Origin of the sequence: Hymenobacter aquaticus (genome assembly GCF_004765605.1) — a bacterium.
GTDB classification, from domain to species: domain Bacteria; phylum Bacteroidota; class Bacteroidia; order Cytophagales; family Hymenobacteraceae; genus Hymenobacter; species Hymenobacter aquaticus.
In genome coordinates this window covers 572,233-629,903 of record NZ_SRLC01000003.1, presented here as the reverse complement: position 1 = coordinate 629,903, position 57,671 = coordinate 572,233, and the positions used below count along the sequence as shown (strand labels likewise).

Annotated in this window: 45 protein-coding genes (2 of these 45 only partly in view); 36 read left to right on the top strand and 9 right to left on the bottom strand. The window is 60.8% G+C overall.

All coding sequences use genetic code 11. The annotated features are described in order from the left end of the window. Positions 1-914, bottom strand: partial view of a T9SS type A sorting domain-containing protein gene (locus E5K00_RS22450; protein ID WP_135465541.1) — the 5' portion only. It extends 601 nt beyond the left edge of the window; the window shows 914 of its 1,515 coding nt (coding positions 1-914); the start codon lies at positions 912-914; its stop codon lies beyond the left edge, outside the window. Positions 915-1,185: 271 nt separating this feature from the next. Here E5K00_RS22450 and E5K00_RS22445 point away from each other — a divergent pair, with 271 nt between their 5' ends. Beyond that, positions 1,186-1,884: an arylesterase gene (locus E5K00_RS22445; RefSeq protein ID WP_245328401.1), complete on the top strand. Its 699-nt coding sequence runs from the start codon at positions 1,186-1,188 to the stop codon at positions 1,882-1,884. An 80-nt stretch (positions 1,885-1,964) separates the two neighbouring features. On the opposite strand, the gene glgP is transcribed toward E5K00_RS22445, so the two are convergent. Then, entirely contained in the window at positions 1,965-3,614 is a 1,650-nt protein-coding gene (glgP, locus tag E5K00_RS22440; protein ID WP_135465540.1) for an alpha-glucan family phosphorylase, read from the bottom strand. A 398-nt stretch (positions 3,615-4,012) separates the two neighbouring features. Between glgP and E5K00_RS22435 the strand changes: the two genes are divergently transcribed. From E5K00_RS22435 to E5K00_RS22415, 5 genes are all read left to right on the top strand, one after another. Continuing rightward, entirely contained in the window at positions 4,013-5,911 is a 1,899-nt protein-coding gene (locus tag E5K00_RS22435) for a glycoside hydrolase family 13 protein (RefSeq protein ID WP_135465539.1), read from the top strand. A gap of 63 nt (positions 5,912-5,974) precedes the next feature. Further along, positions 5,975-6,352 (top strand): GxxExxY protein, encoded by a 378-nt coding sequence (locus tag E5K00_RS22430; protein ID WP_135465538.1) that lies wholly within the window; start codon positions 5,975-5,977, stop codon positions 6,350-6,352. Between the two features lie 57 nt (positions 6,353-6,409). Continuing rightward, positions 6,410-7,117: an SDR family oxidoreductase gene (locus E5K00_RS22425; RefSeq protein ID WP_135465537.1), complete on the top strand. Its 708-nt coding sequence runs from the start codon at positions 6,410-6,412 to the stop codon at positions 7,115-7,117. Between the two features lie 150 nt (positions 7,118-7,267). Beyond that, positions 7,268-9,115 (top strand): alpha-amylase family glycosyl hydrolase, encoded by a 1,848-nt coding sequence (locus tag E5K00_RS22420; RefSeq protein WP_135465536.1) that lies wholly within the window; start codon positions 7,268-7,270, stop codon positions 9,113-9,115. Positions 9,116-9,256: 141 nt separating this feature from the next. Further along, positions 9,257-10,672 (top strand): MFS transporter, encoded by a 1,416-nt coding sequence (locus E5K00_RS22415; RefSeq protein ID WP_245328400.1) that lies wholly within the window; start codon positions 9,257-9,259, stop codon positions 10,670-10,672. Positions 10,673-10,738: 66 nt separating this feature from the next. Here E5K00_RS22415 and E5K00_RS22410 read toward each other — a convergent pair whose 3' ends face one another. Next, positions 10,739-11,146, bottom strand: coding sequence for a hypothetical protein (locus E5K00_RS22410; RefSeq protein WP_135465535.1), 408 nt, complete (start codon positions 11,144-11,146; stop codon positions 10,739-10,741). Positions 11,147-11,436: 290 nt separating this feature from the next. On the opposite strand from E5K00_RS22410, the gene E5K00_RS22405 reads away from it, so the two are divergent. The 12 genes from E5K00_RS22405 to E5K00_RS22355 all read left to right on the top strand — a co-directional run bounded on the left by E5K00_RS22405 (position 11,437) and on the right by E5K00_RS22355 (position 27,868). After that, positions 11,437-14,481: a M16 family metallopeptidase gene (locus E5K00_RS22405; protein WP_135465534.1), complete on the top strand. Its 3,045-nt coding sequence runs from the start codon at positions 11,437-11,439 to the stop codon at positions 14,479-14,481. A 458-nt stretch (positions 14,482-14,939) separates the two neighbouring features. After that, a complete protein-coding gene (locus E5K00_RS22400; protein WP_135465533.1) occupies positions 14,940-18,329 on the top strand; it encodes a DUF4175 family protein in 3,390 nt (1,129 codons plus the stop codon). 41 nt (positions 18,330-18,370) lie between these two features. Beyond that, entirely contained in the window at positions 18,371-18,829 is a 459-nt protein-coding gene (locus tag E5K00_RS22395; protein ID WP_135465532.1) for an ATP-binding protein, read from the top strand. Continuing rightward, positions 18,826-19,317: an rRNA maturation RNase YbeY gene (ybeY, locus tag E5K00_RS22390; RefSeq protein WP_135465531.1), complete on the top strand. Its 492-nt coding sequence runs from the start codon at positions 18,826-18,828 to the stop codon at positions 19,315-19,317. The genes E5K00_RS22395 and ybeY overlap by 4 nt, the downstream gene beginning before the upstream one ends. Positions 19,318-19,443: 126 nt before the next feature. Further along, on the top strand, positions 19,444-20,172 hold the full coding sequence (locus E5K00_RS22385) for a GNAT family N-acetyltransferase (protein ID WP_245328399.1): 729 nt from the start codon (positions 19,444-19,446) through the stop codon (positions 20,170-20,172). A 207-nt stretch (positions 20,173-20,379) separates the two neighbouring features. Next, a complete protein-coding gene (mnmG, locus tag E5K00_RS22380) occupies positions 20,380-22,248 on the top strand; it encodes a tRNA uridine-5-carboxymethylaminomethyl(34) synthesis enzyme MnmG (RefSeq protein ID WP_135465530.1) in 1,869 nt (622 codons plus the stop codon). Positions 22,249-22,284: 36 nt separating this feature from the next. After that, on the top strand, positions 22,285-22,656 hold the full coding sequence (locus tag E5K00_RS22375; protein WP_135465529.1) for a hypothetical protein: 372 nt from the start codon (positions 22,285-22,287) through the stop codon (positions 22,654-22,656). Between the two features lie 110 nt (positions 22,657-22,766). After that, positions 22,767-23,660: a class I SAM-dependent methyltransferase gene (locus tag E5K00_RS22370; protein ID WP_135465528.1), complete on the top strand. Its 894-nt coding sequence runs from the start codon at positions 22,767-22,769 to the stop codon at positions 23,658-23,660. A gap of 136 nt (positions 23,661-23,796) precedes the next feature. Then, positions 23,797-23,970 (top strand): hypothetical protein, encoded by a 174-nt coding sequence (locus E5K00_RS22925; protein WP_167857002.1) that lies wholly within the window; start codon positions 23,797-23,799, stop codon positions 23,968-23,970. Then, on the top strand, positions 23,954-25,582 hold the full coding sequence (locus E5K00_RS22365) for an Ig-like domain-containing domain (RefSeq protein ID WP_135465527.1): 1,629 nt from the start codon (positions 23,954-23,956) through the stop codon (positions 25,580-25,582). Before E5K00_RS22925 ends, E5K00_RS22365 begins: the two co-directional genes overlap by 17 nt. Positions 25,583-26,812: 1,230 nt before the next feature. After that, a complete protein-coding gene (locus tag E5K00_RS22360; protein WP_135465526.1) occupies positions 26,813-27,304 on the top strand; it encodes a DUF4385 domain-containing protein in 492 nt (163 codons plus the stop codon). A 78-nt stretch (positions 27,305-27,382) separates the two neighbouring features. Beyond that, entirely contained in the window at positions 27,383-27,868 is a 486-nt protein-coding gene (locus E5K00_RS22355; protein ID WP_135465525.1) for a hypothetical protein, read from the top strand. 200 nt (positions 27,869-28,068) lie between these two features. Here the strand turns inward: E5K00_RS22355 and E5K00_RS22350 are convergent, their stop codons facing one another. Next, complete coding sequence (locus tag E5K00_RS22350; RefSeq protein WP_135465524.1) at positions 28,069-29,469, bottom strand: inorganic phosphate transporter; 1,401 nt, start codon at positions 29,467-29,469, stop codon at positions 28,069-28,071. Between the two features lie 285 nt (positions 29,470-29,754). Here E5K00_RS22350 and E5K00_RS22345 point away from each other — a divergent pair, with 285 nt between their 5' ends. The 6 genes from E5K00_RS22345 (at position 29,755) to rnr (ending at position 43,483) form a co-directional block, all read left to right on the top strand. Next, entirely contained in the window at positions 29,755-31,278 is a 1,524-nt protein-coding gene (locus E5K00_RS22345; protein ID WP_135465523.1) for a glycine--tRNA ligase, read from the top strand. Between the two features lie 221 nt (positions 31,279-31,499). Next, a complete protein-coding gene (locus E5K00_RS22340) occupies positions 31,500-33,926 on the top strand; it encodes an efflux RND transporter permease subunit (RefSeq protein WP_135465522.1) in 2,427 nt (808 codons plus the stop codon). 154 nt (positions 33,927-34,080) lie between these two features. Continuing rightward, positions 34,081-37,566, top strand: coding sequence for an isoleucine--tRNA ligase (gene ileS, locus E5K00_RS22335; protein ID WP_135465521.1), 3,486 nt, complete (start codon positions 34,081-34,083; stop codon positions 37,564-37,566). A gap of 264 nt (positions 37,567-37,830) precedes the next feature. Then, the gene (locus E5K00_RS22330; protein ID WP_135465520.1) at positions 37,831-38,469 is read left to right on the top strand and encodes a lipoprotein signal peptidase; all 639 of its coding nucleotides are present in this window, start codon (positions 37,831-37,833) and stop codon (positions 38,467-38,469) included. 188 nt (positions 38,470-38,657) lie between these two features. Continuing rightward, positions 38,658-40,559 carry an ABC transporter ATP-binding protein gene (locus tag E5K00_RS22325; RefSeq protein ID WP_135465519.1) on the top strand — a complete coding sequence of 634 codons (1,902 nt, stop codon included), beginning with the start codon at positions 38,658-38,660 and terminating at the stop codon, positions 40,557-40,559. Positions 40,560-40,945: 386 nt separating this feature from the next. After that, positions 40,946-43,483 (top strand): ribonuclease R, encoded by a 2,538-nt coding sequence (gene rnr, locus E5K00_RS22320; protein ID WP_135465518.1) that lies wholly within the window; start codon positions 40,946-40,948, stop codon positions 43,481-43,483. 142 nt (positions 43,484-43,625) lie between these two features. Here the strand turns inward: rnr and E5K00_RS22315 are convergent, their stop codons facing one another. Then, a complete protein-coding gene (locus E5K00_RS22315; protein ID WP_135465517.1) occupies positions 43,626-44,150 on the bottom strand; it encodes a TonB family protein in 525 nt (174 codons plus the stop codon). Positions 44,151-44,299: 149 nt separating this feature from the next. Between E5K00_RS22315 and E5K00_RS22310 the strand changes: the two genes are divergently transcribed. The 3 genes from E5K00_RS22310 to E5K00_RS22300 all read left to right on the top strand — a co-directional run bounded on the left by E5K00_RS22310 (position 44,300) and on the right by E5K00_RS22300 (position 46,438). Then, entirely contained in the window at positions 44,300-45,271 is a 972-nt protein-coding gene (locus E5K00_RS22310) for a polyprenyl synthetase family protein (protein ID WP_135465516.1), read from the top strand. 138 nt (positions 45,272-45,409) lie between these two features. After that, positions 45,410-46,054, top strand: a complete 645-nt coding sequence (locus E5K00_RS22305) for a rhomboid family intramembrane serine protease (protein WP_245328398.1) — start codon at positions 45,410-45,412, stop codon at positions 46,052-46,054. Positions 46,055-46,168: 114 nt separating this feature from the next. After that, a complete protein-coding gene (locus E5K00_RS22300; RefSeq protein ID WP_135465515.1) occupies positions 46,169-46,438 on the top strand; it encodes a PLD nuclease N-terminal domain-containing protein in 270 nt (89 codons plus the stop codon). Positions 46,439-46,526: 88 nt separating this feature from the next. On the opposite strand, the gene E5K00_RS22295 is transcribed toward E5K00_RS22300, so the two are convergent. Further along, the gene (locus E5K00_RS22295; RefSeq protein ID WP_135465514.1) at positions 46,527-47,150 is read right to left on the bottom strand and encodes a DUF2939 domain-containing protein; all 624 of its coding nucleotides are present in this window, start codon (positions 47,148-47,150) and stop codon (positions 46,527-46,529) included. A 144-nt stretch (positions 47,151-47,294) separates the two neighbouring features. Here E5K00_RS22295 and E5K00_RS22290 point away from each other — a divergent pair, with 144 nt between their 5' ends. Further along, positions 47,295-48,146 (top strand): glycerophosphodiester phosphodiesterase family protein, encoded by an 852-nt coding sequence (locus E5K00_RS22290; RefSeq protein WP_135465513.1) that lies wholly within the window; start codon positions 47,295-47,297, stop codon positions 48,144-48,146. 326 nt (positions 48,147-48,472) lie between these two features. Further along, positions 48,473-48,859: a helix-turn-helix domain-containing protein gene (locus E5K00_RS22285; RefSeq protein WP_135465512.1), complete on the top strand. Its 387-nt coding sequence runs from the start codon at positions 48,473-48,475 to the stop codon at positions 48,857-48,859. 104 nt (positions 48,860-48,963) lie between these two features. On the opposite strand, the gene E5K00_RS22280 is transcribed toward E5K00_RS22285, so the two are convergent. The 3 genes from E5K00_RS22280 to recF all read right to left on the bottom strand — a co-directional run bounded on the left by E5K00_RS22280 (position 48,964) and on the right by recF (position 51,251). Then, complete coding sequence (locus E5K00_RS22280; protein WP_245328397.1) at positions 48,964-49,527, bottom strand: acyl-CoA thioesterase; 564 nt, start codon at positions 49,525-49,527, stop codon at positions 48,964-48,966. Between the two features lie 204 nt (positions 49,528-49,731). Then, positions 49,732-50,049, bottom strand: coding sequence for a DUF721 domain-containing protein (locus tag E5K00_RS22275; RefSeq protein ID WP_245328396.1), 318 nt, complete (start codon positions 50,047-50,049; stop codon positions 49,732-49,734). Between the two features lie 92 nt (positions 50,050-50,141). Then, a complete protein-coding gene (gene recF / locus E5K00_RS22270; RefSeq protein ID WP_135465511.1) occupies positions 50,142-51,251 on the bottom strand; it encodes a DNA replication/repair protein RecF in 1,110 nt (369 codons plus the stop codon). A 167-nt stretch (positions 51,252-51,418) separates the two neighbouring features. Between recF and pdhA the strand changes: the two genes are divergently transcribed. The 7 genes from pdhA to E5K00_RS22235 form a co-directional block, all read left to right on the top strand. Beyond that, on the top strand, positions 51,419-52,489 hold the full coding sequence (pdhA, locus tag E5K00_RS22265; RefSeq protein WP_245328395.1) for a pyruvate dehydrogenase (acetyl-transferring) E1 component subunit alpha: 1,071 nt from the start codon (positions 51,419-51,421) through the stop codon (positions 52,487-52,489). A gap of 54 nt (positions 52,490-52,543) precedes the next feature. Continuing rightward, on the top strand, positions 52,544-53,320 hold the full coding sequence (locus tag E5K00_RS22260; RefSeq protein WP_245328394.1) for a tetratricopeptide repeat protein: 777 nt from the start codon (positions 52,544-52,546) through the stop codon (positions 53,318-53,320). Positions 53,321-53,417: 97 nt separating this feature from the next. After that, on the top strand, positions 53,418-53,894 hold the full coding sequence (ribH, locus tag E5K00_RS22255) for a 6,7-dimethyl-8-ribityllumazine synthase (RefSeq protein ID WP_135465509.1): 477 nt from the start codon (positions 53,418-53,420) through the stop codon (positions 53,892-53,894). A gap of 244 nt (positions 53,895-54,138) precedes the next feature. Next, positions 54,139-54,522: a TraR/DksA family transcriptional regulator gene (locus tag E5K00_RS22250; protein ID WP_135465508.1), complete on the top strand. Its 384-nt coding sequence runs from the start codon at positions 54,139-54,141 to the stop codon at positions 54,520-54,522. Positions 54,523-54,685: 163 nt separating this feature from the next. Continuing rightward, a complete protein-coding gene (locus tag E5K00_RS22245; RefSeq protein ID WP_135465507.1) occupies positions 54,686-56,500 on the top strand; it encodes a pseudouridine synthase in 1,815 nt (604 codons plus the stop codon). Positions 56,501-56,590: 90 nt separating this feature from the next. Continuing rightward, positions 56,591-57,334 (top strand): type III pantothenate kinase, encoded by a 744-nt coding sequence (locus tag E5K00_RS22240; RefSeq protein ID WP_135465506.1) that lies wholly within the window; start codon positions 56,591-56,593, stop codon positions 57,332-57,334. Next, positions 57,321-57,671, top strand: partial view of an OmpP1/FadL family transporter gene (locus E5K00_RS22235; RefSeq protein WP_135465505.1) — the 5' portion only. Its footprint extends 999 nt past the window's final position; the window shows 351 of its 1,350 coding nt (coding positions 1-351); its start codon is at positions 57,321-57,323; the stop codon falls past the right edge of the window. Before E5K00_RS22240 ends, E5K00_RS22235 begins: the two co-directional genes overlap by 14 nt.

Sequence of the window (57,671 nt, the reverse complement as noted above, 5' to 3'; positions counted from 1 at the left end):
TTCTGCTGGTCCGAAGTCAGCGTGTTGTTGGGCACGCTCACGCTGCCCTGCGAGCCTTCCCAGTTCGAGCCGTTCCAGCGTTGCAGGCGCAGGCGGGCTTCCGTAATGGTGTTCGGAGCCGTGTTGAACTCGGAGGTCAGGTAGCCAAACGTCAGGGTAGAAGTGGGCGCCAGCGTGTAGTTGGTGGGCTGCACAATCCAGTACCGGTCCAGGGTATAGGCCGAGTTGCCCCGGATGGACGTCACGCCGGAGGGCAGGGGCAGGTTGTCGGGGCCAGTGCCGTAGGTGGCAAATGACAGGCTGCCCGCGCTGTTGCCGCCGACCGTGATGGTGGCCGTCATGGGCACGCTGGTGGCACTGCTGGCCAGCGGCACGGTATACGTGCCCGTGTTGGAGCCAATGAGCCAGTTGAGACGCCCGTAGCCGGCCGCCGGGCTGCTCTCGCTCACCAAGGCGCCCGTGGTACGGCTGATGGCCGAGGTGGCGCCGTTGTTCAGGTTCAGCACGTGGGTATTGAGCTGCAGCTGGTTGGTGCCCAGCACGAGCAGGCCGTTGCTGTTGCCCACCGCAATATCCGCCATGAGCTGGGCTGCGGCGCTGGCGCCGCTCACGTCCAGGGTGTGGAAAGTAGTGGTGCCGCTGCCCCCGATCTGCTGGGTGGCAGTGCCCAGCAGCTGCACCGTGCCGGTGGCCGGACTAAGTACGCCCCCGGTTGTGTTGTTGGTCCAGTTGCCGGTCAGGCTCAGCGTGCCCGCGTTGTCGATAGTGCCGCCGCTGTTCACCACAACGTCGCCGATAACCGACAGCTGGCCGCCGGACTGAATGCTGATAACGGCACCTTGGTTGGAAAGGCCCTGGCCCACGGCCGGCACGGCGGCCAACAACATTCCACAGAAGGGTAAAGCGTGTTTCATAGCGGGGTAGGCAGCGAAGTAAGAAGGAGCGGAACCGGGCTGGTGGCCAGCGTTGCCGCCACCGGCAATCCGCAGGTAATCCCGCTTCCGACTCCGAGGAGGGAGACGGGCACCGGCGGGCTTCTTGGTCTTCAAATTTACGAAGAAGCCAAGCACATATTAAAATACTAATAAACCGGCGGGCAGATAAGGTGGGCCAACGACAACTTAAGGGTCGTAAACAACGGTATAGAAGCTGTCAAACCCAATTCTATTTCGTTGGTTACTGCCTATGCGCTACTCCTGCCTCCTGAGTCTGGGCCTGCTGCTGGCGGCCTGCAACCCCGCCGATTCTACTCCCGCTGCGCACTCCCCGGCAGTGGTGCCTCGTCCTCCTATGCAAAACATCCTCTTCTTCGGTAATAGCCTTACCGCTGGCTACCAGCTGCGCGCCAGCGAAGCCTTCCCGTCCCTGCTCCAGCAGCGCCTCGACTCGCTCCAGCTGCCCTACAAAGCCCTCAACTACGGGGTGAGCGGCGAAACCACGGCCGGCGGCCGGCAGCGCATTGCCAGCGTGCTGGCCCGGCAGCCGGTCGATGTATTCGTGCTGGAGCTGGGCGCCAACGACGGCCTGCGCGGTATTCCCGTCCGCGAAACCACCCAGAACCTACAGGCCATCATCGACCAGGTGAAGCTGAAGTACCCGAAAGCGCGCATCGTGCTGGTGGGCCTGGAGTTTCCCTTCGACCTGAGCGTGCTGGGCGGCCACCAGTACGGGCGCTACGCCGCCGAGTTCAAGGCGCTGTTTCGCACCCTGGCCGACAAGAACAGCCTGGCCTTCGTGCCGTTTCTGCTGCAAGGCGTGCTGGGCCAACGCCAGCTGAACCTGCCCGACGGCGTACACCCCAACGCGGCCGGCCAGAAGATTTTGGCCAACAACGTGTGGGCCACGCTGCAAACCGTGCTGCCGGAAGCCGGCGAAGCCAAGTAAGAAGCCAAACCGCGTAAAAAAGGCCCCACCTGCTGCCAGGTGGGGCCTTTTTTGTGCGGTTTAACGGGGGCGTAGCAGGCTTACGCGGTGTACATTTTCTCGTAGTACTCGGTAGCCATGCGGTGCGACTCAAACTCGGGCTCCACCTCGCGCATGGCGGTTTTGGCCACTTCCAGGTACTTGGCCGGCTCGTCGTAGTAGAGGGGCAGAATCTCGTTTTCCAGCACGTCGAGCACGCCTTTAGCCTCTACGTCGTCTTTCACGTGCTCGGGCTCGTTGAGTTCGGCCAGGGGCAGCAGGAAGCCGTTTTCGCCGTGGCGCACGAACTCCGGAATCCAGCCGTCCGGGATGCTCAGGCTCAGGCTGGCGTTCATGGCGGCCGTCATGCCGCTGGTGCCGGAGGCTTCGCGGGGGAAGCGGGGCGTGTTCAGCCAGATGTCGGAGCCGGTTTTGAGCAGGCGGGAGAGGCCCAGCTCGTAGCCGGTCAGCACGGCGCAGTTCTTAAACTGCCGGGTGCGCTGAATGATGTCGTTGAACATGCCGATGGCGCCGTAGTCCTTGGGGTAGGGCTTGCCGGCCCAGATGACCTGCACCGGCCGGTCCTGCTTGCTGACCATTTCGGCAAACCGCTCGAAGTGGTGCAGAATCAGGTTGGCGCGCTTGTAGCCGGCAAAGCGGCGGGCCCACACCACGGTCAGCACGTCCGGGTCGAGCAGGGTGCCGGTCTGGTCGGCCACGAAGGCAAACAGCTCCTTTTTCAGCTCCCGCTTCCGGGCTTTCAGGGCCTGGTCGTCGTTGGCTTCCAAGGCCGCGTGCAGCTCGGCGTCGCGCCAGTAGGTGCCGTTCTGGGAGTTGGTAATCGGGATAATGGGGCAGATGCCTTCGTAGTGGCCCCACATTTCGTTGGCCACGATGCCGTGCACTTTCGATACGGCGTTGGCCTTGCGCGAGAAGCGCAGGGCCGTGAGCGTGTAGTTCAGCGTCTCGTTCTCCACGCGGGCCACGCGGCGGATTTCGTCGGCGGGCACGGTGCCGAAGAAGGTCATGTCGGTGAGCAGCTTCATGGGGTGCTCCTCGTTGCCGGCCAGCTCGGGCGTGTGGGTCGTGAATACCAGGCGCTTCTGGACTTCCGCCAGGCTGCGGCCGTGCTTTTCGTAGAGGTAAAACGCCAGGGGCAGGCCGTGGCCTTCGTTGAGGTGGTAGGTATCCATCGGCACGCCCAGCAAGTCGAGCAGCTTACCGCCCCCGATGCCCAGCACCATCGACTGCGCCACGCGGGCGGCCGTGTCGGCGTCGTAGAGGTAGTGGGTGATGGTGCGCGAGATGTAGTCGTTTTCGGGAATGTCGGTGGTCAGGAAGAACATCGGGGCCGTGCCGAACGTGTCGGGAGCCAGGTACATGGCCTTCACTTTCACCTCGGCCCCGTGAATGGTGATGGGGAACACCAGGCCGGTGTCTTCGAGGAAGGAGTAATGCTTCAGGCGGAAATCAGCCCGCATGGTCTGGTCTTCGTTGCGGCCCTGGTCGTAGTAGCCGTAGCTCCAGAGCATGCCGATGCCGATGAGGTTCTGCTTGAGCTCGTAGGCCGAGCGCATGTGGGAGCCGGCCAGGAAGCCCAGGCCACCCGAGTAGGTTTTCAGGGCCTGGTCGAGGGCAAACTCCATGGAGAAGTACGCGGCCTGGGTGGAAAATTCGGCGGCCGGCGCGTATGGTTGGAACTGGAAGGGCATGAGAAGATGGGAGGGAAGAAGTGAAGCGGAGAGCGGCCGGCAGGCGGCCCTCCAAGCCGCCAAGGTCAGCACAATTCCGGACTTAAAAAAAGCCCGAACGGGGTGAGCCTCAGAGCAAACGTTTGCATTCGAGCTTCTTTTTTGCCGGTGGGACCAGTAAATAGGGCTGGCTCGTCTAAATGAAATTCCGGGCCGGGCTGTTTCCGGGCTGCACCGGCGACTCAAAAACGAATAAACAACGCAACAAAAACCCGGGGACGGCCAGTAAAATCCGGGCTTTTTCCGCTTAAAACAGGCTATAAACCCAGTTTCCCGACTTTCGTACCGGTTTCATATTGCATGCCCCGGCTGCTACAGGTACCTTGCTGCCTCTCTGCCCCGCTGACCTGATTTCGTCCATGAAATTCCCAACCTTTCCGTCCCTGCTCGCCGGGGTCCTGCTGGCCGCGGCTCCCCTGGCTCCCGCCACGGCCGCCGAAGCCCCGGCAGTGGCCGTGGCGGCCCCCGCCAAAGCCGCTTCGGCCACCCGCATCGAACCGACCTTCTGGTGGGTGGGCATGAAAAACCCCAAGCTGCAGCTGCTGGTGCACAGCCCCGGCATTGCCGACAGCAAGCTGACCCTGGCCGCCTACCCCGGCGTGACGCTCGACGGCACCCAGAAGCTGGAAAGCCCGAACTACCTGCTGGTCAACCTCACGATTTCGCCCGAGGCCCGACCCGGCAAGCTGCAACTGAGCTTTGCGGGCGGCAAAACCAAGCTGAAGTACGCCTACGAACTGCGGGCCCGCAGCACCGACAAAAGCCGGGTGCAGGGCATCAACAGCTCCGACTTCATCTACTTCCTGATGCCGGACCGCTTTGCCAACGGCGACCCGAAAAACGACGTGGTGAAAGGCACCCGCGTGGGCCACATTGCCCGCGACTCGATGTACGCCCGCCACGGCGGCGACCTGAAGGGCATTGAGCAGCACTTCGACTACCTCAAGAGCCTGGGAGTCACGGCTATCTGGCCCACGCCGGTGACCACCAACGACATGCCCAAGACCAGCTACCACGGCTACGCCCTGACCGACTTCTACAGCTGCGACCCGCGCTACGGTACCACCGAGGAATACGCCCAGTTTGTGCAGAAAGCCCACCAGAACGGCCTGAAAGTCATTCACGACGTGGTGCTCAACCACATCGGCAGCTACAGCAACCTGTTTCTGGATCAGCCCGCCAAGGACTGGTTCAACCAGTGGCCGGCCTTCACGCGCAGCAACTACAACTCCCAGGCCCTGAACGACCCCTACGGCGCCCAGCGCGACCTGGACCTCTACAACAAAGGCTGGTTTGACACGTCCATGCCCGACGTGAACCAGAGCAACCCCTTGGTGGCCACCTACATCATCCAGAACTTCCTGTGGTGGGTGGAATACACCGGCCTCGACGGCTACCGCATCGACACCTACCCGTATTCGGACCCCAAGTTCCTGATGGCCTGGGGCAAGGCTCTGCTCGAGGAGTACCCGCAGCTGGGCATGTTTGGTGAGGCTTGGGTGGGCAGCACGGCCCAGCAGGCCTTCTTTGCCCGCAACATTCTGCCGCCCGTCAACGGCTTCAAGTCCAACCTGCCCGGCGTGCTCGACTTCCAGTCGAACTATGCCATTCAGGATGCGCTGAAGGAAAAGGGCAACGTGACCAAGCTCTACGACGCGCTGCAGGGCGACTGGCTCTACGAGGACGCCACCCGCAACGTGGTGTTCATGGACAACCACGACATGAGCCGGGTCTACTCGGTGATTGGGGAAAGCCTGCCCCGCCTGAAAATGGGCTTTGCCTGGCTGCTGACCACGCGCGGCATTCCGCAGATCTACTACGGCACCGAGATTCTGATGAAGAACTTCTCCGCGCCCGACGGCCTGGTGCGCGCCGACTTTCCCGGGGGCTGGAAGGAAGACAAAACCAATAAGTTCACTGCCGCCGGCCGCACGGAGCCGGAGAATGAGGCGTTCAACTACGTGAGCAAGCTGGGCACTTACCGCAAGGCCCACCCGGTGCTGCAAACCGGCAAGCTGATGCAGTTTATTCCCCAGGATGGCATCTACACCTACTTCCGCTACAACGACCAGGGCGAAACCGTGATGGTGATGCTCAACTCCAATCAGGACGAGAAAACCGTGGATGGGGGGCGCTTTGCCGAGCGGCTCAATGGGTACTCGTCGGGCACGGAAGTGGTGTCGGGCGCGGCCGTTTCCGACCTGAAGACCTTCAAGGTGCCGGGCTGGTCGGCCGTGGTGGTGGAGCTGCGGAAATAGGTATATTTCGTTCTGAGTGTTTTAGCCCGCAGAGGGCGCAGTGTTCACGCAGAGGACGCAGAGATGCACGAGAACGACATATCTTTTTTGATCCGACAGGCCGCTTTTGCGATTCACACGGCGCTGGGACCGGGCTTGCTGGAATCAGTTTACGAGACCTTGCTGAGCCACGAGTTGCGCAAAGCAGGGCTGACGGTAAGCACTCAAGTAGCCCTGCCAGTATTGTATGATGGCCTACGACTCGAAAACGGCTTCCGTATGGATTTACTCGTCGAAGACAAAGTTGTCGTTGAACTCAAATCGGTGGAAGTGCTGCTCGAAGTACACCATATGCAATTGCTCACTTACCTCAAGCTCTCCGGCCATAAACTCGGCCTGCTCATCAATTTCAACGTTCCGCTCATAAAAGCCGGCATCTTCCGTAAAGTGAACGGGTTATAAGAACACTGCGTCATCTGCGAAAACACCGCGCCCTCTGCGGGCTAAAAACATCAGAATATGAACGACCTCACCGATAAAGTCGCCATTGTCACCGGAGCCTCGCGGGGTATCGGGCGGGCCGTGTCGTTGCTGCTGGCCATGCAGGGTGCCAAAGTGGTATCCGTGGCCCGCTCCACCGACGAGCTGGACGAGCTGGCCCACAAAACCAACGGCCTGGCCATTCCGGCCGACGTAGCCGACGAGGCCGACGTGCAAAACGTCGTCGACGAAGCCATTCGCCACTACGGCCACGTGGATATCCTGGTCTGCAACGCCGGGGTGGGCTCGTTCAACCTGCTCGAAAACAACGCCGCCGACGAGTGGAACCGAATCTTCGACGTGAACGTGAAGGGCACCTTCCTGTTCTGCAAGTTTCTAGTTCCCCACTTCAAAGCCCAAAAGAGCGGCCACATCGTGGGCATCACCTCCGACGTGGCCCGGCGCACCTTCGAGCACGGCACGGTGTACGGGGCCAGCAAGTTTGCCCAGGATGCCCTGCTGGGCTCCCTGCGCAAGGAAGTGCGCCCCCACGGCATCAAGGTCAGCACCATCTACCCGGGCCTGGTCGATACCTATTTCAACGAATCCAAGCCCGGCAACCCCGACTCGGAGAAAACCCACCTCAAGCCCGCCGATGTGGCCCAGGCCGTGCGCTACGTCCTGGAAGCCCCCGCCCACGTCGTCGTCGACGAGCTCATGCTCCACCCGCTCACGCAAGAATGGTAAGGTTTTAATGTGCTAATTCTTAATGTGCTGATGTGCTAATGAGGCAAGTATGAAAAATGAACAGGGTGCCCTCCGGGTTGCCCGATTTCTTTCATTAGCACATTCACCCACATTAGCACATCAGCACATTAATCCTCTATCTTCCCCACTATGAAAAAACTGCTCCTGCCTGCCGTGGCCGCTAGTTTGGCTTTGGCTTCTTTCGCTGTTCCACTTCCGAGTTCTATTTCTGCCGTGTCTGAGTCTTTTACCGCTGCCGCCGACCCCAATACCACCGACGAAGTACCGCAGGATCATAAGCTGGTGATTTACCAGGTGATGACCCGCCTGTTTGGCAACAAAAAGGCGCTCAACAAGCCCTACGGCACCAACGAGGAGAATGGCGTGGGCAAGTTCAACGACATCAACGATGTGGCTTTGCAGGCCATCAAGAAGCTGGGCGTGAGCCACGTGTGGTACACCGGCGTACTGGAGCACGCCACGATGAGCGACTTCACCAAAACCGGCGGCCCCGGCCCCGACGATGCCGACGTGGTGAAAGGCCGGGCCGGCTCGCCCTACGCCATCAAGGACTACTACGACATTGCTCCCGACCTGGCCGTGGACGTGAAAACCCGCAAGCAGGAGTTTGAGGCCCTGGTGAAGCGCACCCACGCCAACGGCCTGAAAGTTATTATCGACTTCATTCCCAACCACGTAGCCCGCAGCTATAAGTCGAATGCCAAACCCGCGGGCGTAATTGACCTGGGCGAGAAGGACGACAAGACGGTGGCTTTTGCCCCCAACAACAACTTCTACTACCTGCCCGGCAAGAGCCTGGTGGTGCCCAAGGCCGGCAACCCGCTGGGCGCAGCCCTGGGCCCCAAGGAAGACGGCAAGTTTGTGGAAACCCCGGCCAAGGCCAGCGGCAACGACGTGTTTTCGGAAGCGCCCAAGGTAGACGACTGGTACGAAACCGTGAAGCTGAACTACGGCGTGGACTACCAGAACGGCCGCAAGACCCACTTCGAGCCCATGCCCGACACCTGGCTCAAGATGCGCGACATCCTGGTGTACTGGGCCCAGAAAGACGTGGACGGCTTCCGTTGCGACATGGTCGAGATGGTGCCCACTGAGTTTTGGGCCTGGGTGATTCCGGAGGTGAAAAAGGTGAAGCCCGACATCATCTTCATGGGCGAGGCTTACAACCCCAAGGAGTATAAGAACTACCTGGAGAAGGGCAAATTCGACTACCTCTACGACAAGGTGGGCCTCTACGACGGCCTGCGCCGCCTGATGACCGGCTCGGGCACCACCGAGGACATTACCAAGGTGTGGAGCGAGGAAAGCCGGGGCTTCGGCTCCCGCATGCTGCGCTTCCTGGAAAACCACGACGAGCAGCGCATTGCCTCCAAGGAGTTTGCCGGCGACCCGCGCACCGCAATTCCGGCCATGACGGTGTCGGCCACGCTGGGCTCGGGGCCGGTGATGGTGTACTTCGGGCAGGAAGTGGGCGAACCGGCCAACGGCTCGGAAGGCTTCAGCGGCGCCGACGGCCGCACCACCATCTTCGACTACTGGGGCGTGCCCGAGCACCAGAAGTGGATGAACGGCGGCAAGTTTGACGGCGGCAAGCTCGACGGGGTGCAAAAGCAGCTGCGCGACTTCTACTCCCGCCTGCTCAACCTGACCAGCACCAGCGACGCTATCCGCAAGGGTAAGTTCTACGAATTGCAGGACGCCAACAACCTGGGCAAAAACTACGACCAGCGCCGCGTCTACAGCTACCTGCGCTACACCGACAAGCAGAAGCTGCTCATCATCGCCAACTTCAGCAAGGACGTAACCCTGACGCCCAAAATCGACATTCCCAAGTCGGCCATGCAGGCTATGGGCCTCGACCCGACCAAGTTCTACACCTACACCGACGTGCTGAACAACGCCCCGGCCACCGAAAACCTGACCATCACCCTGACGCCCCTGAGCGCCTACGTATTCGAAATCAAGGCCAAGGAGTAGGGTTTAGTGCCTAGTGCTTAGTGCCTGGTGCTTAGGAAGTACACTCTAAGCACTAGGCACCAAGCACCAAGCACTAAGTACCAGGCACCAGGCACTAAGTTCAGGCACCAAGCACTAAAATCTCCCTAAAATTCCCCACAAATGGCATCCAGCGTAGCGGCCACCACTTCCGCCGACACCCGTACGAAACCCCGCCTGAGCTTCTGGCAAATCTGGAACATGAGCTTCGGCTTTCTGGGCATCCAGTTTGGCTTTGCGTTGCAGAACGCCAACGTAAGCCGCATCTTCGAAACCCTGGGCGGCACCGAAATTGCCCTGTACTGGCTGGCGGCCCCCCTGACCGGCATGCTGGTGCAGCCCATCATCGGGTATATGTCGGACCGCACCTGGAGCCCGACGTGGGGCCGGCGGCGCCCGTTTTTCCTGGTGGGCGCCATTCTGGCCTCGTTTGCCCTGCTGGTAATGCCCAACGTCACGGCGCTGTGGATGGCCGTGGGCATGCTCTGGATTATGGACTCCAGCATCAACATCAGCATGGAGCCGTTCCGGGCCTTGGTCGGCGACCTGCTGCCCTCGGCGCAGCGCACCACCGGCTTCGCGGCCCAGACGTTCTTTATCGGGGTGGGGGCCGTGGTGGCCTCGTCGCTGCCCTGGATGTTTACCAACTGGTTTGACGTGCCGAACACGGCCCCCGCCGGCCAGATTCCGCTGTCGGTGAAGTACGCTTTCTACATCGGCGGCATCGTGTTTTTCCTGGCCGTACTCTGGACGGTAATTCGCACCAAGGAATATCCGCCGGAAAACCTGGCCGAGTTTGAGGAGGAAAAGCGGCGCACGGCGGGTTTCTGGAACGGCATCCGGGAGTCGTTTGGCGGTATCTTCCACATGCCCGCTACCATGGCCCAGCTGGCCGTGGTGCAGTTTTTCTCCTGGCTGGCGCTGTTTTCAATGTGGATTTACACCACGCCGGCCGTGACCAGCCACATTTACCACACCACCGATACCACCTCCAAGCTCTACAACGAGGGCGCCGACTGGGTGGGCGTATGCTTTGCCGTCTACAACGGCGTTTCGGCCATTGCCGCCCTGCTGCTGCCCGTTATTGCCCGGGCTACCAGCCGCCGCGTCACGCACCTGCTCTGCCTCACCGCCGGCGGCCTGGGGCTGATTTCAATCTACTTTATCCAGAACCCCAACCTGCTGCTGCTCTCGATGGTGGGCGTGGGCGTGGCCTGGGCCTCGATTCTGAGCGTGCCCTACGCCATGCTGGCCGGGGCCCTGCCCGCCAATAAAATGGGCTACTACATGGGCGTGTTCAACTTCTTCATCGTGATTCCGCAGGTGGTGGCTGGCCTGATTCTGGGCTTTTTCACCAAGAGCGTGTTCCACGGCGAATCGGTGTACACGCTGGTGCTGGGCGGCGTGTCGATGATCATCTCCGGCCTGCTCACGCTGCGGGTCAACGACGCCGATGACATTCGCCTGCCGCAGACCGAGCCCTCGGCCCTGGCCACTCCGGCCTACGACGCGCCCGTGGAAACCGACCCGCGCCTGTAAGCCTTACGGCTGCTCCGCGCCGCAAAAGCCTCTTCCGGCAACGGGAGAGGCTTTTTTAGTGACTGATTATTCGTTGGTAGAATGTGACTGGGCCAGCCACTGGTAGGCCGACTGCTCTTCCACAAAGGTGCGGAACATCGTTTCCTGGCTCACCAGGCGGCTGTTGATGAGCTCCTGCTGGTAGGGCGTAACCAGGTAGGCAATGCGGAAGGCCACGGCGGGCAGCACCCGCTGCATTTCCTGCCGAAACGTAGTGATAATCCAGGCGAAGTCTTCGGCCTCGGCCAGCCCGCGGATGCGCAGGTCAATCAGCCAGTGGCCGGCCTGGTGCGGCTGGGCGAACCTCAGGGCCGCCTGGTAGCCCGCCCGGTGCTCAGCGGAGCTGACCAGCCGCGTCCAGCGCAGAAACAGAATGCGCAGATCAGGCCGGTACGACAGGCGCAGGTACTCAAGTTCGGCAGTGGGAATAGACACGCAACGCAAAGGAAAGGAGGGAAGCAGGCCCCGGGCGGGGGCTAATCGTGAGTAAACAACGAACGGGCCCCGGATTGTTTTACCCCGCCGCTTCCCGGCGGAGCAAGAAGCCCCGGCCGGGCAGCCATTACGGCCGGGGCGCCCAACGGAGCCCGCGGCTGCGCTCAAAACGAACTTCCCGGCCCGCCTTGTCCGTTGCAGGCACACCACCGCGCAACGCGTGGCGTTGTGGCCATGTCTGTTGACGGACTACTGAGTACCTTCCCGCTTCCTTCCTGATTTTCCTTTCTATGCGCAAACACTCCCTTTTGCTGCTTGGCCTGGGCGCCGCCCTGGCAACTACCCCGGCTTCGGCCCAGCAGAAAAAACCTACTACGGCCGCCCCGGCGGCTTCGGCTACCGGCACCCGCCTCGTCGAGAAAATTACCCGCAAGCCCGGCGAGCTGGTGATTCCTTACGAGAAGTACGTGCTGCCCAACGGCCTGACGCTCATCGTGACCGAAGACCACTCCGACCCGCTGGTGCATGTGGACGTGACCTACCACGTGGGCTCGGCCCGGGAGCAGATCGGCAAGTCGGGCTTTGCCCACTTTTTCGAGCACATGATGTTTGAGGGCTCCGACCACGCCCCCCAGGGCATGTTCGATAAGGTGATTATCGGCTCGGGCGGCACCAACAACGGCAGCACCACCCGGGACCGGACCAACTACTACGAAACCATTCCGAGCAACCAGCTGGAGCGGGCCCTGTGGCTGGAAGCCGACCGCATGGGCTTCCTGCTCGACGCCGTAACCCAGAAGCGCTTTGAGGTGCAGCGGGCCACGGTGAAAAACGAGCGGGGCCAGAACTACGACAACCGCCCCTACGGCCTGGTGGGCGAGTATACCTCCAAAACCCTGTACCCCTACGGCCACCCCTACAGCTGGCTGACCATCGGCTACCTCGACGACTTGGACCGCTCGGATGTAAATGACTTAAAGCAGTTTTTCCTGCGCTGGTACGGCCCCAATAACGCCACGCTCACGGTGGGCGGCGACGTGAAGCCGGCCGAGGTAGTGGCTATGGCCGAAAAGTACTTTGGGGGCATCAACCGGGGGCCGGCGGTGCAGAACGTGAAGCTGCCCGCGCCCAAGCTCACTCAGGACCGCTACGTGAGCTACCAGGACAACGTGCGCTTCCCGCTGGTGCAGCTCGTGTTTCCCACGGTGCCCCAGAACCACCCCGACGAAACGGCCCTGGATGCGTTGGCCGACATCATCGGGGGCGGCAAAAACTCCCTGCTCTACAAAAACCTGATTAAAACCCAGCGGGCCGTGTCAGCCCAGGCCTACCACCCCACCTCCGAGCTGAGCGGGGAGTTTACCCTTTCGGCCCGGGCCTACCCCGGCAAGGGCCTCGACAGCCTCGACTACCGGGTGCGCCAGACGCTGAGCGAGTTTGAGCGCCGCGGCGTGAAAGACGAGGACTTGCAGCGCTTCAAGGCCAGCCGCGAAGCCGACCTGGTGAGCAGCCTGAGCAGCGTGAGCGGCAAGGTAAGCCGCCTGGCCGCCAACCAGACCTACACCGGCAACCCGAACTATATCACCGTGGAGCTGCAGCGCCTGCGGGCCCTGACCAAGGCCGACGTGCAGCGGGTGTACACCCAGTACATCAAGGGCAAAAAGGCGGTGGTGCTGAGCGTGCTGCCGAAGTCGGCCCCCGGTGCGCCGGCCAAGCCCGATAACTACGCCATTACCAAGGAAGGCTACCAGGCTCCGGCCGACGAGTACAAGAACCTGACCTACGTGAAGGCCAAGGACGGTTTCGACCGGAGCAAAATGCCCGGCGCGGGTGCCAACCCCGTGGTGAAAGTGCCCGCCTTGTGGCAGCAGCAGTTTCAGAACGGCCTGCGCGTGATGGGCAGCCGCAGCACCGAGGTGCCCACCGTGAACCTGCTGCTCACCATCCGCGGCGGCCACCGCCTCGAACAGCTCAACCCCGGCAAGGCCGGCGTGGCGGCCCTCACGGCAGCCATGCTGAACGAAGGCAGCCAGAAATACACCGGCGAGCAGCTCTCCGACGCCCTGGACCGCCTCGGCAGCTCCATTAGCGTGCGGCCCGGCACCGACAATACCCTGGTGGAAGTGCAGAGTCTGACCAAGAACCTGCCCGCCACCCTGGCCTTGCTGGAGGAAATCCTGCTGCGCCCCCGCTTCGACGCGGCCGACTTTGCCCGCGTCAAGAAGCAGACCCTGGAGGCCATTGCCAACCAGAGCACCCAGCCCACGGTCATTGCCGACAAAACCTACAACGCCCTGCTTTACGGTCCCGGCGACATCATGAGCGTGCCCGTGAGCGGCACCACCAGCACGGTGCAAAGCCTGACCCTGGACGACGTAAAGCAGTTCTACCAGCAGTACTACGGCCCCGACCTGTCGCACCTGGTCATCGTGGGCGACGTGGAGCAGAAGGACGTGGTCAGCAAGCTGGGCTTCTTGCAGAGCTGGAACCGCAAGGGCCTGACGCTGCCGGCCGGTAACCCCGGCAAGCAGCCCGACAAAACCCGCATCTACTTCGTCAACAAACCGGATGCGGCTCAGTCGGAAATCCGCATTGGCTACCTGGCCCTGCCTTACGATGCCACCGGGGAATACTACCGGGCGTACCTGGCCAACTACCTGCTCGGCGGCTCGTTTGCCAGCCGCATCAACCACAACCTGCGCGAGGAAAAGGGCTACACCTACGGGGCCTACTCCGGCTTCCGGGGCACGCGCTACGTGGGTCCCTTCACGGCCCAGGCCGGCGTGCGGGCCGACGCCACCACGGCTTCGCTCATCGAGTTCAACAAGGAGCTGAAGGGCTTCACCACCGGCATTTCGGATGACGAATTGCAGCTGCTCCAAACCTCCGTGGGCCAGAGCGACGCGCTGAAGTACGAAACTGGCCAGCAGAAGGCCGCCTTCCTGGCCCGCCTGCTCGAGTACGACCTCACCCCCGACTTCGTGCAGCAGCAGAGCGCCATTCTCAAGGCCCTGAAGAAAGAAGACGTGCAGGCCATTGCCACCAAGTACCTGCCCACCGACAACATGTACATCGTGGTAGTCGGCGACCGGAACAAGGTGTACCCCGGCATCACCACCCTGGGCTACGATATCGTGGAAATGGACGCCGAGGGCAACCGCCTCACCCCCAACGTGCCGGTCACCAGCACCGTGACGGCCACCCCGGCCGCCCCAGCCGCCGCCGCCGACGTGAAGAAAGCCAAGTCCAAAACCAAGGACGCCGACGGCCGCAAGGCCAAGCGCAAGCAGAAAAAGGACGACGACAGCGTTAAAGTGAAGGAAAAGGCCGAGTAGCCGATTTTTCCCTTCTCACAAAAGCCTGGTTCCGACGTGGAGCCGGGCTTTTGTTCTTTATAGAACGATGTAGAGACGCATAATTGCGTCTCAATCGTTGAACGATAGTCGTTGGAATAAACACCATCAGCAACGATTGAGACGCGAATACGCGTCTCTACACCGTTCAAAAGCGCTGACTGGCCTGAACAACATTATTTCAGCGTTCCGAGAAACCGAGGATGGCCCACGAAACCTGTCGCGGGCCACCCGAGAAACTTCGGCAGGTATTCCGGCGGGTTGGGTGGCCTTCCCGCGCCCGGCTGGGCCCCGCTCCGGGCGGCCCGGCTCGGGCGGAACAATTTACCCCTGGCTTGTTGTCGTTTAGCTGCCGGGGCCCGATGCAGCCCCGGCGGCTATATTGCGTATCTTTCCGAGGGGTCTGTGCTGGGCCCTTTTAGTTTCTGGAGAAAGAATCTGTGCCTGTAACGACTACGAATGCGCCGGCCCTGGAGCAGGTTCTGGCGCAACTAAATGCCTTTAAGCGGAAGTTTTACCTGAACCTGCTGGTGCGCGGCGCGCTGGTGGCGGGCGGGCTGCTGCTCACGCTGTTCCTGGTATTCAACACCCTGGAATATTTCCTGTACCTGCCCACCTGGGTGCGGGGCGGGCTGCTGTTCGGCTTCCTGGCCCTGACGGTCTACGCCTTCGTCCACTGGATCTGGCAGCCCCTGGCCGCCCTCACCAACCTGCGCCGCCTGCTCTCTGACGAGCAGGCCGCCCAGCGCGTCGGCGAATTATTCCCCCAGGTGCAGGACAAGCTGCTCAACGCCCTGCAGCTCCAGGGTCAGGCCCGGGAAAACGAGCTGATTGCCGCCAGCCTCGAGCAGCGCGCCGGTCAGCTTACCGGTTTGGAGTTCAGCCAGGGCATCAACATCAAGGCCCAGACCCGGCCGCTGTGGAAGTACGTGGCCGTGCCGGCCGGCATCATGCTGCTGCTCCTGCTCGTGTATCCGGCCCTGTTCGTGCAGGGCACCGACCGGATTTTCCACTACAACCGCGCCTACTCGCCGCCGGCCCCGTTCCGGTTTATCGTCGAGAATAAGGACCTGAAGGCCTTCAAGGGCGAAAACTACGCGCTGGCCGTGACGGTGGAAGGCGAGGCCCTGCCCAACGAAATCAACATCGTGTACGGGGGCCGGGAGCGGCGCCTGAGCAAGCAGAGCGGCAACCGCTACACCTACGAGTTCAAGCAGCTGCAGCGCGACGTGGAGTTTCAGCTTTCGGCCGCCGGCTTCACCTCCGATGATTACGACCTGCTGGTGCGCGAGCGGCCCAACCTGCGCGACTTCGCCGTGCACGTCACCTACCCGACCTACATCGGCAAGCCCGCCGAAACCATCCGCAACACCGGCAACCTGACCGTGCCCGAGGGCAGCACCGTGCGCTGGGAGTTCAGCACCGCCGCCACCGACGAGCTGCAATTGCTCTTCACCAACCCGAACGAAACGGTAACGGCCACCGCGGCGGGGGAGGGGTTTGAAACCTCGCGCCGCATTCTGAAAAGCCAGGAGTACGCCGTGCGCCTGCGCAACGCGGCCAGCCTCAACCGAAACCCAATCCAGTACCAGATTACCGCCATTCCGGACCTGGTGCCGGAAATTACGGTCGAGAGCTTTGCCGATACCACCTCGCTGCGCTACCTGGCCCTGGGCGGCGCGGTGCGCGACGACTACGGCCTGAGCCGCTTGCAGCTCCACTACCGCGTGACGTCCAAGGCCCGCCCGAATGGCGACTACAAGGCCCGCGCCCTGGCCCTGCAAAGCGGCCCCAGCCAGAGCTACGCCTACCAGTGGGACCTGGCCCCACTCAACCTGAAGCCCGGCGACCGGGTGGAATACTTCCTGCAGGTGTGGGACAACGACGGCGTGCACGGCTCTAAGTCGGCCCGGACGCGGGCGGCGGAGTTCCGGCTACCGTCCACCAAGGAGCTGCGGGAGCAGATGAACGCTCAGTCGCAGTCGGTGCAGAACCAGCTGAGCCAGGCGGCCGAGAAGTCGAAGAAGCTGGAGCGGGAAATGGCCAAGACCGAGGACAAGCTCAAAACCAAGCGCAACCTCAACTTCCAGGACAAAAAGCAGCTCCAGGACATGCTCGAGCAAAAGCAGCAGATGGACCAGCAGCTGGCCGACATGAAGAAGATGTTCGAGGAGCTGACCCAGAAGCAGGACCAGCTCGACCCCAAAAGCGAGGAGCTACGTGAAAAAGCCGAGGAGCTTAAGAAGCTCATGGACTCGTTGCTCGACCCCGAAACCAAGAAGCTCTACGACCAGCTGCAGAAGCTGCTGGAAGAGCAGAAGACGCCCGACGCCCAGCTGCAAAAGATGCTGCAGCAGCTCGAAAACAAGGAAAACACTCTGCAGAAAGAGCTGGGGCGCGCCCTGGAGATGTTCAAGCAATTGCAGTTTGAGCAGAAGCTGGAGCAAACCACCGAAAAGCTGGAGCAGCTGGCCCAGGAGCAGGAAAAGCTGGCCGAGCAAACCGAGAAAAACGACAAGGACAACCAGCCGAAAGGCGACTCGAAGCAAGAGCAGCAGCAGAAACAGGAGCAGCTCAAGCAGCAGCAGGCCGACAAGCAGCAGGAGTTCCAGGACGTGAAAAAGGACCTGGAAGACCTCAAGAAGATGGACGAGCAGCTCGACAACCAGAACGGCGCCGACGACCTGAAGCAGGACCAGCAGGACGTGGACCAGCAGCAGCAGGACAGCCAGGAGCAGCTGGGTAAAAACCAGAACAAGAAAGCCAGCCAGAGCCAGAAGCAGGCCGCCCAGAAAATGCAGCAGATGGCCCAGAAGATGAAGCAGCAGCAGGAAGAGGACCAGGACGAGCAGCAGCAGCAGAACATCGACGACCTGCGCGACATCCTCGACAACCTGATTACCCTCAGCTTCGACCAGGAAAACCTGATGAAGCAGTTCCGCCAGGTCGACCAGACCGACCCGCGCTTCGTGCAGCTGGGCCAGAACCAGCGCAAGCTCCGGGACGACGCGGCCATCATCCAGGACTCGTTGTATGCCCTGGCCAAGAAGGTGTTCCAGATCCAGTCGTTCGTAACCCGGGAAGTAGGCGAGATGAACGGGCAGATGGACGAGTCCATGAACCAGATCCGGCAGCGCAACGTGGGCCGGGCCACCAGCAGCCAGCAGCTGGCCATGACCAGCATGAACAACCTGGCCCTGATGCTCAACGACGCCCTGCAACAGATGCAGCAGCAGCAGCGCGAGGGGCAGCAGAGCCAGCAGAGCGGGGGCAAGCCCGGCGGCAAAAAGAAGAAGAAAGGCAGCTCGCCCGGCGAAGGGCAGCTGGGCAAGATGCAGCAGCAACTCAACCAGCAGATTCAGCAGCTCCAGCAGAGCGGCAAAACCGGCCGGGCCCTCTCGGAAGATCTGGCCAAGCTCGCCGCACAGCAGCAAATGCTCCGTGAAGCCCTCAAAGAGCTCGACAAACTGCAGCAGGGCAGCAAGGAGGGCAAAGGCCAGAATGGGGCGGGCGGCACCGGCGAATTGAAGAAATTAATGGAACAAACCGAAACCGACCTCGTAAATAAGCGGCTAACGGAGCAAACCATTCTGCGTCAGCGCCAAATCATGACCCGCTTGCTGGAAGTCGAGAAATCGGCCCGGGAGCGGGACCAGGATGACAAGCGCGAAGCGCAGACCGCACAGAGCCGTCCGCCGGTGTTTCCGCCCGCTTTTGAGAAATATAAGCAGCAGAAAAACAGGCAGACAGAGCTGTTACGGACGGTTCCGCCGGCCCTCACGCCGTACTATCAGCGGGAGGTGAGTGAATATTTTCAGAAAATGAAATAGTGTTCCGCTAATTTTACCGCCCCGCTCCCTTTTACATACCTATGAAACAGGTTAAAATTCAGATTCCTTCGCTCGTTGAAAATATCCGTGTCGTAGAAAGCTTTATCGACAACTCCAAGGATACGTTTCACATTGAGGATGACATTTATGGCAATATCATGGTCGCCGTGACGGAGGCCGTGAACAATGCCATTCGCCACGGCAACAAGTTCGACAAGGACCGCAACGTGTACCTGTCGCTCTACGTGGACAAGGACCGCGTCAAGTTTGAGGTGGAAGACGAGGGTGACGGCTTCGACTACACCGACCTGCTGGACCCCACCGCGCCCGAAAACCTGGAAAACCCCGGCGGGCGGGGCATCTTCCTCATTCGCCACCTGGCCGATGAAGTGGAGTTCACCAAGGACGGCCGCAACGTGCAGCTGACCTTCATGCTGGCCCCCACCGAAGTCGACGAGTCTTCCGAAACCGACACCGTTTCCAGCGAAAACGCGGCATGAACCAGCACCCTCCCGGAACGGAAGATGAAATGAACAGCGGCTTGCCCCAGGACTCGCACGAGTCGCACGGCATCGAGTTTCTGGTCGAGGACGTCGACTTTGAGCTGGCCGAGGCCGAGGCGCTGACCTCGTGGATTGAGCGGATTGCCCAGGTGCACGAGCATAAAATCGTGCAGCTGACGTATATCTTCTGTTCCGACGAGTATCTGCACCGCGTCAACGTCGAGTACCTCGACCACGACACCTACACCGACGTCATCACCTTCGACAACGCCGACGACGCAGACATCATCGAGGGCGACATCTTCATCAGCGTGGAGCGGGTGCGGGAAAATGCCACGCAGCTGGGCGTAACCTTTCACGACGAGCTGCACCGCGTAATGATTCACGGCGTGCTGCACCTGCTGGGCTACGCCGACAAAGACCTGCTGAGCCAGACGGCCATGCGCAAGAAAGAGGACTACTGCCTCTCACTGCGCGCTTTCTAGGCGCTCAGAACCATATTTTATAGAAAACGCCCGCTCCACTGCGGGCGTTTTTTGTTTATTGTCATGTTATATGCTGCCACGCCCGGCCAAACCGTAGCGTGACGGTCCGTTGCCGGTTAGTTTTCTATGTCTGCTACCCCTTCGCACAACCTGATTATTCCCGGCTACGCCCTCGATTATTACCTGAGCCAGGGCTACTACCGCATGCACCAGGACCTGTTTACCTGCCGCGTGCTGCCCATTGATGGTGGCCTCTACAGCGTGCATTGGCTGCGCTTGGTGCTGGCCGACGTGCAGGATGGCCCCGAGCAGCGCCGCCTGCGGCGCCTCAACGAGCGGTTTTCCGTGACTCTGCGCCAGTTTCGCCTGACCCCGGAGCTGGAAGAGCTGTACGCGGCTTACCGTGGCTCCATCAGCTTCGACGCGCCGCCCACGGTGGAGTCGTTTATCCTGGCCGGCTCCGACCACAACGTGTTCAGCACCGGCGTGGTGGAAGTGCGCGACGGCAGCCGCCTGATTGCGGCCGGCATTTTCGACAGCGGGGCCCGCAGCCTGGCCGGCATCATGAACTTCTACCACCCCGACTACCGCAAGTACAGCCTGGGCAAGTACCTGATGCTGCTCAAGATAGACCACGCCCGCCGGCAGCAGTACACTTATTACTACCCCGGCTACCTGGTGCACAATTACCCAAAATTCGACTACAAGCTGTTTGCCTGCCCGGCGGCCACCGAGGTATTCGACGCGCTGAACAGCTGCTGGCTGCCCTTTTCCCGGGAGGTTGTAGCGCGGCAATCCGTTGAGCTGCTGGCCACCTGGCAGGACGATGACCCGATGGCTGAACTGGACGGATAAAGCAGCAACTGCGCAAAAAACAGGATTCCTGCCTATCTTTGCGCACGTTCTGAGCACGTTGCGTTAGGCTACTCGGCCAAAAGCTAAAGAACCGCACGCTGTTTCCCGGGAAACGGGGGCGGTTTTTTCGGTTTTTACGCCAACGGCACAAAACGGCCTTCTGCGCTGTTCATCCGAACAGTCCTCAGCTTTCAATCCCCCACTGCCATGTTTCAGCAGGAAGAATACGATGTTATTGTAGTAGGTGCCGGCCACGCTGGCTGCGAAGCCGCCGCCGCTGCCGCCAACCTGGGCTCCAAGGTCCTGCTGGTCACGATGAACATGAACACCATTGCCCAGATGTCGTGCAATCCGGCCATGGGTGGGGTGGCCAAGGGCCAGATCGTGCGCGAAGTCGACGCTCTGGGCGGGCAGTCGGGCATCATCACCGACAAAACCATGATTCAGTTCCGAATGCTGAACCGCTCGAAAGGCCCCGCCATGTGGAGCCCCCGGGCCCAGAGTGACCGGATGCGTTTTGCCGAAGAGTGGCGCAACACGCTGGAGCAAACCCCGAACGTGGACTTCTGGCAGGAGTCGGTAACCGGCATCGTGGTGGAAAACGACACGGTGGTGGGCGTCAAAACCCAGCTCGGCATCGAGTTCCGGGGCAAGTCGGTAGTCTTGACCAACGGCACGTTCCTCAACGGCCTGATTCACATCGGGGAGAAAAACTTCGGCGGGGGCCGCGCGGCCGAGAAGAAAAGCACCGGCATCACCGAGCAGCTGCTGGAGCTGGGCTTCGAGACGGGCCGCATGAAAACCGGCACCCCGCCCCGCGTGGACGGCCGCAGCCTCGACTATTCCAAGATGGAAGAGCAGGCCGGCGACGAGGTGCCCAGCAAGTTCAGCTACCTCGACACGCCCGCCTTGGTTAAGCAGCGCCCGTGCTACATCACCTACACCAACCAGGAGGTGCACGACATCCTGCGCGAGGGGTTTGAGAAGTCGCCGATGTTCCAGGGCCGCATCAAGGGCCTGGGGCCGCGCTACTGCCCGAGCGTGGAGGACAAAATCAACCGCTTCGCCGACAAGGACCGCCACCAGATTTTCGTGGAGCCCGAGGGCAGCAGCACCGTGGAAATGTACATCAACGGCTTTAGCAGCTCCCTGCCCGAAGACGTGCAGTACCGCGCCCTGCGCAAGATTGCCGGCTTCGAGAATGCCAAGATGTTCCGCCCCGGCTACGCCATCGAGTACGACTTCTTCCCGCCCACCCAGCTCAACCTGACCCTGGAAACCAAGCGGGTGAAAAACCTATACTTCGCCGGCCAGATCAACGGTACCACGGGCTACGAGGAAGCCGCCTGCCAGGGCCTGATGGCCGGTATCAACGCCCACAACCGGGTGCACGGCAAAGAGCCGTTCATCCTGAAGCGGAGCGAGGCCTACATCGGCGTGCTCATCGACGACCTCGTCAACAAAGGCACCGACGAGCCCTACCGCATGTTCACGAGCCGGGCCGAATACCGTATCCTGCTGCGCCAGGACAACGCCGACCTGCGCCTCACGCCCCTGGGCCACGCCCTGGGCCTGGCCTCGGATGAGCGGATGGAGCGGGTGCAGCGCAAGCAGCAGGAAACGGCCGACGTGGTAAAGCTGCTGAAAAACTTTGCCATCGAGCCCGCGGAAATCAACGGCTTGCTGGAGGAGCTGGGCTCGGCCACGCTGCACGAGCGGACCCGGGCCGTGAACCTGCTGCGCCGCCCCAACCTGGAGCTGGAGCACCTCACGCGCACCTTGCCCGCCCTCACGCTGGCCCTGGGCCAGTACCAGCCCGACAGCCTGGAGCAGGCCATTATTGCCATCAAGTACGAGTCTTACATAGAGAAGGAAAACCAGCAGGCCGCCCGCGTGGCCGAGCTGGAAAACTTCGTGATTCAGGGCCGCCTCGACTATAAGCAAATGCCGGCCCTCTCGCACGAGGCCCGCGAAAAGCTGCTCAAGGTGCAGCCCGAAACGCTGGGCCAGGCCTCGCGCATCAGCGGCGTGTCGCCGGCCGACGTGTCGGTGCTGATGGTGTATCTGGGGCGGTAGGGCAGGGCCGCGTTGGTACTGCGCAAACGCTACGTTGTGTTTCTGCAATTGCTGGCCAGCCTTATAGGTGTGGGGCAGTTGCTGGCGGTACTGCTGCCGGAGCGGCTCCATTTTCTCTTTCGGCACCCCGATGTTCTTCAGCTAAGCTGGTACGCGGCCATTCTCGTGTTGCTGGCCAGCTTTGCCATCGGTTTTTTGCTAGTGCTGCAGAGTCTGTGGCGGCGGCAGCTGGGGCCGGCGCTGAAATGGCTTTTGGTGGCGCTGTCGGGCTTGGGATCAGGCCTTTTCTTCTGGAGCGCCACTATGTTTCTGCTAATGGGCTCCATGGGCGACCCAGGCCCGGCGGAAGCCGCTCGGATGGAAGCCCGGGAGCAACTGGTGGCCGACAGCCTCGCGCGCCGGCCGTAATCCGGGCGGCTACCTTAGTATAGCTTCAAAAGCCTATTTTTGCTAGTACAACACCAACGGCAGCCTGACTTGTATCAGGCTGCTGCGTTTATAGTCTGAACTTCCGCCCTGTGTCCTACGAACGATTAGAATCCTGCCCGGTCTGCGGCAAAAGCGAGTTTCGCAACAAGCTGGTAGTCGAGGATAAGTCGGTGAGCAAGGAAAGCTTTGCCATCGTGCAGTGCCAGAACTGCACCTTCCAGTTTACCAACCCGCGCCCCGGCGTCGAGGCCATCGGGCGCTACTACGAGTCGGACGACTACGTGTCGCACAACAGCACGGCCACCGGCGTCATCAACCAGGCCTACAAAGTCGCGCGGTTTTTCACGATGCGCCGCAAGGTGGCCCTGCTCAACAAGCTGGCCCCGCGCAAGGGCAAGGTGCTGGACTACGGCTGCGGCACGGGGCACTTTCTGGCCGCGGCCCGCTCCAACGGCTGGCAGGTGGCCGGCGTGGAGCCCAACGCCCGCGCCCAGCAGGAAGCCACCGAGCGGGTGGGGCAGCCCATCGGCAACGAAAGCCTGGTCACGTTCGAGTCCGGCACGTTCGACGCCATTACCCTCTGGCACGTGCTGGAACACGTTCATACCCTGAACGAAACCCTGCAGCAGCTCGTGCGCTTGTTGAAGCAGGATGGCGTGCTCATCATTGCCGTGCCCAACGTGGACAGCCTCGATGCCCAGCACTACCGCCAGGACTGGGCCGCCTACGACGTGCCGCGCCACCTCTACCACTTCAGCCCCAAAACCATGAAGCTGCTGCTCAAGAAGCACAAGCTCACGGTGCCCGAAACCCTGCCCATGCCGCTCGACGCGTACTACGTGAGCATGCTCAGCGAGAAGCACCGGGCCGAGCGGGGCGGCGGGCTGATGAACGTGCTCAAGGCCGGCTACAAGTCGAATAAGTACGCCGAGGAACACGAAGGCCTCTACTCGAGCGTTATCTACGTAGCCCGTAAACGCTAACGCCATGCGCCCAGCCTCGCTGCTTCTGCTGGGTTGGCTACTGCTCGGGGCGGCGGGGGCCCGGGCCGGTAGGGTAGGGGAGGGGCCAAGCGCTTCGCCGCCAGCAGCTTCCGTTTTGGCGCGGCCGCCGCTTCTGTTGCCCGATACCAGCCGCAAGCCCCTGGTGCCCGACTCGGTCGTAGCCGACGCCGGGCCCGTGGTGCCGGCCGAAGACGAGAAGCCCACGCGCAAAACCAGTATCCGCATCGTCGTCGCCATTGCTTTCCTTACCGCTCTCACGCTTCTGCTCTACAATGTCCGTTCGCGCTAATCTGCTTTTCCTGCTTTCCGGCGCGGCCGCTCTCAGTGGGTGCGCCGCCATCAGCTCGCCCGAGGGTGGCCCGCGCGACGTGACGCCGCCCAAGCTGGTCAGTACCTCCCCCGAAAATGGCGCCCTGAACGTGAAGCAGCAAACCGTGCGCATGGTGTTTTCGGAAAGCGTGCAGCTCAAGGACCTCAGCAAAAACCTGATTGTGGCGCCCGTGCTGGGCGAGGCCGACGAGTACAAAATCAAGGAAGAGCGCAACGCCATTTCCCTGGTGTTCGAAAAGCCCTTCCAGCCCAACACCACCTACACCTTCAACTTCCGCGAGGCCGTTACCGACATCACCGAAAATCTGCCGGCCCAGAACGTGCAGGTGACCTTCACCACCGGTGCCCGCCTCGACTCGGGCTCGGTGCGGGGCACCGTAACGCAGCTGCTCAGCGGCACGCCGGCGCCCGAGGTGGCCGTGCTGCTGTACCCCGAGGCCGACACGGCCCACATCCGCCGCAACAAGCCCTACTACCTGGGCCGCACCGATAAGTCGGGGGCCTTTGCCCTGCAGTACCTGAAGGTGGGCCGCTACCGCATCTTTGCCCTGGCCGATAAAAACCAGAGTGGCCGCTACGAGGAAGGCGAGCAGATTGCCTACCTGCCCGACCTGGTCACGGTGCGCCCGGGCCTCGACTCGCTGCGCCTGGTGCTGGTGCGCCCCGACGCGCGGCGGCCCATTATTTCCAGCCAGCAGGGCACGCCCACGCAGTTCAGGGTTTCCTACGGCGAAGGGCTGCGCCAGGCCAGCCTCGCGGCCGTAGATGCCCAGACGCCGGCCGGGGCCCTCAACGAAGCCGTGCTGCTCGGCGACCGGGGCCGCAGCGTGACGCTGTTTCGCACGCCGGCCCTGCCCGAGGGCCGCTACGTGCTGGCCGCCACCGACAGCGTGGGCAACACCGGCCGCGACACCATCAACGTGAAGTTTCCGGGTACCGTAGCAGCCGGGGCGCGGCGCACGGCCGGCTACAGCGTGGTCGGCAACCTGCGCGAAGTATACCGCCAGGGCCAGGTCAAATTTCAGTTTGTGGAGCCCCTGCGGGCCTTTCCTAAGCAGCCCATCGGCACCCTGCTCGAAGACTCGACCACCCGCAAGCCCATCCGGGTGCCCCAGGAGGCGACGCTCAGCCCCGACCGGACGCTGCTGACCGTGAACCTGAATACCAAGGCCAAGAAGTCCGTCACCCTGATTCTGGACTCGACGGCCGTCGTGGCCGTGGGCGGGCAGCGGCTGGGCCTGAAGCCTCTGCGCCTGGGGTTGTCGGAACAGTCGCCGGTGGGCAGCGTGGCCGGGACTATCCAAACCAAGTACACCAAGTACCTGCTGCAGCTGCTCGACCCCGCCGGGCAGGTAGCCGCCGTGCTGGAAAATCCGCGCAACACGTTCCGGTTCGACAACCTGCTGCCGGGCACCTACCGCCTGCGGGTGCTGATTGATGCCGATGCCAACGGCACCTGGCGCGGCGGTGACCCGAAGTTCATCGTGCCGGCCGAGCCGGTGTACCTGGCTCCCCAACCCATTCAGGTGCGGGCCAACTGGGAAATAGAAGACGTGAAGCTGTCCTTCTAACCAGGCCCGGCCGCTAGGCGACCACACAACCGCGCCCCCGCTGACCATACGTGTCGGCGGGGGCGCGTTGCGTGTAGGGGCTGGCAAGACGCACAGCCCACGCGAGGCTGGCTGTCGGGTGCCCTTTGCTGCATGAAACCGGCGTGCCTTCAGCCGTGGTGGGGTACTTGCATACCTCCCGTTAGCCACCCGGAGCCGTCCGGCGCCGCGACGGGCACTGAGGCCTTTCCTGGCCGGGGCAGCATGAGCTGAAAACTCGTTTTACAAGCTATCCACATTAGGGGCTTTCAGAATCAGGAGTCTACGTGCTTTCCACATTTTTTTCCACAGCTCTATGTAGCTAAAGCGCTATGTAAGAGGAAATCTGTGGATAATGCTGGGGAAACGTGGGGATAACCCGTGGAGAAGTTGCGGATAAGTTTTTTTGCCCGTTCCCGGCGCAGCACAGAGGCCGATATCCACACCGGCAACGTGGATAAGGGTGGATAACTTTCCCCGAAAAATGCTCTAATCCACACTGGGCAAAACCTGTGAATTGTGGATTCGTGGATAACGCTGTGAATTGTGAATAATGAAAGTAAAGTTTTGAAAAACTGCTACTTAGTATCCACACCCCCTGTTGATAGACGGTGTATAAACCGAATCTTGTACACAAGTTATCAGCTCTGTGTATAACTATATTTTCTTATCCACTTATAAACACCCCTAACGACTGGGGACAAAGAGAAATCTTTTAAAAAATTTAATTCAAAAGTTATTAACCCTGTGGATAAGCGGCCGGGCTTCCAAAAAAAGCTGACCGGGCGTTTCGCACAGCTCGGGCAGGAGGGAGCGGGTTCTGGGCCCGGCTCCTCTCCTGTCCGGCGTGCTTTCACTGAGTACCCTGGTTCCTCGCCTCGAAGTGGATGAAGCATCACGTGTGCTAGCGGGTGGACAGCGGGGAGGTGAGAGGGTAAGTCAAACGTAAGAGAAGCCGTTCGGCACCCCTAATCTATTACACCAACCGGCCGTTGGGCGGTACCACTCCCCTGTTACAGGCTGCCATTACCGGTGCCAGCCGGTCTGGCTCCGGGCTGTTTGCGCCTTGGCAAGAGTAATAAGCTGATGATCAAGCCGAAGTCGGTCAAGGTTATGCACTTTTCCACAGGCCAGGGTGTGGAAAAGTGGCGCTGCTGGTCCGCGCCCGGCATTTGCGCGTATATAGGTTTCCCCCACCGCCCCGCTCCTGCCATGCCCTTCGATTATACGCTCGACTTCCGGACCACCGATTTTCGCCGGCACCCCGAGCTGTACCGCGTGGGCAAGGGCGAGCAGGGCGTGCTGCTGGTCGAACCCTATAAGTCGGAGATACTGCCGCACTGGCGCTTTCGCACGCCGGAGGTGGCCCGCGAGTCGTCGGAGCAGATCTACCAACTGTTTCTCGACTACCTGAAAGCCGACGACTTCGTGGGGGCCGACATGGCCCGCAAGTTTATCCAGATGGGCTTTACGCGGGCCCGGCGCTACGCCAACCACCGCGGGGGCAAGAAGTACGACGGGCCCGTGCCGGCCGACAAGAAAGGGCAGAGCGGTGCCCACGGTCGGGCTGAGCTGCCCCGCTCCCCCGAAGACCCCGAAAAGGCGGCCGCTGCGGCCATCTTCAAGGCCAAATGGGACGAGGCCAAGCACCACCCCGAGTACGTGCGGCAGCGGGCCGAATTTGAGGCCCGCTACGGCAAGTGAGCCTTGAATACCTACCTTTAAAACCGGATTCCGAAATTCATCAGAATTCACCCAACCAACCACCGAAACCAATCAGCCATGCAAACCTCCCAACCACAACACAGCAGCACCGAGGAAAACGAAATCGTGCTGGGCACCGGCATGGGCCCGCTGAAATTCGGCGCTACCCAGGACGAAGTGCGCGCCCTGATGGGTGAGCCCGAGGAAATCGAAGAGTCGGAGGATGACGACGAGTTTGAGCACCAGGCCTGGAACTACCTGGAGGAAGGCTACTCCCTGTACTTCGACCGGGAAGACGACTTCCGCCTGAGCTGCATCGAAACCGACCACCCCGGTCTGCGCATTTTCGGCCAGCCCATCCACGGCAAATCCGTGGACGAGATTCAGGAGCTGATGCGCCAGAACGGCCTGGAGTCGACGGAGGTGGAGCGCATGGATACCGGCGAAACCCGCCTCTCCTACGAAAAGGAAATGATTGACCTTTACTTTGATGAGGACCAGCTGCAGTTCGTCAACTTCGGCGTCTTTATCAGCGACGACCTGGAAGTGCAGTGGCCCAGCTAGCACCAGAGTTATCCACAAAATTCAGGCTTTTTAGTGTTGATAAGTTGATAAGTCGCTAATAACCCGCCGTTTTAGTGGATAAACCCAGGGCGTTTGGCTAATTCCACTAGCTGGCACGGCCCTTACAAAAACTTCCGGCAATAAAAAAGCCGACCCACTGCGGGTCGGCTTTTTTTGTATAATTCAGAGAGAGTCTGGCGCTACAGCAGCGCGCGGAACAGCAGAAACAGCCCGCCCGACAGGAACATCGTCACGGGCAGGGTGAGCACCCAGGCCAGGGCAATGTTGCGCACCATCTGGGGGTTCAGGTTCTTGATGCCGCGGTTGGCGACCATCGAGCCGGCAATGGCCGACGACAGCACGTGGGTAGTGGAAGAGGGCAGGCCGTAGGCCGTGGATACCCCAATCATGGTGGCGGCTACCAGCTCCGAGGACGCGCCCTGGGCGTACGTCAGGTGCTCTTTGCCGATCCGCTCCCCGATGGTTTTCACGATGCGCTGCCAGCCAATCATGGTGCCTAACCCCAACGACAGCGACACGATGAGCAGCACCCAGGACGGCGCGTAGTCGGTGAAGGTTTTCATGTTCTTGATGGCGTCGTCGTAGGTGGCACGGTCGGCGGTGCTCAGGCTTACCTTGTCGCTGCCGAGCAGGGCCTTGGCGCGGTTGGCCGTCAGCAGGATGCCTTTACGGATCTGGAAGCGCGCATCCTGGGGCAAGTCCTGCACGTTGGTTTTGCCGGCGAAAATGGCGTCCAGGCCGTCGGTCTGGGCCTTGATTTCGACCAGGGCTTTCTGGTCGGCGGGGCTCAGCTCGGCCGGATTCACCTTGCTCATCACCTGCTCAATCTTGAGCAGGGAGTCGCGCATGTCCAGGGGGTTCTTGGTGTGGTCGAGGGCGAAATAGGTGGGCACGATGCCGATGAGAATCAGCATAATCAGGCCCACGCCTTTCTGCCCGTCGTTGGAGCCGTGGAAAAAGCTCACCAGCGTGCAGGTCGCAATCAGGATCAGGCGAATCCAGACGGGTGGGGGCTTGCGCTTGTGCGGTTCCCGGAAGATGGCCTTGGTCTTGACGAAGCGCTTAAGCAGAAACATCATAATGATGGTCAGCGAGAAGCCGAACAGCGGACCAATGAGCAGGGCCAGGCCGGTTTCGCCGGCTTTGCTCCAGTTGACGGCCGAGTTCTGCGAGTCGGGCAGGAAGCTGAAGGCAATGCCCACCCCGAGGATGGAGCCAATCAGGGCGTGCGACGAGGACGAGGGCAGGCCGTAGTACCAGGTGCCCACGTTCCAGATGATGGCCCCGATGATGAGGGCGCCCACCATGGCAATGCCGTGGTACACGTTCTGATCCACGAGGCTTTCGACGGGCAGCAGGTAGACGATGCCCATGGCCACGCTGATGCCGCCGGCAAACACGCCGATGAAGTTCCAGAAAGCCGACCACACCACCGCTACCCAGGGCCGCAGGGCGTTGGTGTAAATCACGGTAGCCACGGCGTTGGCCGTATCGTGGAAACCGTTGACGAATTCGAAGGCGCAAGCTGCTATCAGACAGGCCAGTAGCAGCAGAAGCACATGAGGCTCTAAGCCAAACATAAAAGGGGAATTAATGGGAAATCGGTTTTCATCGTTCCAAAGGTAGAGGGACCTTTAGGCGGGGCAAGATTATGAAATTGTTACGCCAAAGTAGTGCCCCGCGCATTTGCTTGCGCTTAACGCAGGAACCGATTCGGGGTTGGGCCCGGGCTTAATCTGTTGAGAGAGAAGCCCGCAGCCGGGGCCAGGGGCAGAAAATAGTGGGTTTTCCTGCAAGCCATTCTGCCGCGGCTCCGGTGGTTTCTGCTACTTTTGCCCACTTCTACTGTATCAGAGTACCTGCATATGAGCAACGCCCCGCAGAAACCGGCCGCCCCTACCACCGAAGGCACCCTGGCCGAAATCGTGTCGCACGCCAAGGAATATGGCTTCGTGTTTCCTTCCTCCGAAATCTACGACGGCCTGGCCGCCGTGTACGACTACGGCCCCAACGGCGTGGAGCTGAAAAACAACCTCAAGCAGCTCTGGTGGAAGGCCATGACCCAGCTCAACCAGAACGTGGTGGGCATCGACGCGGCCATCTTCATGCACCCGCTCACCTGGAAAGCCTCCGGCCACGTCGACGGCTTTTCGGACCCCATGATTGACAACCTCGACAGCAAGAAGCGCTACCGCGCCGACGTGCTGCTCGAAGACAAGGCCGCCGAATACGAAAAGAACGGCGAAATAGCCCGGGCCGAAACCCTGCTGGCCGAAATGGGCCGCCTGCTCACGGCCGAGGACCTGGCCGGCGTCAAGCAGCTCATCATCGACGAGAAAATCCTGTGCCCGATCAGCAAGACCGGCAACTGGACCGACGTGCGCCAGTTCAACCTGATGTTCTCGACCCAGATGGGCGCCGTGGCCGAGGGCTCGAACGAAATCTACCTGCGTCCCGAAACGGCCCAGGGCATCTTCGTCAACTTCCTGAACGTGCAGAAGTCGGCACGGCAGAAGGTGCCGTTTGGCATTGCCCAGATCGGCAAAGCTTTCCGCAACGAGATTGTCGCCCGGCAGTTCATCTTCCGCATGCGGGAGTTTGAGCAGATGGAAATGCAGTTCTTCGTGCGCCCTGGCACCGAGGAGCAGTGGTACCAGCACTGGAAAGCCGCCCGCCGCCGTTGGCACGAGGTCATGGGCCTGCCCGCCGACAAGCTCCGCTTCCACGACCACGAGAAGCTGGCCCACTACGCCAAAGCGGCCGTGGATATCGAGTACGAATTCCCCTTCGGCTTCAAGGAAATCGAGGGTATCCACTCCCGCTCCGACTTCGATTTGACCCAGCACCAGCTGTACAGCAAGAAGAAGCAAAACTACTTCGACGCGGACATTGACCCCGCGACTGGCAAGGCCTACGGCAACTACGTGCCCTTCGTGGTAGAAACCTCGGTGGGGGCCGACCGGCTGTTCCTGGCCACGCTCTGCAATGCCTACACCGAGGAAACCATTACCGAGGGCGAAGGCGAGCAGCAGACCACCAAAACGCGCACTTTCCTGAAGCTGCACCCAGCTGTGGCGCCGGTGAAGGCCGCCATTTTCCCGCTGGTGAAAAAGGACGGTATGCCCGAAAAGGCCAACGAAATCTTCAACTCCCTGCGCCACGACTTCCGCATCATCATTGAGGAGAAAGACGCCATCGGCAAGCGCTACACCCGTCAGGACCTCATCGGCACGCCCTTCTGCATCGTGGTCGACGGCCAGACCCTGGAGGACGACACCGTGACCGTGCGCCACCGCGACTCGCGCGAGCAGACCCGCATGCCCATCAGTGAGCTGCGCGCCTACATTGGCGAGGCCGTGAGCTTCTCCCGGATTTTCGAGAAGCTGTAAGCTCCACCTGGCTGTCATCCTGAATGCAGCGAAGCGGAATGAAGGACCTTATCACGTCAGAACGAGCGTTTCTCAACGACTTGTTCCGGCATGATAAGGTCCTTCGCGTTGCGTACGCCAGATAAAGGATGACAGACGGGTTTTGTGCGGCGCTTTGCCGGCACCTTCCGCCTCTTTTTGCCAGCCACCCATTGCGTACCTTTGCTAAATTTTAGCGGCCTATGTGGAGTAAACTCACCTTATTCAATATCAAGCACCGGCGGATTCTGATTCTGCTGCTGGCCGCTATTACCGTGTTTATGGGCTGGCACGCCCGCAAAGTCGAAATGACCTACGACTTTGCCCAGGTGGTGAGTCCCGACGACCCGGACATGGTGTATTTCCAGCAGTTCAAGCGCACCTTCGGCGAGGATGGCAACGTGTTTGTGCTCGGCTTGCAGGACAGCAGCGTGTACAAGCTGGGCAACTTCAACGAGCTGCGCAGCCTGACCGACACGCTGGGTAAGGTGCAGGGCGTGAGTGGGGTGCTGTCCGTTACCAAGCTCATCAAGCTGGAAAAAGACACCAGCAACCAAAGCTTCCGGGCCAGCCCCATCTTCAAGCAGTTCCCCCAGACCCAGGCCGAGCTGGACTCCCTGATGCGGGTCGTGAACCGGCAGGAGTTCTACAAGGGCCAGCTGATTTCGCCCACCACCGGCGCCACGCTGCTGGCCCTGACCATGGACCCTAAGTTCCTCAATTCCAGCAAGCGGGAAGGGGTAATGAAGGAAATCCTGGCCCACGCCGAGCGGTTTCAGCAGAAAACCGGCATCCGGATGCACTACGCCGGCCTGCCCTACGTGCGGGCCACGATGACCACCAAGGTAGCCTCGGAAATGAAGCTCTTCGTGGCCCTGACCGTGCTGATGATGGCCATTACCCTGTTCCTGTTTTTCCGGACCTGGGCCGCCGTGGTGTTCCCCATCCTGATTGTGCTTATTGTGGTGGTGTGGTGCATCGGCTCGATGGTGCTGATGGGCTACAAAATCAACCTGCTCACGGGCCTGATACCGAGCATTATCATCGTTATCGGCATCCCGAACTGCACCTACCTGCTCAGCCGCTACCACTACGACTACCGCAAATCTGGCAACCAAGTGCTGGCCATGACCCGCGTAGTGAGCAAAATCGGGCTGGTGACCCTGATGAACAACACCACCACGGCCATCGGCTTCGTGGTGTTCTGCTTCACCAACATTGCCATTCTGTTCCAGTTTGGGGCCGTGGCCACCATCAACATTTTCGTGGCCTTCCTGGTCTCGTTTCTGCTGATTCCGATTGTCTTCACCATTCTGCCCCCGCCCACGCCCAAGCAGCTGGAGCACCTGAACGCCACGCCCCTGACCAAGCTGCTGGAGTTTTTCGAGCACCTGGTGCTGGAGCGCCGCGGCACGGTGTACCTGGCTGCCGCCGCCTTCATGGCGTTGTCCGTGGGGGGTATTATGAAGGTGAAATCGGTGTCGTACATGGTGGACGACTTGCCCAAGGACAGCTCGGTGAATGCCGATCTGAAGTTCTTCGAGCAGCATTTCAACGGGGTAATGCCCCTGGAAATCGTGGTGAATACCGGCTCGAAGCGCGGCATTATGAAGCTCAAGAACCTGGAGAAAATCGACCGGTTCGAGAAGTTTCTGCGCACCCAGCCGGTGCTGACCACGCCCGTGAGCATCGTGACCTTCCTGAAGGCCTCGACCCAGGCGTTCTACAACGACAACCCCGAATACTACCGCCTGCCCGACAACTCCGAGAAGAACTTTATCCTGAGCTACCTGGCCCACTCCCAGGGCAAGGGCGGGGGCATGGACAGCAAGCTGATCCGCTCCTTCACCGATTCCACGGCCCAGAGCGCCCGGATTTCGCTTAAGATTGCCGACATCGGCTCCCGCAACCTCGACACGCTGCTCTCGAACCAGATTCAGCCCCAGATCAAGCAGATTTTCAACGGGACGGGCATGGACGTGAAGCTCACCGGCACCACGATTCTGTTCACCAAGGGCAACGAATACCTCATCAACAGCCTCAAGGAAAGCCTCGTTATTGCCTTCGTGCTGGTGGGTTTGGTGGTGCTCATCCTGTTCCGCAGCATCCGGGCGGTGTTCTTTACCCTGTTGCCCAACTTCTTCACCCTGCTGCTCACCGGCGGCATTATGGGCTACTTCGGCATTCCGCTCAAGCCCAGCACGGCCCTGATTTTCAGCATTGCCCTGGGCATCGACGGCGACAACAGCATCCACCTGCTGGCCAAGTTCCGGCAGGAGCTGGCCGCCAACGGCCACCGGGTGCGGGCCGCCATCAGCACTACGCTCTCGGAGGCCGGTACCAGCATGATTTACACCAGCATCGTGCTGTTTCTGGGCTTTTCGGTGTTTGCCTTCTCCGAGTTTGGCGGCACCAAGGCCCTGGGTTTGCTCATGTCGGCCTCGCTGCTGATTACCAACTTCTCGAACCTGATTCTGCTGCCCTGCCTGCTGGTCACCTTCGAGCACGGCAAGGACGAAGACATCAACGAATCCTTCATTCAGCACTTCGACCACAGCTACCACGAGGAAGACGACGACGCGGAAATCAACCTGCGCCGCATTCCGTTGCAGAAAAAGCTGGACTCGTAACCCCACCCCTAACCCCTCCCCGCTGGGAGAGGGGAACTAACTCTAAAACTAACTTCTTACCTCACCCGCCAACTAGCTTGCTAGTTCTAAAAACTAGTTCCCCCTCTCCCGGAGGGGAGGGGGCTAGGGGGTGGGGTTTCACAGCCTAATACACATGAACTACCCCGAATACAAGCAGCCGCTCAACTACGGCCAGGTCGGCACCGATATCCTGGCGTGGTGGAAGCAGAACGGCATCTTTGAGAAAAGCGTGAGCACCCGGGAAGGGCAGCCCACCTTTGTGTTTTACGAAGGTCCGCCCTCGGCCAACGGCGCGCCCGGCATTCACCACGTCATGGCCCGCACCGTGAAGGACATCTTCTGCCGCTACCAGACGTTGCTGGGCAAGCAGGTGAGCCGGAAAGGCGGCTGGGATACCCACGGCCTGCCCATCGAGCTGCAGGTGGAAAAGGAGCTGGGCATCACCAAGGAGGACATCGGCAAGAAAATCAGCATCGAGGACTACAACCAGCGCTGCCGCGAAACGGTCATGCGCTTTAAGGCCCAGTGGGACGACCTCACCGAGAAAATGGGCTATTGGGTAGACCTCGATGACCCCTACATCACCTTCGAGCCCGAGTACATCGAAAGCTGCTGGGCCCTGCTCAAGAAGCTCTACGACAAGGGTCTGCTCTACAAAGGCTACACCATCCAGCCCTACTCGCCGGCCGCCGGCACTGGTTTGTCTTCGCACGAGCTGAACCAGCCCGGCACGTATCGGGACGTGAAGGACACAACCGTGGTGGCCCAGTTCAAGGTGAAGCGGGACGAGAAGTCGGAGACGCTGTTTGCCGGCGCTGAGGACGTGCCGACCTACATCCTGGCCTGGACGACCACGCCCTGGACTTTGCCGGCTAATACCGGTCTGGCCGTGGGCAAAAACATCAGCTACGCGCTGGTGCGCACCTTCAACCCCTACACCTACGCGCCCATCCGGGTGGTCGTGGCCGAGGCGTTGGTGGGCCGTCATTTCTCCGAGAAGGGCAAAGACGCTTCCTTGGAAGACTACAAAGCCGGCGACAAAGTGCTGCCCTGGCGCATCGAGGGCACCTTCAAAGGCTCCGACCTCATCGGCGTCAACTACGAGCGGCTGTTCGGCCACGACAAGGGCTTTCCGGCCTTTGAAGGGGAGGAGCGCGCCTTCCGCGTTATCAACGGCGACTTCGTGACGACCGAAGACGGCACCGGCATCGTGCACATCTCGCCCACCTTCGGCGCCGACGACTTCCGCGCCGCCGCCCTGGCCGACGTGCCCGCCTTGCTGGTGGCGGATGATGAAGGCAAGCTGGGCCCCATCGTGGACCGCACCGGCCGCTACGTGGCCCAAATGGGTGAATTCGGCGGCCGCTGGGTGAAAAACTACGACGGCCACGACCAGAGCGGGGCCGACTACAAAACCCTCGACGAAAGCATTGCCATCCGCATGAAAGGCGACGGCACGGCCTTCAAGGTGGAGAAGTACGAGCACACCTACCCCCACTGCTGGCGCACCGACAAGCCCGTGCTCTACTACCCGCTCGATTCCTGGTTTATCAAAACCACGGCGGTGAAAGACCGGCTCATCGAGCTCAACAAGACTATCAACTGGAAGCCCGAAAGCACCGGCACCGGCCGCTTCGGCAACTGGCTGGAAAACCTGGTCGACTGGAACCTGAGCCGCTCCCGCTACTGGGGCACGCCCCTGCCCATCTGGCGCAGCCAGGACGGCTCCGAGGAAATCTGCATCGGCAGCATCGAGCAGCTCAGCGCCGAAATCGACAAGGCCGTAGCCGCCGAAATCATGACCCACAACCCCTACAAAAAGGTGGATGGCGCGTGGGTAATGGCCGATGGCAGCGCGGAAGAATCGACCAAGAAAATCGACCTGCACCGCCCCTACGTGGACGATATTTTCCTGGTGAGCCCCACCGGCCATGCCATGTACCGCGAAACCGACCTCATCGACGTGTGGTTCGACAGCGGCGCCATGCCCTACGCCCAGTGGCACTACCCGCTGGAAAACAAGGACGTGTTTGAGCGCAACTTCCCCGCCGACTTCATTGCCGAAGGCGTGGACCAGACCCGCGGCTGGTTTTTCACCCTGCACGCCCTGGGCGTGATGCTGGAGGACTCCGTGGCCTTCAAGAACGTCATGGCCAACGGCCTGGTGCTGGACAAGAACGGCAACAAGATGAGCAAGCGCCTCGGCAACGCCGTTGACCCGTTTGCTACCATCAGCCAGTACGGCCCCGACGCTACCCGCTGGTACATGATTGCCAACGCCCAGCCCTGGGACAACCTCAAGTTCGACCTGGCGGGCATCACCGAAGTGCAGCGCCGCTTCTTCGGCACGCTCTTCAACACCTACTCGTTCTACTCGCTCTACGCCAACCTCGACGGCTTCCAGGCCACCGAAACCGGCCGTGTGCCCCACGCCGAGCTGAGCGAGCTGGACCGCTGGATTCTGAGCAAGCTCCAGTCCCTCATCCTCGAAGTGCGGGGCTACTACGACGGCTACGACCCCACCAAAGCGGCCCGCGCCATCCAGGATTTCGTCACCGACCAGCTTTCCAACTGGCACGTACGCCTCTCGCGCCGCCGCTTCTGGAAGGGCGAACTGACCACCGACAAGCGCGCCGCCTACGAAACTCTCCAGGAGTGTCTGGTAGTGGTTTCGCAGCTCATGGCTCCCATTGCGCCCTTCTTCGCCGAATGGCTCTACAAGAACATGACCGACGGCCTGCGCGCTGAAGCCGCAAAAACAACGTCGTCTGGCATCCCTCCCCTGGGGGGAGGGACCGAGGGAGGGGTTTGGAGCGCCGAATCGGTGCACCTGACGCTGCTCGTGCAGGCCGATGAGGCCCGTATCGACAAGGCCCTGGAGGAGCGGATGGAGCTGGCCCAGCGCATTTCTTCGCTTACCCACTCGCTGCGCAAGAAGTCGGTGCTGAAGGTGCGCCAGCCGTTGCAGCGCATCCTGGTGCCGGTTTTGAATGATACGACGCGCGAGCAGGTCGGCAAGGTCGAGGATTTGATCTGCGCCGAGGTGAACGTGAAGCACGTGGAGTTTTTGGATGATACTTCCGGCGTGTTGGTCAAGTCGGTGAAGCCCAATTTCAAGCGCCTGGGCCAGCAATACGGTCCCAAGCTGAAAGTAGTCGGCGCCCGGATTCAGCAGATGACGGCCGAGGAAATCAGCACGCTGGAGAAAACCGGGCAGCTGGCCGTCGAAATCGAGGGCGAAACCTACACCCTGGCCCCCGACGACGTGGAAATCCGCACCGACGATTTGCCCGGCTGGCTCGTGGCCACCGACGGCCCGCTCACCGTGGCCCTCGACGTGACCCTGACCGACGAGCTGCGCCAGGAAGGCGTGGCCCGCGAGCTGGTGAACCGCCTGCAAAACCTGCGCAAGGACAGCGGCCTGGAAGTGCAGGACAAAATCCGGGTGACTTTGGGCCAGCAGCCCGAGCTGGAAGCCGCCGTGCAGTCGTTCGGCAGCTACATCCGGGAGGAAATTCAGGCTCTGGCCCTGGATTTTGCACCCGAAATCAGCGGCGGCTCGGTGCTCGAATTCGACGAGTATTCGGTGCCCGTGCAGCTGGAAGTCGCAAACGGCTGAGGGTAAGGTGCCAACCGGCTTTGCGAAAAGGCCGGTTGGCACACCGGCGCACAAAGCGTTTTTGCAGGCCGCCAAATCAGCTCAAAAGGGCACAAAACGCCCGAAAAATATATACCACAGGGCCTGAGGAAGGCTTGGGCTTCTCCCGCCGGAAAGTCTAAAATTCTTCGTCACTTTGTGCCAAGAGAGGGGAGAGGTTCCGATGCTGACACTACGTCAGGGCGCAGTCTCACTTCTCACTTCTAACCTCTCATTTCCCACCTAATGAAGTACTGGAAATACTACCTGCTGGCTGTGCTGGTCATCGTCATCGACCAACTCTCGAAGTGGGCCGTGCATACCTATATGCAGCCCGGTATGGCCGGCGAAATCCCGCTGATTGGCGACTGGGCCAAGCTGCACTACACGCTGAACCCCGGCATGGCTTTCGGCGTGGAGCTGCCGCCGCCCTACGGCAAAATCCTGCTGACCAGCTTCCGCTTGCTGGCGATGGTGGGCATCAGCTACTACATCTACAAGCTCTGGGCCCGCCGGGCCGCCACGGGCTTCATTGCCTGCGTCGCCCTGATTCTGGGCGGGGCCGTGGGCAACCTGATTGACTCGATTTTCTACGGTAAAATCTACGATAATGCCCCGTTTGGCGCGCCCACGCCCTGGTTTCACGGCCAGGTAATCGACATGCTCTACGTCGACATCTACGAAGGCTTTTTGCCCGCCAACTGGCCCCTGGTCGGCGGTACGCACGTGTCGCTGTGGCCCATTTTCAACATTGCCGATTCGGCCATCTTTATCGGGGTAATGCTGATTCTGTTCAACCAGAACCGGTTTTTCGCCGAAGAGCGGGCCGTCGAAGCCGCCCCCGAGGTGCCCCGCCGCGACGCGGAAACGTCGGAAGTAGCGTAAAGTGCCGCTTTGAAAGCCAAAAAAGCCCGCTGGAGCAATCCAGTGGGCTTTTTTTTATTGTTGTAGTATACCCGGTAGCGCGAACTTTGTAGTTCGCGTGGCAGAACGACAATCGTTGCAATGACGCGGAGACGCGAACTACAAAGTTCGCGCTACTTTTACCTGTAGAGCCTAACCAAACGTCGCCCGTGCCCGAACCCATCCTGTCCGTCCGCAACCTGACCATCGACTTCCGTTCCCACCGCGGCGACGTGCGGGCCGTGCAGGACGTGTCTTTCGACCTGCACCGGGGCGAAACCGTGGCCATCGTGGGCGAATCGGGCTCGGGCAAGTCCGTCACCTCCCTGGCTTTAATGGGCCTGATTCCCATGCCGCCCGGCCGCATTACCAGCGGCACGGCCCGGTTTCACTCCGAGGCGCTGGGCGAAGTCGATTTGCTCCAGCTCCCGGATCAGCAGCTGCAGAAGGTGCGCGGCAACGACATCAGCATGATTTTTCAGGAGCCGATGACGAGCCTGAACCCGGTCTACACCTGCGGCAGCCAGGTGGTGGAAGCGTTGCGCCTGCACACTTCGCTCAGCCAAAAGGAAGCCGAGGTCCGCACCGTGGAGCTGTTTCGCATGGCCCAGCTGCCCCGCCCCGAGAAAATCCTGACGGCGTATCCCCACGAAATCAGCGGGGGCCAGAAGCAGCGCGTGATGATTGCCATGGCCATGGCCTGCAACCCAGCCATCCTCATTGCCGACGAGCCCACCACCGCCCTCGACGTGACGGTGCAGGCCCGCATGCTGCAGCTCATCGACGAGCTGCGCCGGCAGCACAACACCGCCGTGCTCTTCATCACCCACGACCTGGGCGTAGTGGCCGAAATTGCCGACCGGATTCTGGTCATGTACCGGGGCCGGGTGGTGGAGCAGGGCCGGGTGCTCGACATCTTCACCAACCCCCAGCACCCCTACACCAAGGGCCTGCTGGCCTGCCGCCCCAAGCTCTCGGTGGGGAAGGAGCGCCTGCCCGTCGTGGCCGATTTTATGACCGAGGACGCTGCGGGCAACCTCGTGGAAAAACTCGTCCGTTCCACGCCCGAAAGCTCAACTATTGGCGTAACTGCTGCCTCTGATAACATTTCTATTGAAACCACCAAAACGTTCCCCGTGGAACAAAATGAGGCAATTTTGGCCGGCGAAACCAGGGGAGAGGTGCTGAATGCAGAACTCGCCGCCCAGGCTTCAAGCGCTGCTTTAGCCACAAGCCCCGACCCGCTCTTACGCGTTGAAAACCTGAACGTCCACTTTCCCATCCGCAAGGGCTTCTTCAACCGCAAGCCCGAGTTCGTGCGGGCCGTCGACGGCGTCAGCTTCGACATCTTCCGGGGTGAAACCGTGGGGCTGGTGGGCGAGTCGGGCTGCGGCAAGACCACGCTGGGCCGGGCGCTTTTGCGGCTGGTGGAACCAACGGCCGGCCGCATTCTGTTCGAAGAGACGGACCTGGCCAAGCTGCCCGCCGGCGAGCTGCGCAGACGGCGCAAGGAATTTCAGATGGTATTCCAGGACCCGTACGCGGCCCTGAACCCGATGCTGACCGTGGGCGAAGCCATTCTGGAGCCGATGCGGGTGCACCACGTGGGCGGCACCAAGCAGGAGCAGAAGGCGCGGGTGCTGGAGCTGCTCCGCACCGTGGGCTTGAAGGAAGAGCACTACCTGCGCTACCCGCACGAATTCTCGGGCGGTCAGCGCCAGCGCATCTGCATTGCCCGCGCCCTGGCGTTGCAGCCCAAGTGCATCGTCTGCGACGAGTCGGTGTCGGCCCTCGACGTATCGGTGCAGGCCCAGGTGCTGAACTTGCTCAACCAGCTCAAGCGCGACTTCGGCATCACCTACCTCTTCATCACCCACGATTTGTCGGTGGCCCGCTTCATGTCCGACCGGCTCCTGGTCATGAGCCAGGGGCAGATAGTAGAAAGCGGCCCGGCCGCCGAAGTCTACGCCAACCCCCGGCACGACTACACCAAGCAGCTGCTGGCCGCCATTCCCAAAGACGAGCCCAGCGACATTCGCGCCGCCGTAGCCCGCCGGGCCGTGGAGGTGTAGGAGGGCTGCTTAAACAATAATTCCCCTCCTTTTTTCAAATTCCGCGCATCAAGCGGCGTGGGTGCCCGAAGGGCGGGGTGGTCAATCGTTGTTTATCTCGCCATACTATCCTTCATCCTGAATCTATAAGCACAACTACACAACCATTACCAGATCAGCCTGCACCAATTCCTTAACCTTCCCGCATATAGTTCTTCTCGAATTTATTCCGTATTATCCCTAGTCTGCCGCGCTGAAGCTTTTTGGCCGCGGCCAAAACCCGGCCGCCTGGGCCGCGTTCAACTTACCATTCACCCCCCGCGCCTGACCAACCGCGTCACGCGTACTTTCCATTTACCTGCGCCGCCTGCGAAACCGAAAACAACTGGCGGCACCCTTATTTTCTAATGAAGAAAAAAGACGAATCCGAGGCTCCCCGCGCTTCCGCGAAAGCCTCCCGCGCGCCCAAAGCCGCGCCTGCCCCAGTAACGAAAAGCCTGGTGTACCGCATTTTTGCCGACAACCCCGGCAAAGTATTTTCCTACCGTCAACTCTCGCGCCGCCTGGGCGTGACCACCAAGGAGCAGCGCGAAGACGTGTTCATTCACCTCAAAACCCTGCGCAACTCCGGCCAGCTGACCCACCTCCAGAACGACGATTACCGCCTCTCCGACCCCGAAGCCCAGAAGGTGCAGCCCCTGGCCGCCGAGCGCCCCGACCACGGCAAGAAGGTCGTGAAGGGTGGCCGCCCCGTGGAAGCCGAGTTCGGCAACGACCCCATCGTGCGCCGCCGCCGTACCCAGGGCTTCGACGAGCCCGGCGACGGGCAGCCCGCGCCCGGCCACACGCCCTACCGGGAGCGGGGTCAGCCCGGCTCCGATACCATCACCGGCACCGTAGCCCTGGCCACCAGCCAGTACGCCTTCGTCATCTCGGAGGAAAGTGAAACCGACGTGCGCGTCTTCACCGACCGCCTCAAGTTTGCCATGCAGGGCGACACCGTCCGCATCCGCCTGCGCGGGCAGCGCGACGGCCGCCCCGTGGGCGACGTGGTGGAAGTGGTGAACCGGGTCAAAACCGAAATCGTGGGCCAGCTCAAGCTGCAGGGCGGCTTCGGCTTCGTCTCGCCCGACCACCGCAAGCTTTACTTCGACGTGTTCGTGCCCTACGAGGCCTTGCACGGTGCCAACGACGGCGAGAAGGTGCTGGTCAGCATCACCGAGTGGCCCGAGGACAGCACCCGCCACCCCGTGGGCGAAATCGTGCGCAGCTTCGGGCCGGCTGGTCAGAACGAGGCCGAGATTAACGCCATCATGGCCGAGTTCGGCCTGCCCTTCGAATTCCCGGCCGACGTGGAGGAAGAGTCCGAAGCCATTCCCGACCGGATTTCCGAGGAGGAAATTGCCAGGCGCCGCGACTTCCGCCCCATCACCACCTTCACCATCGACCCGGCCGACGCCAAGGACTTCGACGATGCCCTCAGCATTCAGAAGCTGGAGAACGGGCACTGGGAAATCGGCGTGCACATTGCCGACGTGACCCACTACGTGACGCCCGGCACCGAGCTGGAGCGTGAAGCCAAGCACCGCGCCACCTCCGTCTACCTCGTCGACCGGGTAATTCCGATGCTGCCCGAGCGCCTCTCCAACGGCGTCTGCTCGCTGCGGCCCCACGAAGACAAGCTCACGTTTTCGGCCGTGTTTGAGCTCGACGAGAAAGGCAAGCTCTACGACTCGTGGTTTGGCAAAACCATCATTCACTCCGACCGCCGCTTCAGCTACGAGGAGGCCCAGGAGCGTATCGAAAGCGGGGAGGGCGACTACGCCGCCGAAATCGTGCTGATGAACGACATGGCCAAGAAGATCTGCGCCGAGCGGTTCCGCAAGGGCGCCATCAGCTTCGAAACCCAGGAAGTGAAGTTCCGCCTCGACGAGAACGGCAAGCCCCTGGGCGTGTATGTGAAGGAGCGCAAGGACGCCCATAAGATGATTGAGGAGTTCATGCTGATGGCCAACCGCAAGGTGGCCGAGTTCGTGTACAAGCTCAAGAAAACCAACCCGCGCTTCACGATGGTGTACCGCGTGCACGACGCGCCCGACGCCGACCGGCTCCAGAACTTCGCCCTCTTCGCCCAGAAGTTTGGCCACACCCTGGACCTGACGAACCCGAAAAAGCTCAGCACCGAGCTCAACGATTTGTCGATGGAAGTGGTGGGCCGCCCCGAGCAGAACGTCATCCAGACCCTGGCCGTGCGTACCATGTCCAAGGCCAAGTACACCACCGAGCCGATGGGCCACTTTGGCCTGGCCTTCGAGCACTACTCGCACTTCACCTCGCCCATCCGCCGCTACCCCGACATGATGGCCCACCGCCTGCTGGAACACTACCTGCAGGGCGGCAAAAACGTGAAGGTGGAGCCCGTGGAAGAAGAGTGCAAGCACTCCTCCGAGCGCGAGAAGCTGGCCGCCAATGCCGAGCGCGCCAGCATCAAGTACAAGCAGGTCGAGTTCATGGCCGACGTGATTGGCGAGCAGTTCAAGGGCGTCGTCTCGGGCCTGACCGAGTGGGGCCTCTACGTCGAAATCGAGGAGAACAAGTGCGAAGGTATGATCCGCCTGAGTGATTTGCCCGGTGACTTCTACGAGCTCGACAAGGACAACTACCGCCTCATCGGGCAGCGCAACAAGAAGATCATCCAGTTCGGCGACGAAATCCAAGTGGTCGTAAAAGCCGCCAACCTGCTCGACCGCACCATCGACTTCGAGGTAGTGGACAACCGCCCCGATCATGAGAAAAGCCGGGAGAAAGACGAGCGCCGCAACAGCCGCGGCGGCGACCGTTCGGACCGCAGCCGTGGCCCGCGCGGCGAGAAGCCCGGCGGTGGCCGCGGCCCGGGCGGCAAAGGTGGCGGCCGCAGCGGCGGCGGTGATAAGCGCCGACGGTAGGGGCGTGTCATGGCGAGCAGAGCGCAGCACCCGCAGGACAGCGCAGCTAATCCGTCCTCTGAAACGCACTGAGCTGCCTTAAGTGAAAAGCCCTTTCTCGTTGCTAACGGGAAAGGGCTTTTTGGTGGGCAACTCTGGTGGCTCAGCGAAACTCCACCGGGTAGGTTACTTCCATATCAGCAATTCCACCTTCCCGCCGGCCCGGCGTAAACCGGGGTGCTTTGCTCATCAGGTCAACTGCCGCGGCATCGTGGGCGGCATCAATTCCGTTGCCGGGTTTTACGTGGGCATCGGCCACCGCCCCCGATTTCAGCACGGTAAACGTGACTTGCACTACCCCAGTTTGCCGGGGGCCTTTGGGCCGCTTTAGGTTTTTGCGAACGTAGTGCTGGTAGTTATAGCTGCCACCCGGAAATTCCGGCATTATCTCCACCCGTTCTACTCGGCTCACTTTGCCGGTTGCTATAGCCGCCGAATCAGCAGTACTGACTACCGTGACTACTTCGGTGCGGCGGGCGGGTGATGGGGTAGCAGCGGGCCTGGCGGGCTTGGCTACCGGGGCCGGCGGCTGGGCTTCCCAGCGATTGTAGGAATGCTGGGCCGTGGCGGCAACCGGCAGCAGAAATAGCGTCGCGCCGAGCAACTGGGTGTGTAAGGGTAGCAGCATAGGGGAAGTTAGGCAAAGGCGTTTTCAAGCCAACGATTCGGCACGCTGGTCTGGGCTGTCAGGTTCCTCAGAACAAAACTCCCCATCTCGCCATTTCACTAAATCACCGCCACCGTGCGTACCTTTCCGCCGCACCTTTTTGATGCTCTGTGAACCTGTCTTACTTCTCCGATAAAATCACCGCTGCCCTGGCGCAGCAGCGCTACGGCGAGGCCCCCGAGGCCCTCTACGAGCCCATCCGCTACATCATGGCTCTGGGCGGTAAGCGCATCCGACCCCTGCTCACGCTGCTGGGTGCCCACCTCTTCACTGACGACCTCGACCCCATCCTCAAGCCGGCCCTGGGCACCGAGGTCTTCCACAATTTCACCCTGCTCCACGACGACATCATGGATCAGGCCCCGTTGCGCCGCGGCCAGCCCACGGTGCACGAAAAGTGGAACGCCAACGTGGCCATCCTCAGCGGCGACGTGATGCTGGTGCGGGCCTACGAGCTGTTTCTGGACGTGCGCCCCGAACTGCTGGCCACCGTGCTGCGCAAGTTCAGCCAGACGGCCGCCGAGGTCTGCGAGGGCCAGCAGTGGGACATGAACTTCGAGACGGAAGGGCAGGTCAGCATCGGGCAGTACCTGGATATGATTCGGCTGAAGACGGCCGTGCTGCTGGGCTTCTGCCTGGAGCTGGGTGCCCTGCTCGGTGGCGCTTCCCCGGAAGCGGCCGACCACCTGCGCCAGTTCGGCACCGACATCGGCCTGGCCTTCCAGCTCCGCGACGACCTGCTCGACGTCTACGGCGACGCGGCCACCTTCGGCAAGCGCGTCGGCGGCGACATCGTCTCGGACAAGAAAACCTTTCTGCTGCTCACCGCCCAGGCCCAGGCCGGCCCCGAGCAGCGCGCTACGCTGGCCCGGCACATCGGCCAGCCCGTGCCCGATGCCGACGCCAAGGTGCAGGCCGTGCGGGCCATCTACGACCAGCTCGGCATCCGGCCCCAGACCGAAGACCTCATCAACCAATACTTCCAGGATGCCTTGCAGCACCTCGAGCGGGTGTCAGTAGCCGCCGAGCGCAAAGAGCCGCTCCGCCGCCTGGCGCTGCAGCTAATGGAGCGTGAAAACTAAGCCCGGCAAATCACGCGTTTTTAAGCCCTTCACGAAGACTTGGCCCGGTAGGCTGAGTCTTCGTTCGTTCCGGGCGTACTTAGGCCGTCAGAAGCCATTAAAACATCATTTCTCAACTCCGCCTCAACTCTTCCCCGCATGCTGAACCTCAATGCCCCCTTTGTTCTCCTTATCCTCACGGCCGGCATCTCCATCTACGCCTGGTCCAACCAGGAGCTGATGGAAAGCTGGATTCTCAACCCCCTGCGGATGCGCCGCAACGGCGAATGGTACCGCCTGCTCACTTCCGGCTTCCTGCACGCCGACTGGATGCACCTTATCTTCAACATGATTGCCTTTTACTCCTTCGGGCAGGTCGTGCAGGATACGCTGGTGATGAACAGTGGCACCACCGTCGGCCTGCTGCAGTTTCTGGCCATCTACCTCGGTGGCATCATCGTTTCGGATCTGCCCACCTACTTCCGCCACCGCTCCGACCCCGACTACCGCAGCCTGGGCGCTTCCGGGGGCGTGGCGGCCGTGCTGTTTGCCAGCATCCTGTTCAATCCCGTGGGCGGCGAAGGGCAGGGCATTATCATCTTCCCGATTCCGTTTCCTATCAAGCCCTTCATCTTCGGCTTCCTCTACCTGGGCTATTCCTACTACATGGGCCGGCGGCGCGGCGACAATATCAACCACGACGCTCACTTCTACGGCGCCCTCTATGGTATCATTCTGACGCTCATGTTCTTACCGGAGGCTGCCCCGCATTTCTGGAGCGAAATTCAGCGGTTTGTATTTTAATAAATTGATTATCAACAAGTTAATTACAGTATATAGCTGCGCTTATATCCATTCTGGGAGTCGTGCGTAAAGAGCGGCATATTCTCCTTCCACACTTCTCTACACCTGACCCTCATGAACAAGATTGCTGCTCTCGCCAACCGGCTGCCGGTTACTGCCCTGCTTCTTTCCTTCCTGGCGTTCCTTTCCAGCTGCTCGGGTCGTCGCTCCGACGGCTCCCTGACCATCTTCGGCGTCGCCTACCTGATTGTTGCCGTGTTGGCCGTGCTCAGCCTGATCAAGCAGGACTGGTCCATCGGTAAGAAAATTATCTGGGGCCTTATCATCTGGTTTTTCCCGTTCGGGGGCTCCATCATCTACTTCCTGTTTTCAGGGCGTAAGTAGCCTCCCCCGATACTGCTAAACAGAAAGCCCCGCCACATACATTATGGCGGGGCTTTCTGTTGGCTTTCATCCGGCAGCGTGCGGGCGCTTAGTCGCGCTTCAGCAGCCGGTCTTTTTCCAGCCGGGCTACGTGCTTCAGCAGCTCGCCCGTATTGGTGATTTCCTTTACCTGCCAGTAGTCGCCCTTGTCCTGCATCTTCACCTCAATCACCATCGTGGTGTCGTACTTGGGCTGGGTGATTTCGATGCCCACCAGCGCCTGGCCATTCTGCTCGTTCACGTATTTGATGTCCTTGAACTTGCTGTCGGTGCTCACCACTTTGCTGGCCAGCCCGGCCAACGATACTTTCACGACCCGCTCCGGCTGCGCGGCGGCGGCGGCTTCCAGCGAGCCGGTCTCCACGTAGTTCTGCACCTCTTTGTGGGCCGCCTTCGCCAGCTGGGGCTTGAGCAGACGCAGGGCGCCTTTAAAAGCAAACGAGCCCGGATTGAGCATGCCCAGCACCGAGCTCTGGGCCGTCACCTGGTCGACGAGGCTGCCCGTCACGCTGTTCACGTCCACGTAGCGCTCAAAGGCCGTCATGTCGTGGTCCTGGGTGGCTTTGGCCGCCTGCATCAGCGAATATTCTGGTCCGGTGGTAAGGCTGCGGTAGTACAGGTAGCCGCCGATTCCCAACGCGGCCAACAGCAGTAGGAGAACAATCTTTTTCATAGAAGCAAAGACGAGAAGTAGGTTTGATGCGCAAAACTATCGGTTTTGCTGCCCATTCCGCTTACCGGGCTCACCCGGCAGTATTCTGCCAATTAAGTGCCCGCTACGGCAGTGTCTTTTATCCGGGTCCTGCGTAAGTAGTGCATGCCTGATCCTTTCTTTCCTCGCCCCCAGATTCACGGCCACCGGGGCTGCCGGGGCTTATTTCCCGAGAATACGTTGCCCGCTTTTCAGCATGCCGTAGCGCTGGGCATTGACGTGCTGGAACTGGATGTCGTCGTTTCGGCCGACGGCCAGGTGGTCGTGTCGCACGAGCCCTGGTTTTCCGCTACCATCTGCCGGCTTCCCACCGGGGAAAAGATCCCGGCAGAGCAGGAGCACTACTACAACATTTACCAGCTGCCCTACGCCCAGATCCGGCAGTTCGATTGTGGTTTGACCCGGCATCCGGGCTTCCCGCGGCAGCAGAATGTACCGGCCTGCAAGCCCTTGCTGCGGGAGGTAATCCAGAGCGTGGAGGCTCAGGCGGCCCGCCTCGGACGACCACCGTTGTGCTACAGCATCGAAGTGAAAACCGAGCCTGGCGGCGACGGTGTCTTTCACCCGGCTCCTGCTTCTTTCGTGCCGCTGGTGCTGGCGGTAGCGGAGGAGGAGGGAGTGGCTGCGCGGGTCACCTTGCTCTCCTTCGATCTGCGCGTGCTGCGGGTAGCCCGGCCGCTCCTGCCGGCGCTGTCCCTGTGCCTACTGATAGAAGGGGAGGCCCGGCCACTGGCAGAGTACGTCACTGAACTCGGATTCGTGCCCGAGGTGCTGGGTCCCGATTACCATCTGCTCACGCCGGCGCTGAGCCAGGCGGCGCATGATCTGGGCATGCAGCTAGTGCCCTGGACGGTCAACGACGCGGACCTCATGCGCCAGCTGATTGGGGCTGGTATTACAGGCATCACCACCGACTACCCAGACCTGATGCTGGCGGTAGTGAATGACCGGTTGTAAAAAATCCAGCTGGTACTGGCTTTCGCGCCATGTACCCGGTCTTGTTACAAAGTAAAATACGCCTGTTTGTGGCCATTAGAGGCCGTAGAGGCAGAATACATGCCTGAACAAGCCTTGGTGATACACACGTGGTTTGATAGGTGTTACAAATCAGTTGTTACAATAAATGATGATGTAATATTGTAAAGTGTATCTGTAAACACATTACATCGTACAAATATGTTACTGTTACACTCGTTGTTGTTGTGCATTTATGTACACTGCATTTGTTTCACCGCAACACTTTTGACATCTTTACACTCTAGTCCTCTTACATCCCACCTTCTATGCCACACCAGGGCGAAATCCTTCAGGAATCCATCAAAAACAGCGGTATTTCTATTACGCGCATCGTGGAGGAGCTGGGTATTACACGTCCTACTATCTACCGTAAGTTTAAAGAGGAGACGCTTGATTACGGTTTTGTAAAGCGTATCGGGGAAATAATCGGACACGACTTCTCCAATGATTTTACTTCGTTACAACAAACCGCGTTGTCCTTTACACCTACCGCTGTAACAAACAATCCGATTAACAATGTTACAACCCGTGTAAATGTGTTACAGCAGGGAGAGTCTGATCCAATTAAGCAGCTTATGGCGTTACAAACTAAGTATATAGCCTTGCTTGAAGCCCACAATGAGCTACTGATGAAAGTGTACGGCCCTAAATGACAAAAATGTTCCACGTGAAACATTTTTGTCAGTAGGGTAGTAGCGTTTGCTTGCATTTCTCAGCCCCTGTGTAAGAGGCGAAGCAGGCTCTGATAGGTGGAAAATCAGTAGACAATCTGACACCGTTCCTGCTGCAATAGATACAGCTCTTGGTGCACGGCCAACGCGGATACCGCATTGTCGAACTCGGCCTTGTGCCGCTCCCGAAACTCCCGTCTTTTGATGGCTTCCAAAAAGCGGCGGCTGTCTTCGGGCGTCTCCAGGGTAAGGCCGGGAACGACGGTGGGCTTCCCGGCATCGTCCTTCGCGACCATCGTGAAGTAGCAGGTGTTGGTATGTTTTACCAGCCCGGTGCGCACGTCCTCCGCAATGACTTTGATGCCTACTAAGAGCGAGGTGCGCCCCACGTAGTTCACGGAGGCCAGCAGCGAAACCAGCTCGCCCACCTCGACCGGCTGCAGGAAGTTGACGCCATCTACACTGACCGTGACGCAGTAATTGCCGGCGTGTTTAGAGGCCGCCGCGTACGCTACTTTGTCCATGAGCGAAAGCAGAATGCCGCCGTGGATCTTGCCACCGAAATTGGCGTAGGCAGGAATCATCAGCTCGGTCAGCGTGACCCGTGAGTAAGACACCGGGCGGAACTCGGGTTTGAAAGGTTCAGTCATAAAAGAGGGTAGGAGGGAAGAGAAACTTTTGTTGGGTAAGTAAGCGCAGGAAACGGTGCCTCTGCAAACTGCTGGTGAGTGGGCATAAAACAGCAAAGGCCCCGCAACAACATGCGGAGCCTTTGGAAACAGCAGGCTTGAGCAAGCCGACAAAAAAACCAGGTAGAAGAGCAGGATAGGAAAGAGGCGAATGGAGGCAGGCTTCTACAAGAACACTACCTCCTTAATCACCTTCTCGCCAACCTCACTATTGATCAGGTCCAGGACTCGGGTCTTGGCCATTACCAGCTCGTGCTTGAGGGGCGCGGAGCTGAGACGTACGAAGAGCTTGCCCTGGCTGATGTAGACTTCCTGGGTTTTTAGCGCCACCGCTTTGCCCATGATTCGCTCCCAGCTGGAAACGACCATCGTCTCGTTGAGCTTGCCCTGCAGACGATAGGCCTTGAGCAGCGCCGTAATGCCTTCCTGCAAAGTCAGAACATCAGCTTTACGGGAATTTTCGGGCGAGTTATATTTTTTCAAAACCAGGAGATATAATACGCGCGAACAGATGAGCTTGCTGAAGCAGCAGAACGCTGCTATCAAGCCGGTCACAAAGGTAGGTAGAAGCCGGGCTAAAGCGCCGTGACGCGTCCACTTTCTACCCGAAACCGGCTGATCTGTTCGGAGAGGTTGGCCAGGGCCTGGTCGGTACGCTCCAGGTGGGTGTCGGTGAGGAACACCTGCCCGAAGGTTTGGTCGGCCACCAACTGCAGGAGTCGGGTGATGCGCTTCTCATCCAGCCGGTCGAATATGTCGTCGAGCAGCAGGATGGGCTTGTGCTGTTTGCGGGTCGCCGAGATTTCAAACTGCGCCAGCTTCAGCGCAATTGCGTACGATTTTTGCTGCCCCTGAGAGCCGTAGTTCTTTACGGAGACGCCATCCATCAGGAATACAAAGTCATCCTTGTGGGGGCCCACGGTAGTGCGTTGCAACGCCAAGTCCTTTCGTTCGAAGGTGCGCAGCAGGTGCAGAAAGTCGGCGTCGGGCAGCTGGCTCTTATAGTCCAGGGTTACTTCCTCCCGGCTGTCGGCCAGTTGCTGGTAGTGGCGCTGGAAGATAGGAGTGAAGTCGGCCAGGAACTGCTGGCGCAGCTCCACCAACTGCGTGCCCACCGGAGCCAGCTGCTCATCTAATACGAGGAGGTAGTCCCGGTCGTAGCCCTGGCGGTCGGCGGCTTGCTTGAGCAGGGCGTTGCGCTGGCGCAGGATGTGGTTGTACTGGATGAGCAGCTCCAGGTACTCGTGGTTGAGCTGGGATATCAGGCTGTCGAAGTAGCGGCGGCGCTCCTCGCTGCCCTGCCGGATCAGGTCGGTATCGTAGGGCGAAATGAGCACGACCGGGAAGCGGCCGATGTGGTCGGAGATACGCTCGTAGGCTTGCTTGTTACGAGTCACGGCTTTCTTCTGCCCGGCCCGCAGGCTGCACTGAATAGTTTCGCGCACGTCGTCGGGCGGGGTGCAAAACCGGCCTTTCACCACGAAGAATTCCTCTCCTTGTTTTATGCTCTGCGCATCCGAGCTGGTGAAGGCGCTCTTGGTCAGCGCCAGGTAATGAATGGCGTCGAGCAGGTTGGTCTTCCCGCTGCCGTTATCTCCTATAAAACAGTTGATATGGGGCGAGAGCTGGAGCGTCGCCTCATCGTAGTTTTTGAAGAACAGCAGATGTAGAGTTTCAAGAATCATTCGGGTTCGGAATTGCAATCCTTTTACGTACTTTCGCATCCCAAACGCGAACAACCGAGAGTACGATGGCGGAGACGAAAGTAAAGGCTACCCCAAGCGCTTCCAATTCGGCGAAAAAATCGTCGAGCAAGAAGGCTACCCCTAAAGCGAACAGTGCCACCGAAACGGTGAAGCAGCCTGATCCGGTATTGCCCCCGGCCAACGACCAGCAGCCGGAAGCAAACGCTCCCCGTGCCACGTCGCCCGCCGAGCCCCAATTCTCTAAGGAGACTTACCTGACCTGGTACGAGCAGATGCAGCTCATGCGCAAGTTTGAGGAGAAGGCTGGTCAGCTCTACGGTCAACAGAAGATTAAAGGTTTCTGCCACCTCTACATCGGGCAGGAAGCCTGCGTAGCCGGCGCCGTATCGGCCCTGGAAAAAGGTGACAAGTGGATTACCGCGTACCGCGACCATGCTCACCCGCTGGCCCTGGGCACGTCGCCCAACGCCATCATGGCTGAGCTGTATGCCAAGGCTACCGGCTGCTCGAAAGGCAAGGGTGGCTCGATGCACATGTTCGACAAGGAAGTAAACTTCGTTGGTGGCCACGGCATCGTGGGCGGGCAGGTGCCGATGGGTGCCGGCCTGGCTTTCGCCGAAAAGTATAACAAGACCGGCAAGCTCTGCATCTGCTACATGGGTGATGGCGCCGTGCGCCAGGGTGCCCTGCACGAGGCCTTCAACATGGCCATGCTGTGGAAGCTGCCCGTCATCTTCGTAGTGGAAAACAACGGCTACGCTATGGGTACGTCGGTGCAGCGCACCTCGAACGTGACGGAGCTCTACCACATCGGCCGCGGCTACGACATGCCGTCGGAGCCGGTGAACGGCATGAACGTCGAAGACATTCACGATGCCGTAGCTCGCGCCGCCGAGCGGGCCCGCGCCGGTGAAGGCCCCACCTTCCTGGAGTTCAAAACCTACCGCTACAAAGGGCACTCGATGAGCGACCCGGCAAAATATCGCACCAAGGAGGAACTGGAAGACTACCGTTCGCGTGATGCTATCGAGTCGGTGCGGCACACCATCCTGACCCACAACATGGCGACGGAAGAGCAGCTGACGGCCATCGACGAGAAGATCAAGGCGCAGGTGCTGGAGTCGGTGGAGTTTGCTGAGAACTCGCCGTTCCCCACTGCCGACGAGCTGTACAAAGACGTCTACGTGCAGCAGGACTATCCTTATATCCGCGACTAACGTCTTTGCGGAGTTTTACCCGGCTGCCCGGCCGCCCTTTTTGAAAGCCCAGTAATGTCTAAGATTCCCTACACGCGCAATAGCCCGCAGAACCGTCCGCAGCCGACCCAGGTCCCGGCGGACCCGAACCAGCCGATTGAAGGCGACCTGGTAACTGAGCATCCTTTGCTGGAAGACCCAGATGCTTTGGCAGCCCGCCTCGCTGACACGGAGGATTTCCTGCGTCGTAAGAAAGGTATCCTGCTGGGCTTGCTGACGGTGCTGGTAGTAGCCGTAGTGGGTGCCTTCGGGTATTACACCTGGCGCTCGTCGCAGGATGAGAAAGCCCAGGCGGCCATGTTCCAGGCAGTAGACTACTGGGAGGCTGACTCCCTGAAGAAAGCCATGAAAGGCGACGGTCAGTATGACGGCCTGGAAGCCATTGCCTCGGAATACAGCGGCACGAAGGCCGGCAACCTGGCCAACTTCTACGCCGGCGTGGGCGCCCTGAAGCAGGGGCAGTACCAGGCGGCCATCGACTACCTGGAAGACTTCAGCTCGGATGATCTGCTGGTGCAGGCCCGGGCGTACGCGCTGCTGGGTGATGCTAACCTGGAGCTGAACAAGTACAAGGAAGCAGCCGACCTCTACAACAAGGCCGCCAACTACAACGCCAACGAGTACTTCTCGCCCGGCTACCTGCTGAAAGAAGCCACGGCCCGCGAACTGGCCAAGGACTACGAAGGCGCCATTAAGGCGTACGACAAAATCCTGAACGACTACCAGAACGCCCAGGAAGTAAACGAAGCCAAGCAGTTCAAGGCCCGCGCCGAAGGACTGGCGGGCAAGTAAGCTTCCCGGCGGCCAACGAGTTAACAGCTGCGCTTTTCCGCAAGGAGGGCGCAGCTTTGTTTTATAGCAACCCCGACCACCCTAACGAAGACAGCTAATGGCGACTTCCCTGAAAAACCTGAGCGACTATACCGCTTCTACCTTTGTCGATATTTCCGAGAAGCGCTTTGGCCTCGTCGTCGCCGAGTGGAACCGCGACATCACCGACGTGCTGGCCCAGGGCGCTTTCGACACCCTGATTAAGCACGGAGCCAAGGAAGAGAACATCTACCGCAACACCGTACCCGGCAGCTTCGAGCTGACGCTGGGCGCCCAGTTCCTGGCCCAGCACGAGGAAATCGACGCCGTTATCTGCCTGGGGGTCGTTATCCGGGGCGACACCAAGCACGACGACTACATCAACCACGCCGTGGCCCAGGGCCTGACTACCGTCGGGCTGAAGTTCAACAAACCCGTTATTTTCGGGCTGGTGACCACCAACACTCTGGAGCAGGCCCAGGACCGGGCCGGGGGCAAGCACGGCAACAAAGGCGTGGAAGCTGCCGCCGCCGCTATTCACATGCTGGGCTTTTGAGGCTGGCTAGTGTTGAGCTGGGAGCAAAGAAAAACCGTAGCTGGCTGATTATCGGACAAAAGCGTAGCTTTGCGGCCAAATAGCGCGGGAATACGCCGAAACCGGAACCCAACCTCTGTGGGAGGCCAAACAGCAAACTTATTTGAAAGAGCTGCTGTTAAAAAGCCAAATATGCCGGGATTTTGCTAAGACCTTGCTTGGTAAAAACGTAATATTCAATTAACTAACCTCTCCCTGTACCCCCATGAGTGAAGAAAACCTACGCTATTCCAGGGAAGAACTGGCTGAGTTTGCGGAAATCATCCAAGATAAACTCAACGCAGCCCGCAAGGAAGTAGCATTCATCAAAGAAACCCTGAGCCGCAAAAACGACTCGGGCACCGACAACACCGCTTCCTCGGCCAAAGTGCTGGAAGATGGCGCCGACACGGCCGAGAAGGAAAGCATGAACCAGTTGGCCTCGCGTCAGATGAAGTTCATCCAGCAGCTCGAAAATGCCTTGGTCCGCATCAAGAACGGTACCTACGGCGTCTGCATTGGCACGGGCAAGCTGATTCCCAAAGAGCGGCTGCGCGCTGTGCCCCACACTCAGCACTCCATCGAAGCCAAAATGGCGCGTCGCGACTAGCAGCGCTGCACATCTACCCTTCTTTGCCCGGACCAGCGGCAGGCGGCCTTCATCATCCGCGCCGCTGGTCCGGGCACTGTTTTCGGGGCTACTTCGTTAGCCTCTTTCCTCCTGATTTATTTTCACCTCGTACCGTAGCGATACGGCACTTATACTTGCAACCATGGGCAAGAAACATAACGACGACAACTCCGCCCGGCGGGGTCGCCCCGGCGACCGTCCCTCCGGCAACTTTGGCAACAGCGGTGGCCCGCGCAAATTCACTTCCCGCCCCGGCGAAGGTGGGTTCGGCGGCAACCGCTCCGGCAACGACGCCGGGGGCCGCGACTTTTCCGCGCGCCCATCTTATGGCCGCAGCGAAGGCCGCCCCAACTCGGGTGGGGGCTCACGCTTCGGCGGCAGCGAAGGCGGCCCCCGTAAGTTTGGCAACTCGCCCGGCGGCTCTGGCGGCTACGGCCGCAACGAAGGTTCCGGCAGCCGCGGGGGCTTCGGTGGCCCGCGCCGCGACGCCGGCGACGACCGCCGCTTGTTCGGCCGCGACAATGACCGGGGCGGTTCCCGCCGTTTTGAGGGCCGCAACGAAGAGCGGCGCGATGAGCGCCCGGTGCAGCCCTACAACCCGAAAGCCAACTGGCCCGGCCAGCCGTATCGGCAGGAAGGCAAGCCGGCGGTGCCCCGTGGCGGTGCCGGGGAGCGGAACCGGAAGTTCAATAAGGTAAATCCCTTTGCCCAGCCCAAGCCCAGCATGCCTGAGCCGCCGGTTGATTTCCGCCGCGAGGAGCGCGACGGCGACACGGGCCCGAACCGGGCTATCCGGCCAGCCCGCCCCTTCGATTTCCGCGGGGTGCCCGAAGGCTTCAACCGGGAAGAAAAGCCCCGCACCGAGCGGCGCGAGGGCGGCTTCGACCGGGACGAGCGGCGCAGTGCGCCGGAGCGCCGCGACAGCAGCTTTGGCAACCGCAGCTTCGGCGAGCGGCCCAGCTTTGGCAGCAAGCCCTACGGCGACAAGAACCGCCGCGACGATAAGCCCCGCACGTTTGGCGACAAGCCCGCGTACGGCGACAAGCGCGAGGCCCGCCCCTACGGGGAGCGGAGCGAGCGGCCGGAACGCTCGGAGCGCCCCGTGCGGCCCGCTTTCGACAACCGGGCCGACAAGCCTAAGCGCGGCGAAGTAGCCGGCGAAGCACCCGAGTACAAAAACCTGCGGCACTACGAGGAAGACAAGACGCGCGGCAACAAGCGCCGCCGCGACGAAGACGACTCGCACGCCGACACCACGCGCCTGAACCGCTACATCGCCAACGCGGGCATTTGCTCGCGCCGGGAAGCCGATGCGCTGATTGCGGCCGGTGAAATCAAGGTGAATGGTGAAGTGGTAACGGAAATGGGCTACCAGGTGCAGCCTACCGACACGGTGCAGTACGGCAAGACCAATCTGAAGCGCGAAAAGCACGTGTACGTGCTGCTCAACAAGCCCAAGGATTTCCTGACGACGACCGACGACCCCGAAGGCCGCCGCACGGTAATGGAGCTGGTGGCTTCGGCGTCGCGGGAGCGGATCTTCCCGGTGGGTCGCCTCGACCGGAACACCACGGGCTTGCTGCTGTTCACCAACGATGGGGAAGTGGCGCAGAAACTGTCGCACCCCTCGCACAAGAACAAGAAAATCTACCAGGTCGAGCTGAACAAGCCGCTGACGGAAGAAGACCTGGGCAAAATTGCCGCTGGTCTGGAGCTGGAAGATGGCAAGGCCGACGTAGACGACGTGGCCGTGGTGGCCGGCAACCCGCACTTCGTGGGCATTGAGCTGCACCTGGGCCGCAACCGTATCGTGCGCCGCATCTTCGAGCACCTGGGCTACGAAGTTGTGACCCTAGACCGGGTGCAGTACGCCGGCCTCACCAAGAAGGACCTGCCCCGCGGCAAATGGCGCTTCCTGACCGAAAAGGAAGTCATTCGTCTCAAGTATTTCCTGTAACCAAGCAACCTGCAGGCTGGCTGTTGACTCATACAGCCAGCCTGTTTGGTTTACGGCCGCGCCGGTTGGCGGCTTTTCTTTCCTTATTCCATGCGTACCCTAGCCCTCGATATTGGCAACACCGCCGTGAAATACGGCTGCTTCGACGGGGACGTATTGCTGGAAACCGCCGTGGTGGCTGGCGTGGATCAGGTGAGTGAAGTGCTGGAACGGCTGCGGCCCCGGCACGTCATCGTTAGCTCGGTGGCCGAAGCTACGGCCGGCTGGGTGGCGCAGTGGCAGCAGCAGGTAAGTGGGCGGGTGCTGGAGTTTGGGCCGGCCACGACGCCGCTTCCGATCCGCAATGCCTACGCGACGCCCCACACGCTGGGGGCCGACCGGCTGGCGGCGGCGGTAGGAGCGGCCTGGCTCTGGCCCACGCGCAGCACGCTGATTATCGACGCGGGCACGGCCATCAAGTGCGACTGGGTGGAAGACGGGCACACGTTCCGGGGCGGCAGCATCGCGCCGGGGCTGCGGCTGCGGTTTGAGGCCCTGCACACGTTTACCGGCCGGCTGCCGTTGGTAGCCATGCCCACCGACCCGGCCGCGCCGCTGCCCCTGACCGGCACCGACACCCAGGCCGCTATCCGTAGCGGCGTGCTGAACGGAGCCGTGGCCGAAGTGAACGGGTTTATTGAGGCATACCGGGCGCAACACCCCGGGCTGCAAGTAGTACTGGCCGGGGGCGACGCCGGCTTTTTTCAACCACGGCTGAAAGGCCGTATCTTTGTCATTCCGGAGCTCGTGCTCATTGGGCTTCACCGAATACTGGTGCATAATGTTGAAAACTAAATCGGCTGGCTGCGTAGGGCTGGTAGTACTGGGCCTGATGGCCGCCCCCAACGTCCACGGTCAAGGCCTGGGCAACTCTCCCTATTCGCGCTTAGGGCTGGGCGACTACGTCCCCAACCTGGGCGGCGTGCGCCAGATGGGCATGGGCGGCGTGGGCGTAGCAGCGCCCAACAGCGTCAACGTGAATGACCTGAACCCGGCGCTGGTGTACTACACCAGCCGCACGACCTACGAAGCCGGCTTCAACGGGCAGTACAAAACCCTGCGCAACGCCACTTCCTCGAACAAGACCGGCAGCGGCAACCTGGGCTACCTGGCCCTGAGCTTGCCCATCTCC

Coding starts and splice junctions, on each gene's coding strand:
- E5K00_RS22295 (WP_135465514.1), bottom strand. CDS start 47,150: ATGAAAAAGATTGTTCTCCTACTGCTGTTGGCCGCGTTGGGAATCGGC.
- E5K00_RS22280 (WP_245328397.1), bottom strand. CDS start 49,527: ATGACTGAACCTTTCAAACCCGAGTTCCGCCCGGTGTCTTACTCACGG.
- ileS (WP_135465521.1), top strand. CDS start 34,081: ATGAACTACCCCGAATACAAGCAGCCGCTCAACTACGGCCAGGTCGGC.
- E5K00_RS22345 (WP_135465523.1), top strand. CDS start 29,755: ATGAGCAACGCCCCGCAGAAACCGGCCGCCCCTACCACCGAAGGCACC.
- E5K00_RS22415 (WP_245328400.1), top strand. CDS start 9,257: ATGGCATCCAGCGTAGCGGCCACCACTTCCGCCGACACCCGTACGAAA.
- recF (WP_135465511.1), bottom strand. CDS start 51,251: ATGATTCTTGAAACTCTACATCTGCTGTTCTTCAAAAACTACGATGAG.
- E5K00_RS22385 (WP_245328399.1), top strand. CDS start 19,444: ATGTCTGCTACCCCTTCGCACAACCTGATTATTCCCGGCTACGCCCTC.
- E5K00_RS22430 (WP_135465538.1), top strand. CDS start 5,975: ATGCACGAGAACGACATATCTTTTTTGATCCGACAGGCCGCTTTTGCG.
- glgP (WP_135465540.1), bottom strand. CDS start 3,614: ATGCCCTTCCAGTTCCAACCATACGCGCCGGCCGCCGAATTTTCCACC.
- E5K00_RS22435 (WP_135465539.1), top strand. CDS start 4,013: ATGAAATTCCCAACCTTTCCGTCCCTGCTCGCCGGGGTCCTGCTGGCC.
- rnr (WP_135465518.1), top strand. CDS start 40,946: ATGAAGAAAAAAGACGAATCCGAGGCTCCCCGCGCTTCCGCGAAAGCC.
- E5K00_RS22445 (WP_245328401.1), top strand. CDS start 1,186: ATGCGCTACTCCTGCCTCCTGAGTCTGGGCCTGCTGCTGGCGGCCTGC.
- E5K00_RS22250 (WP_135465508.1), top strand. CDS start 54,139: ATGAGTGAAGAAAACCTACGCTATTCCAGGGAAGAACTGGCTGAGTTT.
- E5K00_RS22330 (WP_135465520.1), top strand. CDS start 37,831: ATGAAGTACTGGAAATACTACCTGCTGGCTGTGCTGGTCATCGTCATC.
- mnmG (WP_135465530.1), top strand. CDS start 20,380: ATGTTTCAGCAGGAAGAATACGATGTTATTGTAGTAGGTGCCGGCCAC.
- E5K00_RS22290 (WP_135465513.1), top strand. CDS start 47,295: ATGCCTGATCCTTTCTTTCCTCGCCCCCAGATTCACGGCCACCGGGGC.
- E5K00_RS22340 (WP_135465522.1), top strand. CDS start 31,500: ATGTGGAGTAAACTCACCTTATTCAATATCAAGCACCGGCGGATTCTG.
- E5K00_RS22405 (WP_135465534.1), top strand. CDS start 11,437: ATGCGCAAACACTCCCTTTTGCTGCTTGGCCTGGGCGCCGCCCTGGCA.
- ybeY (WP_135465531.1), top strand. CDS start 18,826: ATGAACCAGCACCCTCCCGGAACGGAAGATGAAATGAACAGCGGCTTG.
- E5K00_RS22365 (WP_135465527.1), top strand. CDS start 23,954: ATGTCCGTTCGCGCTAATCTGCTTTTCCTGCTTTCCGGCGCGGCCGCT.
- E5K00_RS22420 (WP_135465536.1), top strand. CDS start 7,268: ATGAAAAAACTGCTCCTGCCTGCCGTGGCCGCTAGTTTGGCTTTGGCT.
- E5K00_RS22305 (WP_245328398.1), top strand. CDS start 45,410: ATGCTGAACCTCAATGCCCCCTTTGTTCTCCTTATCCTCACGGCCGGC.
- E5K00_RS22285 (WP_135465512.1), top strand. CDS start 48,473: ATGCCACACCAGGGCGAAATCCTTCAGGAATCCATCAAAAACAGCGGT.
- E5K00_RS22300 (WP_135465515.1), top strand. CDS start 46,169: ATGAACAAGATTGCTGCTCTCGCCAACCGGCTGCCGGTTACTGCCCTG.
- E5K00_RS22425 (WP_135465537.1), top strand. CDS start 6,410: ATGAACGACCTCACCGATAAAGTCGCCATTGTCACCGGAGCCTCGCGG.
- E5K00_RS22355 (WP_135465525.1), top strand. CDS start 27,383: ATGCAAACCTCCCAACCACAACACAGCAGCACCGAGGAAAACGAAATC.
- E5K00_RS22260 (WP_245328394.1), top strand. CDS start 52,544: ATGTCTAAGATTCCCTACACGCGCAATAGCCCGCAGAACCGTCCGCAG.
- E5K00_RS22350 (WP_135465524.1), bottom strand. CDS start 29,469: ATGTTTGGCTTAGAGCCTCATGTGCTTCTGCTGCTACTGGCCTGTCTG.
- E5K00_RS22395 (WP_135465532.1), top strand. CDS start 18,371: ATGAAACAGGTTAAAATTCAGATTCCTTCGCTCGTTGAAAATATCCGT.
- E5K00_RS22315 (WP_135465517.1), bottom strand. CDS start 44,150: ATGCTGCTACCCTTACACACCCAGTTGCTCGGCGCGACGCTATTTCTG.
- E5K00_RS22360 (WP_135465526.1), top strand. CDS start 26,813: ATGCCCTTCGATTATACGCTCGACTTCCGGACCACCGATTTTCGCCGG.
- E5K00_RS22245 (WP_135465507.1), top strand. CDS start 54,686: ATGGGCAAGAAACATAACGACGACAACTCCGCCCGGCGGGGTCGCCCC.
- E5K00_RS22240 (WP_135465506.1), top strand. CDS start 56,591: ATGCGTACCCTAGCCCTCGATATTGGCAACACCGCCGTGAAATACGGC.
- ribH (WP_135465509.1), top strand. CDS start 53,418: ATGGCGACTTCCCTGAAAAACCTGAGCGACTATACCGCTTCTACCTTT.